We start from the raw sequence: 57671 nt of genomic DNA, 5'->3' as shown, positions 1-57671 counted from the left end.
TCGTTCACTTTTTTTGGCAGGAATAGTATAGGGCGTGACGAGCAATAGGCCTCCGCCGGCGAGAATCAGAACGTCCTCTATGCCTTGTGCCCCCAACGAAGATGCGAGATTGTACGGGCAAGTTTGACGCCATGGCGCTATCCGCAGTTGTCCGAGGGCTGGCGGCCCCAAGCAGCGCAACGCAGTACGAACAACCTGCCAGCAGTTGGCTGGCCAGCGCCCCCTCCGCTTCGGCCCGCTCGGCTCGTCGCAGCGCGGCGGCCAACCTTCTCCGGACGTGCCCTTCGCAGAAACAGGTACGCCTGATGTGTATGAAGGCACCGCACCCTCATATGTTGCACGGCAGTTAAAGCAGGCCAGTCGCCGATTGCCCGTCTTGGCCGCACGAGCTACCATTCCTCGCAGACTTGTTGCCTCCCAGTAATTCCGAGCCCCCCTACAGGGCTGGAATCGGGCATATCAACTTGAACGCCGTGACGAATCAGCTCGATCTCTTCGAACATAGCCGCGATGTCATGCTTCGCAATGACGTGCTTGCCGCGCTTGAGCAACGCAATGCCGCCGCCGGGCGTGAAGCACTGCGTCGGCTGGCCGCGGAATATCCAGCCGACGCGCTCGTGCCGCCCCTCGAGATACTGGTACGCGTTCTTGAGTATCCTGTCCAAGAGCCCATCACTAGTCACGCGGCACTACGTGACACCTGCGAGGCATGGTGTTCGCCGAGCGTGCTGGCGGCCCGCCGCGCATTCGGCGACGCGGCTGGCATGGCCTGGTGCATATCGCTGTGGCGAGCCGTTGCGCAAGCCGCTTCGCAATTGCCGTTTGAGCGCGAGATGCCGGAATGGCATGCCGCGCCGCTATGGATGCGCGCAGCGGAGTGGACTGCGGCACGCGAAAGCATAAAGCGGATCGGGTCGTGGCGACGTATTCCAATCACGCTCGCTTGGATGGCCGAGACGGTCTACCGGCTCCAGGGGCTTGAACCGGCGTGGTCGCTCTTGGCCGAGCTTGCCTGGTTGTCGCCGAGGAAGCTTGGCGCGCTGATGCAAGCGCTCGGTGATTCGTCTTTGCTGGCGCTACGCCGGGTATTCGATGCGAATTTCGACGGTGACGGCACAATCGATGATCTTGCGTGGTTTCCGGCGTGGGCACTGACAGAGAAACCTGGGCTTGCCGCCCTCCTACGCGGGTCCGAGCCCTCGACGCGCACGTTACCCGAACAGGGGATGCGAATCATGCTGGAGTTATTGCTCCTTGAGCGCGAAGGCCGGCAGCATGATTTGGTTGAACGACGAAAGACTTTACGCGGCCTGCACGCGGGCCTCTTCGACGCTTACATCCGTACGCGATAACTGTGTCAAGGCTCGTGGCTTAAATTCCCAGGATCCTGGCTTCTATCCGACCAGTCCTACTCGATGTAGAACGGTGGCGTATCTAACGTCATCTTGTCCGTCCGCAGCACCGTCAACTCCAAGCCTGAGCCCCCTTTGGCTTGCTTTAGGGAAGTCAGGTCACCAGGAACGCGGAACAAGATGGTGAGGCGCTTCCTTAACTCACGGAGCAATGCGTCTCCCAGAGCCTCATCCTTCCGGCCGCCTTGGACCCACTCGCGGTACCGATTCTGGATCATCACCACGTCTTCGAAGATGTCTTGGGTCATGGGATTCTCCCTCCTTACCCAACGTGCCCCGTGTTTTACATGCTGGTCACTTGCTTGGGCCCCTACGCTAAGCTCGATGTCACGCGACCAACTCATGCGATGCGGGTATCAGAATGCAATTGATTACATCGCAATGAATCGTAGCGATCGAACTATCGACGCAATATCGGCCAAAGGTATGTTTCAGGAGTGAATAGATCGGAGGATACATCTGCATTCGGACCGTTGCGACGCGATAAGCACAACGTTATCGTGTCTTATCGCCGCACCCTGGCAACGCCGGCGTCACGAGCATCCTGACCACGCGCGCAGCAGCTCCCCTTGTTTGCGAGTCCGGCGGAACGCAACGGCAGTAGCCGGCCATGAACGGTCCTTCGCTGAGACCTGTGCTCGTTCATGGAGACGTCCGATTTACCTCCCGCTGCGGACGTTGGCTACCTGATACTCACAGGCAGTCATTGGCCAGACCATTGGCTTCTCCGACGGCTATTAGGCGCCACCCGCGAAGCCCTCGCGACGATGTCGGTCCACAAGGCAGAAGTGCGCGTGCTGGATGGCGCGGTCGACCACCGGGACGTGTCCCCTCACGCGTGGCGAGCGTGAGTCCACCCCCGGGTGATGATGCGCTGCTCGCGCGCGATTCCCGGGACCCGGCTGGTGCTGAAATCCTGAACGTGACGGCTGCCGGCTTTCGGCCTGTCCGCACGTCCTGGGATCGAATGTCCACCACGATCTTGCCGAAGTGCCGCTGCGCCGCCTGGTAGCTGAAGGCATCGGCGAGCTCGTGCAGCGGAAAGTGCCGGTCAATGACGGGGCGGATGCCGGTCGCATCCAACGCGCGCACCATGTCGAGTTGGTGGCGCCGGCTGCCCACGAGCAAACCGGTGATCCGCAATTGCTTGCGCAGGATCTGTCTGACGTTGAAGGGCGAGTCCGCGCCGGGCAAGGCACCGACGATTGCCACATGGCCACCCGTGCGCACGGAATTGATGGACTGCTCCAGCGTTGCCGCGCCGCCGACTTCGATGACGTGATCCACGCCAGCGCCCCCGGTCAGTGCCCGTACTGCATCGCCCCACTGCGGGTCGTCGCGATAATTGATCACATGGTCCGCGCCCAGCCTGCGCAGGCGTGCGAGCTTGTCGTTCGAGCCTGAAGTCGCAATCACGGTGGCGCCCGCAGCCTTGGCAAACTGGAGGGCGAATATCGACACACCTCCAGTGCCAAGCACCAGAACACGCTCCCCGGGCTTCAGGGCGCCATTGACAAACAGTGCGCGCCACGCAGTCAGTCCAGAGGCCGTCAGCGTGGCGGCCTCTGCATGGCTGTAGTTCGCCGGTGCACTCGTGAAGGCGGTCACAGGCAGTGTGACGGTCTCCGTCGCAAAACCATCGATGCCGTCTCCGGGAACTGTTGCGAAGTCTGACAGGCTCGGCTCGCCATCCAGCCACGTCGGAAAGAACGTGCTGACGACATGGTCTCCGGCCGAGAATTCCTTCACCCCGGCTCCAATTTCGGCGACAACACCCGCGCCATCTGACAACGGAATTCGCAGCACAGATCCCGCCACGAGACTGACGACGCCAAAGTCATGATAGTTCAGCGAACTCGCATGGATGCGAACTGTGATCTCACCGAAGCCGGGCGGCCGGGTTTCCGCCATCCCCGCGACGAGGCGGTGGAGCCCTCCGGTTGTTCGAGATAGATGGCTTTCGATTCCCTCCAGAGGCTTCAAATATGACATGCATGAGATTGGCCGTGTGATCGGCCGTTCGTAACTTGGCACGTGGGCACTAACCCCCTCGCGCCAGGTTGCCAACGTTTTCGCACCAGTACGCTAGTGCCGCTCGCCTGCCTGTGCCTGGGCAGCATCCTCCAGCGCAAAGGTCTGCTTCGACTCGCTCGTGATGTGTGGAATCTCCGAAAACCGGCTGCCGTGGAAAGTGTCGTCAAGACCGGAGGTCGGCACCCGGAGTGGAGACGCAATGAATGGTGAATCTCACAGCTCGCGGAGCAACTCCGCGGCCTTCGGCCAGTGGCCATATCCGTCGGACGGCGAGAGGTGGCCAATGTCGCCCCCATCGACGAAGCGGCTGCCCCAAGCCTGCGCAAGGGCGTGGACCTGCTCGAATTCCCCGATCGGATCGTTGCGGCTGCCGATCATGATGCTCGGGAACGGCAGGCGCGCCCTCGGCAGCGGTGTCCAGCCGCTGGCAGCCAGGGTCTGCGGATCGGAGTAGCCGGCGGGCAGGGGCGTGTCGAGGTCGGCGGGGGCCGCGAGCAACGCGCCCTGGACCTCGCGCGTCGTCTGCTGCGCCCAGTGAACCGTGATGCAGCATCCCATGCTATGGGCCACCAGGACGATCGGCCCTTGGATACCGCTGACGACGCGCTCTAGGTTCGCCACCCTGGCGCTGCGTAGCGCCTTGTCATGGTCGATCTGCGGCACGATCAGCACCGCCCTTCCCTGCGCTTGCAGTTGTTCGGCGAGCAGCGTTTGCCAGTGCTCCGGCATGTGGTCGCGAAGACCGGGAACAATGACGACAGTCGGCAGGTTGGTAGAAGTCATGGAATTCGATTTCCTCGTTTGAAATCCGGAGCGTGATCGTTCTGCGCCCGCCGGTTGAACTTACCACGCTCCCTTCCGCGCGAAGCGTGGCATGTCGCGCGGCGAGATACCGTGAGCGCAGGGCTGCTGCCTGCCCGCGGCATCGCCACCACGCGGGTGGTCAGAAGATATGGCGGATGCCCACAGCCGCACCGAACATGGACTTCTGCCCACTGGACAGCGAGTAGCTGTTGCCCAGCGCCAGGCTGGTGGCGAAACCGCTCGCCGCCGAGTCCATGGTCAGGCCGGCGTTCCGGGTATACGCCGTGGTCAGGTACACGTCGGTCCGCTTCGACAGCGAGTAGTCCGTGATCAGAGCGATCTGCCACGGATTGGCCGCGTGCGTGTTGCCGCCGACGTTCTTCAGGTTCTGGTAGTCATACTCCAGGGTGAAGTCCAGCGCCGCCGACACGCGGTACTGGCCACCGATCCAGTAGAAGTCGTCGCGCAGGAACTCCTTGCCCGTCTGGTCCTTGTTCTGCCCCCAGCGGTAGCCGCCCATCACCTTGGCCGCGCCAATCGAATAGCTGGCCATGACGGCCGCCTTCTTCAACGTGCCGTTGCTCGTGCCGATCGTCGGGTTCCACTGATCGTAGGCAACGCCCAGGCCGAGCGGGCCGTTCATGTAGGTCACGCCCGCACCGTAGGCCGAATCTCGGCGGAACTGGCCCGGCACTTCGCCGTTGCCGCCCAACGTGGGAATACCGGGATTGATCTGCGATAGCGTCGTACCGACGCCGAACGACCAGTGCGCCATGGCAGTCACGGGACCGAACGTGCCCGTGTACTGCGCCACGTTGTCCTCGCGGAAGTTCGCGCCGGCGATGACGCCCGCCGGTTCATACTGCGTGGCGAAGCGGGCCGGCACGAAGTTGGCCAACGACACGAACAGCGACGTGTACTGGCGGCCTAAGGTGACCTGCCCGTAGTCCGATTTGAGGCCGACAAAGGCCTGGCGGCCGAACATGCGTCCGCCCTGCTGCTGGGTACCGGTATCGGCGTTGAAGCCGCTTTCCAGCACGAAGATGGACTTCAGCCCGCCACCGAGGTCTTCCGTGCCGCGCAGGCCCCAACGCGAGCCAGAGTAGCCGCCGAGTTCTCACGGAACACCGAATGGCCCGTACCGGGATTGTAGCCGTTGGCCGCCGACGGGACGACGCCGACCTTGTTGACGTATTCGAGGTTGACGTCGATCACGCCGTACAACGTTACGCTGGACTGCGCCTGGACCGCACCACATGCCATTGCGGCGGCTAGGGCAAGAAACGCTCTTTTCATCTACTCCCATCCTCCATGGTTCATCGTTCTCATTTGATTGTTTTCAGGCATAGTCACTACGACTTCCGGCGCCAAGTGCGCCGCTACTACAAAGGGCGGACTCTGCAATCCGCCCCCCCTTTTTGATCAACGACCTGGAGCCAGGACCTCCCGGTATGCGGGTCAGCCCAATCTGATCAGAATGGACGGTCGCCGATGATCGTAGCGCGGTCCATCCTCCGGTGGCACGGCGGATAGTCCATGACGGCGTAATGTTGGGTCGACCGGTTGTCCCAAATAGCCACGCTGTTCTTCGTCCAGCGCCAGCGGACCTGGTGTTCGGGGATGTACGCCTGCGTGACCAGGTAGCGCAGCAGGTCGGCGCCGCCGGGGCTGTGGTCCTGCCCAAAGCGCACGCGGCCCGGCGTGTGGAAGTTGGTGAAGTGAGTGGTAAACCCGTTGACGAACAGCACCTTCTCGCCAGTCTCTGGGTGGGTCCGCACCACCGGATGCTCGGCGTCAGGGAACTGACTCTTCAGCGCCAGGCGCCGCTCGATTGGCATGGCGGCGCCAAAGCTCGCCTCGATGCTGTGACGCGCCCGAAGGTCGGCAATCTGCTCCTTGACGTGGGCGGGCAGGTTTTCGTACGCCAGCACCATGTTGGCCCACATGGTGTCGCCCCCGACGGTCGGGCACTCCCAGCACCGCAGGACAGCGCCAAGCGGCGGTACATCGCGCCAGGTTGCATCTGTGTGCCAGGCGTTCTCGTAACGATCCGGCGGGTTGGCGGGCGTCTTGTAGATCTGCACCAACCCCGGATTCTCTGGGTCGCTACCCGTCACGGGGTGATCCTCCAGATCCCCGAAGCGGCGCGCAAAGGCCACGTGCTGGGCAGCCGTGACGTCCTGGTCGCGCAGGAACAGGACGCGGTGCCTGAGCAGCGCTTCGCGGATTCCGGCGAACAAGCCATCATCATGGATAGCATCGGCCAGGCTGACCCCAATGAGTTCTGCGCCGATTGCGCAGGTAAGTTGTTCAACTCGCATGGTCGATGGGTTTCACTGCGCCTGGATGTTGAAGGTCTTCACGATGCCGGCGTTCCGATCGAAGTCGGCTCGCAAGTCGTGGCTGAGCTGGGAAAGGCCTTGTGGCCCCAGCGGCTCGAACCCGAGGGCGGAAATCCGCTCCTTTACGCCGGCTCTCGAGGTAGCCTTGTAGACGGCCGCCTGGATTTTCTCGGTCAGGTCTGCCGGCAGCCTGGACGACACGAACACACCGGTCCAGTTGCTGAAGTCAACTTCCGGATATCCCTGTTCCGCGAACGTCGGCACCTGCGGGAGCATCGGTGAGCGCTGCTTCGCGGCCACGGCAAAGGCTTTCAGCTTGCCTGCCTTGAGATAAGGCAGCGAGGTCACCATGCCGTCATACATCACGGCGATCTGCCCGCCCATCACCTGCGTCAATGCCGCCGGCGACCCCGGGAACGGGACGTTCTGGAGGTCCATCCCGGCCTTCTGGTTTATGATCATGCCGGCATACTGCGAAGCCGTGCCCGGCCCATAGGTTGCGAAACTCAGAGTGCCCGGATGCGCCTTCACATAGCTGATCAGCCCCGGCAGGTCCTTCGCCGGCAGGCTGGGCGCGCCGACGAGCAGCAGAGTCGATCTGGCCACGGCGGCAACCGGCTTCACGTCCCTCATCGGATCGTAGGGCACCTTCATCACGTGCGGGATCTCCGCAAACACGTTGGTCGCCGACACCAGGATGGTCTGCCCATCGGGCGGCGCCGCCAGCATCGCGCCGACCGCGATGGCGCCGCCAGCTCCCGGCTTGTTGTCGACGACCACCGGCTGCCCCAAGTCTGCCGTGAGTTGTTCGGACAGCATGCGGGCCATCACATCCATCGTGCCGCCGGCAGGCGCGGGCACCAGCACCCGCACCGGTTTGTTGGTCCACGCCATGGCGGCAGGCATGGCAAGCGCCAGGAGCGTCGCGGCGACGACGCGGCGCACGCGCAGGACGGCAGGTCGATTTGACATCTATAGTCTCCGTTTTGGAACTTCCGGCAATGTGCACTTGCCTTGTTAGAAGCAGCCGCCGCCCGGCAACCTGACTAGGCCTGGTGAGCGAAGCGACTGCCGGCTGGACTGCGAAACTGCCGCAATCGATTGAAAAGCAGGCTCGCCTTACGGCACCAGTACCGTCGCGCCGCTCGTCTGCCTGTTCTCCAAGGCGCGATGGGCCTGCGCGGCGTCTTCCAGCGCGAACGACTGCTTCGGCTCGCTGGTGATCCTTCCGGCCATCACCATGTCGAACACCTCGTTGGCCATGGCGAGCATGTGCGAGCGCGGCGTGGCGTAGTGCACCATGGCCGGACGCGTGACCCAAAGCGAGCCCTTCGCCGCGAGCGTGCGGCTGTCGATCTCGACGGGGCCCGAAGTCGTGCCATTGCTGACCAGCGTGCCGCGCACCTGCAGGCAGGACAGCGAGGCGTCCAGCGTCGACTTGCCGACCGAATCGAACACCACGGGGACCTTCTTGCCGTCGGTGATTTCCATCACGCGGTCGACGATGTTCTCGCGCGAGGTGACGATGACGTGCGAGCAGCCGTTGGCCCTTGCAAGTTCCGCCTTCTCGTCGGTGCTGACCGTCCCGATCATGTTCACGCCAAGCGAGCGTGCCCACTGGCAGGCGATCAGGCCTACGCCGCCGGCCGCGGCGTGATAGAGGATGGTCTCGCCGCCCTTCAGCGGGTAGACCTGGCGGAACAGGTATTGCGCCGTCATCCCCTTCATGATGAGCGTGGAGGCGACGCGGTCGGAGACGCCGTCCGGCAGCGGGATCAGCCACTCGGCAGGCATGACGCGCACGTCCGAATAGGCACCCTGCGGGCCGAGCAGGTAGCCCACGCGGTCGCCCACGCGGATGTCAGTTACGCCGGGGCCAACGGCCTCGACCACACCCACGGCGTCAGAGCCCAGGCCGTTGGGCAGGTCCAGCGGATAGTGGCCGGTGCGGAAATAGATGTCGATAAAGTTGACGGCGATGTAGCTGTGCCTCACACGTGCCCGGCCGGGGCCTGGATCGCCGACTTCCACGGTCTCGAGCTTGAGGACATCAGCGCTGCCCGTCTCGTAGAACCGAATTGCTTTTGCCATGACTTGTCTCCTGAAACAGTTTATTCATTGCGTCTGAGCGCGCCTGGGGCAAGCCCAGCGTGTCGGCAACTACATCGCTGTCTTGCCGCCATTGATTCCGAGAATCTGGCCCGTTATGTACCTGGCCCGGGCGGACGCGAGGAACACAATGGCGTCGGCGACCTCCTCCGGGGTCCCAATGCGACCCGCCGGGATAGTCGCGGCAACTGCCGCAACGTTCCTGGCGCCTCCCGCAATGCGGTCCAGCATCCCGGTCTCGATCGGGCCAGGCGCGACCGCATTCACTCGGACATTCGATCTGGCTGCCTCGAGTGCTGCAGCCTTGGTCAAGCCCTCGATCGCGTGCTTGCTCGCCACATACATTGGATTCTGTGCGTTGCCGCGGCTTCCCATGGTGGAGGAAAGGTTGATCACAACGCCCTCCTTCTGCTCCAGCATGACGCGCAACTCGTACTTCATGCTAAGGAACGTCCCAAGGACATTCGCGTCGAAGGTCGCTGCATAGGATTCAACGGTCTGGTCAACGATCGACCCTGGCGTGCCTTCAGTCCCTGCACTGTTCACTGCGACATCGAGCCGTCCAAAGCGGGTGACGGTATGCTCGACGAGTTGGCGGACTTGATCCTCATGACTTACGTCAGCGGGCACGAACTCGGCCTCGGCACCCAGTTCCCGAAGTTGAGACACAAGTGCGGCGCCTGCAGTGGCATTGCGGCCGGAGCAAACCAGATGTGCCCCATCACGGCCAAAAGCCAGCGCAGTTGCGCGGCCAATTCCAGACGTGGCGCCCGTAACAAGGACGACGGTATGAGTCATGAAACTCCTTATTTGAATTGAGACAAATCGAATCGATCCAGTTGCAGCCATTCAGGCTGGCGTGCACACATCAACCGGACCGATTCTTAGTCGGTGCCGTAGCCGACTCAGGCTACGCGGCGCAGCGGCACGTTCTTGACACCAGGCTTGCGGTTCGGGGTCATGCCGTTGGCGGCCAGGGTTTCATCGACATCGTCGTACCAGGTGCCAATACGGTAAATTTCCCGCGCTTCCTTGCCGTCGGCGATCTCACGGCCCAACTCCTTGGTGATTCGCACGAGCTGTTGAACCTGCTGCACGGAGGTAAAGCGCTTGCCGTGCTGATCGATGAGGGTGTCCTCAATGCCGCAGCGCACATGCATACCCATTGCCAACGCCATCGTGTTCCACGGAAGTACGTTCTTGAACAGCGACTCGGCGGTAATGGTGCAGCCATCCGGCGCACGCTGGATGAAGTCGAACAGGTTGTACGGATGCGGTCCATGGTGGCCGCCACCGATGCCGATGCAGGTCAGGTTCAGCGGGCCCTTGTAGATCCCCTTGCGCACCATGCGGTCCAGCGTTTCGAGCGCATGCATGCCAACCAACTGAAAGTGCGGCTGGATGCCGGCGTCCTGCAGGCGGCGCAAGTGCTCTTCTGCCCAGGTCGGGCCGGCCGGAACGATCATTTCCCGATACGCGTTGTAGACGGCCGGGTTGGCCATGTGCGTGCTCTCGTAGTATTCCGGGTAGATCAACTCCATGATGTTCATCTGGATGGTGTTGAGTGCTACCGTCACCTGATCCGGCTTCGGGTCGAGGTCGGCCAGTGCATGACGGGTGTCGTCTGACAGCCATTTGGCAGCCTGGCCTTCGTCTTCCGGTGCAAAGGAAATCGAGCCGCCGACCTGAATGATCATGTCCGGCACCGCCTTGCGCACGCCGGCGATCAGTTCGTTGAACATGGACAGGCGCTTGGAGCCCTTGCCATCCAGCTCACGCACGTGCAGGTGCAGCACGCTGGCGCCGGCTTCATAGCAATCCACCGCCTTCTGGATCTGCTCTTCCATGGTCACAGGGATGTCTTCCGGGAAATCTTCCGGCATCCACTCTGGGCCGTACGGGGCCACGGTGATTACTACCTTGTCCATGGTCTCCGGGTGCAGCGAATCATCCAGAAATTGCATTTCGTTCTCCTTGATAATGACGTTGGTTATCGGCGCCGCAACTGGTTGTGGAGGCCGGGTCGGGTATCAATTCACTTAAATGGCTTGTCGCCGATAAACTTCTCAGAAGGCAACAGCGTGCTTGCCCTTCAGTCGGAGCATCTCGCGCGTCTCATCCGGCGTGGCCACCTCCAGATTCAGGGATTTCAGGACCCCGACGACGCGCCTGACTTGATCGGCGTTGCTGGTCGAGAGCCGGCCCGGACCATCCCAAAGCGAATCCTCCAGACCCACGCGGACATTTCCGCCCATCGCAGCCGCCATGGAAGCGATCGGCATCTGACTGCGACCCGCACCCAGCACGGACCAGTAGTAGTCCTTGCCAAACAGCCGTTCGGCGGTGCGGCGCATATGCATGACATCATCGGGATGCGTGCCGATGCCGCCGAGCAGGCCGAAGACGGACTGTATGAAGAACGGCGGCTTGAGGATGCCACGGTCAATGAAATGCGCCGCCGTGTAGAGATGGCTGGTGTCGTAGCATTCGATCTCGAAGCGAGTCCCGTTGCCGGCACACGATTCCAGGATGTAGCGAATTTCCTTGAACGTGTTGCGGAAGACGCGGTCTTCGGAGCCCTCGAGGTAAGGACGTTCCCAGTCGTACTTGAACTCCTTGTGCCTGCCGAGCATCGGGTACAACCCGAAGTTCATTGACCCCATGTTCAGAGAGGCGACTTCGGGCTTGAGTTGCAGCGCCGGTTGCAGTCGTTCCTCGACGAGCATGTTGGGGGCGCCACCGGTGGTGAGGTTGATGATGACGTCGGTACGCGCGGCGATCTCGGGTAGGAATTCCCGGAAGAGCGCAGGATCCTGGGACGGCTGGCCATTCTCCGGCTCGCGCGCATGCAGATGGACAATCGAGGCGCCGGCCCGGGCCGCACCGATTGCCTCGCCTGCGATGTCTTCTGCCGTAATGGGCAGGTAGGGGGACATCGTAGGCGTGTGAATGCCGCCCGTTACTGCGCAGGTGACTATGACCTTGTTCTGAGAGGCTGCCATGGTGTTCCGTCTGTCGTCGATTTACGGGACTAGTCTAGTAATCCCGGGTTGACCGTTGTCTCTCATTTCACGACATTCATGTCTCATTTCGTGACAGAATGTCGGGGTATCCGGGTTTCCCCGGAAGGCCTCGTATCCGGCCTGCACACCGGGTGAAGGAGAAAACAATGGGCACACTGATTCGCACTGGCGTGCTGACCAACTACTTCAAGGTTGCGCAGCAATTGGGCCTTGAACCGAAGCCGGTGCTGCGCAAGTTGGGGTTGAGCAGCGAGATGCTTGCGGACCCGGAACATTGGATATCCGGAAGTGGTGCCGTTGCCTTGCTGGAAGAGTCAGCGCGACTCACGCAATGCCCGACATTTGGGCTGCGGATGGCCGACCTGTGGCAACTGTCTGACCTCGGTGTCGTCAGCGTGTTGCTCACGCATCAAAAGACCCTGCGCGACGCTCTTGGAACCTTGATTCAGTATCGGCACCTGATGAATGAATTTCTGGTCATCCGTATTGAGGAGACCGGCAAGAAGGTCATCGTGCGGGAGGACGTCGTCGCGGATGACGCCGGGCCGTCCATGCAGTCAATCGAGTTGGCACTGGGCTCACTCTCGCGCATGTGCAGCACACTGCTGGGCACGTCCTGGCAGCCCCTCAGCGTTCATTTCACCCATGACGCTCCCCCTGATCTGCGGCTGCACCGCCGCATCTTCGGGGGGAAGCTGGAGTTCGCAAGCTCTTTCAATGGCTTGATTTGCCGCGCAGCCGACCTGGACTTGCCCAACCCTATTGCCGACCCGGTCATGGCACGCCATGCACAACGCCTGCTTGCAGGTCTGCCGGGAGCCAACGAGCCGTCAATTGTGCTCGAGGTGCGCAAGGCGATCTATCTGATGCTTCCCGCGGGACGCGCGACGATTGAGCAGGTTGCGCAGGGCCTGGGGATGAACGTGCGTACCCTGCAGCGCCAACTCGAAGGCGGCGGAAAGGTCTTCTCAGACATGGTCAATGGAGTACGGCGCGATCTCGTTATCCACTATTTGGACAACAGAAGCTACTCGCTCGGACGCATTGCCGAATCGCTTGGCTACTCCACTTATGGCTCGTTCGTCCGTTGGTTCGCGGCGCAGTTCGGCATGACGCCGACGCGGTGGCGCAGCACCAGGCCGGCAAACAGAAGGTAAGCCGCTTGTCTTTATGGTTCCGTTCGCATTCCGACGCCAGTCTCTGACTGGTAGGCAGATTCGGTTGCTCGAACAATGGTTCGTGGAGATACGTGCGGTACCTCACGCTCGCGGCACTGCATACTTGGAGTACCCGCCGCTATCGACGAGCTTGAAAGCTTAGGCCCTCCGGCAGGGAACTGGATAGGTAGGGTCATCTGGCGCGTGACGGTGCTTGTTGCTATGCGTATTGCTCACGAAGGGCCCACGTCTCCTCTCGGCGTGGGTGGCGGACGTAAATTGCACGGCATCGAATGTTGACCCACGTAAGAACACTGTTCCGCTCGAAACCGAGCGGGAGTTCGGCGCGATCGACGCGATCATTCGAATGACCGTTTGACTTCGGATGCAGCCCGTAGAGCTTGCCCCGATCGAAGGGCAGTACAGGGGTCGGTAATCGCCTCTGGCGCCGGCATGCCCCTGCCCAGGTCGGACCGAGGGCTGAGACCGACCAGAAGCTGCAATCGATCTGCCTCTAGATATGCCTTGCCGGCTAACCGGCAAACACTGTATATTTATACAGTTGTCGTCGCATCCCGAAAAAGCTGGCTCCTGAAGTCGAGCCCGTGCGGCGCCTGTGCTTTCTCTCCCCACCTCGAAAGGTAATCATGTTCGTGGACCGCACCGAAATCATCAACGCCGCCAAGGCATTGCGCGCCAGCCAGGAAGAGTCCAGGTACAGCAAGCTCGTCGCGCTCGCGAACAAGCAACTCAAGGCAATGCAAACGGCAATCCAGAGGGGCAAGGAAGAATTCGAGACCAGACTGGTACTCGACATCGACGAAGACAATCCGCAAGCAGCGCTGGAACCGCGCGCGCAACGGCTAGCCGACGACCTCAGAGCGCAGGGCTACACCGCGACGGTGACCACGTTTACCGAGGTCAGCACCGACCGCAAGAACTGGACGCCGAATATCACTGTCGTCATCGGTCTGGGCGACATGGTTTCTGGAGACGACAACGCGATAGCGGAAAGCACGGCGACCGACGAGACGGAAGTCGCGCTGACTGGCGAAGCTGCCAGTGAAATGGCCTGACAGCAGGCTGGCAATCCGAGATAAGGACCGGCATCACGGGGCTTCGCGCACAGTCGCGTGCTTGATGGTTTTTCCAACAAGGGAAATCTGCACGCGATTTACCAGTGCCACCCGATGAAGGAAACCGTGGCGTATAAGGACGTAATAGCCTGCGTCTTGATCGAACGAGGATTGTCACCACGCACGGCGGGTGCGCCCAACATGTGGCCGCGAACTGAGGCACCGCTGGCCAAGCTGATCCGTGCCCCGCAGTTGCTGCGCTGGCGGCCTGACGCGCGCATGTCAGCAATAGAAAAAAACGCATCTCTGATGCTAGACGAGCATGACCGCCCGCGGTCACAAGCCAATAATTTCATGATGATGAAATTATTGGTCAGGCATGGCTCGTTCACCGCTGTCGCTTGCCAGACCCTCAGCCTCCGCGGCGCTGCGCAGATATATTTGCCGGGAGACGATCGCGATGAAGGCGCCGACGCCGATGGCGCGGGCCACAAACGGAAGTATCGTTCCATCAAAATCGCACCGGGTGGAAGCAGGTAATTTGGTGGCGAAGGCTACACGAAGATGCCCAAGCCCGGGGGTAACGCCGTTGCAGGATGACACGCCCCCCGTTTCCTCATAGCGGGGCCGGAGCGCACCTTGTGTAACAACGCACTGGGCCTGAAGCGCATGCCAAAGACAATCGCGCCCCTACCGAGCGGCCGCTACTGGGCCACGCCGCATGCGCCTTTTCCGCTGGACGGTCCGAATGGCCATGATGAGGTGCGGATTCAACCGGTGGTTGCAACGTATTGATGGAATCGTTCAGCCGGGGTATCGAAGTCTAGGGTCTTACGCGGGCGTTCATTGGAGACACCAACACCTGGGCAAGGGGCTAAGCCCCGATGGAGAGGTTCTCGCTTACTCATTCGTCCCGGGAGGTGTCGAGCACATCGGCCCTGGTTCATCTTCGAGCCGGTATCCCTTCGAGTCTTGCCCGCCGCACGGCTGGTGGGTCAGAAGGCGGGGTTCGCCATTGAGGCTATACCTCGTCGCGGGCAATTTCCAGATCCGCATTTATGATCCGGCCGCCGGTCCATCAGCGCGAGCAAGGTCGCGTTCCGGGGCGCGCTGGGCTCTGGACAGCAGGGAATCTGCGCGCGGTGCTTTGGCGTATTGGGCAAGCTGGCCGACACCTTCCACCGTCCCGGCGGCAGCGGCACGTTCACCGCGTTTCCGAACGCGCCGGCCGGCCCGCCGTCGAACCCAAACGTTGAGGTTTCTCTCGTCGCCACCGTTGGACCGGCGCGCGTCTGCCGTAATCCGACTCACGTTTGTTTGTGTAAAGGCCGGGCACGGGCGCACGCCCCTGTGCTCCACGCTTCGAACAACACATGCGCGAGATCGATCGTCACGTTGCTGAACTCGCTGAAGGTCGCCGTGGTGCCCGACGGCGCCTGTCGCCTAGAGAAACCGATTGTCTTTACATAGAATTGATGCGGTGCGAGATTCCGCCACTCCCATTTGGGAGGGCTGAGCCAAGCGGGAGACGTTGATGACGCGAGCCGAGACCATTCATCAAGCGATCCGAATGCTTTACCAAGCTGCGCTCGCCCCTGACGATTGGCCCGGCGCCATCACGACGATCGCGGCGACAGTTGGGGCTAATCGTGGCATGCTGGTTGCACAGACAACCGATGGGCCTGGCCTGGTAGCTTCCACTGGATTGGCCGCCGAGCATGCGTGGCGGCTCCAACGAGAATTCGAGACAAGGCTACCTGGCTGGATCGCGGCCATTCCGGTTGGTGGGGTCGCGCGGCAAACGTCCATGATTTCCGACGCCGATTTCCGAGGCACCGATATTTATAGAGAAGTAGTCGGACCCGCTGGCGGGTTCTATGGGATCATCGCCCCCCTGGCCCGGACGCCCGAACATCGGATTCACCTCTCCGCGGGGCGAGATTTAGGCGCCGCCGACTTCACCGAGGAAGATGTTGGCGCCTTCCGCATGCTTTTGCCCCATATCTTGACGGCGCTTGAGATCAGACGACGCACGGATGCCGTTGACTTGAAGGCGCGAGCGGCGTACGAGGCTTTGGGACAGTTGAACATTGGCGTCGTCCTTCTCGACGCCTGGGCCCGGCCGATCTTCGTAAACACCCGGGCCGAGGCGATTGCCGTCGCCGATGACGGTTTTCTGGTGAGTGGTCGAGCTGTATCAGCATCGAGCCCGGAGGAGACAAGGACGCTACAGGGGTTGGTTGCACGAGCGATAGCCTTCAACCATCGCTCGCGCGATGCCAGCGAGAGTGCTATCCACCAGCCAATGCTACGCTGCTATTTATCGCGCATGCCGCCACGGCCCCCGCTCACGGTCACAATCGTCCCTGTCCACGACCCTAGCCTGGTAAGCGGAGCCAGTGCCGGCACACGCGCAATTCTCTTTATCGTCTCACCCGACATGCCACCCTGCGCTGAACCGCGCAGCATCGTGTTCAATCTCACACAGCGGGAGTCGCAGGTCGCTGCCCTGCTCGCGACAGGATTGAGCTTGAATGACGCGGCGTCTCAACTCGGTATCGGGATTGGCACGGCTCGCGGCTACCTCAAGCAAGTGCTGGCAAAGACGGGGACGCATCGGCAAGGAGAGCTCGTGTCGCTGTTGCTACGGGGTAGCATGCCAAGCGCGTGAACGGAAAACAGACTCTACCTTGGGAGAGGACGGCGAGCGGGCGCGCTCGCCGTCATTGCGTATCCGGCAGGGTGCTACCGGTCGCCTTTCTTCCCGCGCAGGATATAGGCTTCCGCGGTATCTGTGGTGCCCGCTATGTCGCCACGCTTATTGATGCCAGAAATAAAGAAGAATGTACCGGCATCAGGTGGCTGCCCAACGGTGACGTCCGCCAAGTTGATGCGTACGCCGGGCTTAGTGAGAAGGTAGGCATTGCCCTGCTCCGCTAGCGGCGCTCTGACATTGCTTATCACGATCTCGTCTCTTTCATTAAAGGCAAGGTTAAAGCTAACCGTTGGGTACTGTTGATTCCCCTCCGCGAAGTACAGTTCGAACTCGCTGTTGGGGTGCCACACACCAACATTCTCCCCAGGATCATACGAGTACCCAAGCACATCACCACGATCATTGATCGACACGGCCCATGAACTTTTATTGCCTGGCAAAGGTTCTAGCACAGTATCCTTCATCGTCAAAAGGTCCACTTTATGCCCAATGTTTTCGTACGTGTAGATCATGGTCCTGGCATTGTTCAATCCCAAGAAGTTGACTGCATTAACGTCGACGGGCAGATTGATCTGCGTCTTCTTCCCGTGGTCGTACAGGAATAGCGTGCCAACACTGGTCACGCTATCGACGGATACGACCAGCGCCTCGCCCTTGTCGTTGATGGCAGCAACATAGGACATGCCCTCTCCCGCCTGAGGCGGTATCAATTCCACGGCGTTTCCACGGAATATTGCTGCTTGAAAGACAAAATTGACCGGATCCATCCAGACGATGCCACCTTGAGTACCGTGCCGATTGACTACCCAGGGCTCGGCGTTACTGTGCGTGATGCTTATTTGACCATTTTCGAGAACGGCGACATACGATACGAAGTTCGCGTCAAAAGCAGCGCCATAACCAAGACCTTTGTCATCAATACCGACGAGGGAAAACGTGTAGCCCCCGTTAGCGTATCTCTCATACTGGTATGTCGGCGAGCGTCCGTTACCGGTATATTGCGCCTTGGCTGGGCGTACCTGCGCCGGCGAGAGCGGCGCGAATTTGTCGGGTCGGCTCGATGCCTTGGCTGCAAAATCCATGGCAAGCATCCCGTTAGGGGAACCGGCCACACAAGATCCAAAGACCTTGCGTGCCCCATCAGGCAGCGTAGGCGGAGGTTGATCCCTTGCTGTCTGCTCAAGGAAATGAAACATGCCGTCAATCTTGACGACGCAGCCCAGTCGGTTGTCAGGTCCGCTGACTTGTGCCTGAGTTGATGCAGGTTGAAATGCAAAGATTGATAGGGTGGCCATGGTGGCCGCAACCGCGACCGTATTCATTCTTGGTGTTTTCATGGCAAAACTCCAGAATCCGCAGGCGATAAGTCCTGCGGGTTGCTCTGCCCACCGGGCCGGATTGAGCGCACCGATGGGGCGTAGTTGCCAAACTGCTGATGCAAGACATCTAGCGCATGAAGATCGCCACGTGAGCGACCGCTTGGAGTGAAACGACGGTCGCGTTCGCTGCATCTTCACCGCCACCACATCCTGTCAGCAATAGCGCGCAGATAGCCGCGCTCGCGAAGTGCCACATCCCCGTGGGTTTGTGCATTTGAGTCATGGTGTACCTCCGCTGATGGTGAGAAGCGGTGTCTTCAAGTGCCTTAGTTGGCACTGAATCGGGAGGTTGGCCAAAGGAGGTTCGGCTAATGGATCCTGGCGTTGCCTGCCGATCCACTTCCATTACATATCATGGATTTTGTCTGCGGCACTCCCATTCGGGAGGGATTTAAGGAGCCGTGCTCCGGCAGCCGGATCTACCCATTCCGCTTCCATCTTTGGCTGCTAGTGCAATGTTCCATTCTGTTTGGAACTTAAGCGGCGGTTGGCGCGAATGACCTTCTGTAGGATGTCGCGAGCGCTCTTGGTCCAGATGAACGGCTTGGGGTTGGTGTTGTGGTGAGCGATGTACTCGTTGATGGCGTCGACCAGTTCCGGCACGCTGGTGAATACGCCGCGGCGAAGTCGCTCGGTCGTGATGTCGCGAAAGAACCGCTCGACCATGTTCAGCCATGACGCCGAGGTGGGCGTGAAGTGCATGTTGATGCGCGGATGCTTGGCCAGCCAGTCTTGCACCGCAGGATGCTTGTGGGTGGCGTAGTTGTCGGCGATCAGATGCAGCGTTTTGTCCTTGGGCGTCTCGCGGTCGATCTTGCGCAGGAACTTCAGCCACTCGGTATGGCGGTGGCGCTGCTGGCACTGGGCGATGACCTGGCCATCGAGCACGTTGAGCGCGGCAAACAGCGTGGTCGTGCCGTTGCGCTTGTAGTCGTGCGTCATGGTGGCCGCACGTCCCTTCTTCAACGGCAAGCCGGGCTGCGTGCGATCCAGCGCCTGCACCTGGCTCTTCTCATCGCAGCACAGCACCAGCGCGTGCTCGGGTGGCGACATGTAGAGGCCAACGATGTCTTCAAGCTTTTCGACGAACCGCGGATCGCGCGAGACCTTGAAGCCGCGCACGACATGGGGCTTCAGGCCGTGGGCGTGCCAATGGCGCATGACGGTGCTGGCGCTCACGCCCAACTCGGCGGCCATCTTGCGCGTGCTCCAGTGCGTGGCCGCCACGGGCTTCGTTTGAGTGGTCAGCTCCACCAGCCGCGCCGTGTCCACCTTCACCGGCGGCGCACCGCGCGGCAAGTCGCGTTCGATACCGGCCAGCCCCGATTGCGCATACCGCTCACGCCAACGCGAGACCTGCACGCGTCCGACTCCCAACTGCTCGGCGATGTCCTTGTTCTGCAATCCGTTGGCGGCCAGCAGCACAATGCGCGCGCGCTGCGCCAGCCTCACGCTCGTGAGCTTCGACCGAACCAGCCTCGTCAACTTGGTTCGCTCCTCGTCGGTCAACATGATCTCGGGGGCAACTCGCACTCGCTCTCTCCACGCTGTATCGCAGTAGGGCATTGGAGACGCCGAATTCATATAAGTTCCATCAAGAACTGAACGCTACACTAGTTCTTCCGAAGCGGCCAGGACATGGGCGGCGGCTAACCCGCAGTCGAATCCCATCGGACACGTCTCCCGTTCCCGACATGTTGGCGTGGCGGGCGTGGAGCTGGTCGTTGCCGGCATGGAGTCATTGCCCTTCCGCAGGTTCGCCTCGAGGAAGGCCCTAGGTCTCCCCCAGGGCCTTGCATCGAGCCGGAGAGCTAGTGCAGTGTTCCATTCTGTTTGGAACTTAAGCGGCGGTTGGCGCGAATGACTTTCTGCAAGATGTCGCGAGCGCTCTTGGTCCAGATGAACGGCTTGGGGTTGGTGTTGTGGTGAGCGATGTATTCGCTGATGGCGGCGACTAGCTCCGGCACGCTGGTGAATACGCCGCGGCGAAGTCGCTCGGTCGTGATGTCGCGAAAGAACCGCTCGACCATGTTCAGCCATGACGCCGAGGTGGGCGTGAAGTGCATGTTGAAGCGCGGATGCTTGGCCAGCCAGTCTTGCACCGCAGGATGCTTGTGCGTGGCGTAGTTGTCGGCGATCAGATGCAGCGTTTTGTCCTTGGGCGTCTCGCGGTCGATCTTGCGCAGGAACTTCAACCACTCAGTATGGCGGTGGCGCTGCTGGCACTGGGCAATGACCTGGCCATCGAGCACGTTGAGCGCGGCAAACAGCGTGGTCGTGCCATTGCGCTTGTAATCGTGGGTCATGGTGGCCGCGCGCCCCTTCTTCAGCGGCAGCCCGGGCTGTGTGCGATCCAACGCCTGCACCTGGCTCTTCTTGTCGCAGCACAGCACCAGCGCGTGCTCGGGTGGCGACATGTACAGGCCCACGATGTCCTCAAGCTTCTCGACGAACTTCGGATCGCGCGAGACCTTGAAGCCGCGCACGATGTGCGGCTTCAACCCATGGGCGTGCCAATGGCGCATGATGGTGCTGGCGCTCACGCCCAACTCGGCGGCCATCTTGCGCGTGCTCCAGTGCGTGGCCGCCACGGGCTTGGCTTGAGTGGTCAGCTCCACCAACCGCGCCGTGTCCACCTTCACCGGCGGCGCACCGCGCGGCAAGTCGCGTTCGATACCGGCCAGCCCCGATTGCGCATACCGCTCACGCCAACGCGAGACCTGCACGCGTCCGACTCCCAACTGCTCGGCGATGTCCTTGTTCTGCATTCCGTTGGCGGCCAGCAACACGATACGCGCGCGCTGCGCCAGCCTAACGCTCGTGAGCTTCGACCGAACCAGCCTCGTCAACTTGGTTCGCTCCTCGTCGGTCAACATGATCTCGGGGGCAACTCGCACTCGCTCTCTCCACGCTGTGTCGCAGTAGCGCATTGGAGACGCCGGACTCATATAAGTTCCATCAAGAACAGAACGCTACACTAGTTCTTCTGAACCACGATACTGGCGCCGCCGATCACGGTCCCTTCGTTCACCGTGCCGTCAGGGCTACTATCCATCTGATTGTCGTAGTCCACCACATCGGCCCCGGCATCAGCATCGTAGTGCCAGTTCTTGATGCGGAAGCGATCCGGCGTTCCCTTTGCCACAAGATTTCCGTCGATCGCCGTCAGGAGGAACTTGTAGTTGCCTGTACCGTTGATAGTGCCCGTCCTCTTGTATTGGGCGCGGGCGCCAGCAACTACGAACCAGTCATAGTTCTCGCTATGGAGATTCAGCTTAAATGGACCTAGGTAAAGGCGGGTAATGATCGATGGGGTGCCGGGCCTTGTTGGATTAGGCTTCTATCCCGAACACTGTTTCGACACATAGATCTTTAGTGTGCGAAACTCCTGAGCCTGCCTTCAGCCTCGGCGACGATATTCCGAACTACCTCGGCGGCGGGCGGAATGTCATGAACCAGGCCAACCACCTCACCCGCGATGACTGCGGCGACGTTGAAATCTCCTCGCTCACGGGCCTGGCGATAGCGCTCCGCCTCTTGCGGGTGTTGAAGCAGTGCAGTTTCGCGTCCTTCCCATACTTGCGAGAAGCTATTCCTCAACACGCGCCCGTTGTAAGGTGCAGGCCAAACGTTGCAGCGCACAATATCGAACAGAATACTGCGGATGGTTTCATCTCCGACGGCGGACACGATTCGCGCTTTGGCATCGGCATGGCCCGCGGATTCGACCGTCGCGTAGAAGCGCGTTCCCATCAACACGCCGCTCGCCCCGAGCATCAATGCCGCCGCCAATCCGCGTCCGTCCGCAATGCCTCCAGCCGCAACTACTGGCACCTCGCCGCATAGATCGACAACCTCGGGAACCAAAGTGAACGTCGTTCGCGAACAAGCGTGACCTGCGCCCTCCGTGCCCTGGGTGACGATAATATCTGCGCCACATGCAAGGGCTTCTCGTGCCTGGTCGACTGCCTGCACACCACAGATCAGGAGAGCGCCGCTACGCTTGATCGTCTCGGCATGCGGCGCAGGGTTGCCGAACGAAAGCATGACCGCCGCGGGCTTGCGCTCCAGCGCGAAATCGAGACAGCGCGGATTGCGTGCCAGGGTCCACGTGATAAAGCCGACGCCAACTCGCGCATCTCCGGCGGCAGCGAACTGCCGTTCCAGCCAGCTTTCGTCACCATATCCGCCCCCGATCAGACCGAATCCGCCTGCCGTCGACACGGCGGCAGCAAGCGCCCCACCGGCTACCAGATCCATCGGCGCCAGCAAAACAGGGTGGTCAACCTCAAGGAGTGCAGTCAACCGAGTGTCGATCGCCATGATCGCCTCCTTGCAACATTTGAAAGCATCAGCAGGTGGATGACAGCAGCCAGGCGCCACCGTGGAGTCGGAACCAGCGAAGGCGCGGCGGACCAAAAGAATTCATTGTCGGACACGACAAAGGCAAGTCAAGGCGCCGCACACGTTCCTCGACTGTCTGTAAATTTTCATGGGTGCCGAGTGAAGGAACTGTGCTCGATTGGGCGCAAATGCTCGTTCAACGCGTCGATAGCCGTTTCCCTGTCGCGAGCGTGTAGCGCCTCGGCGCTGGACCGCTGCCGCACCGCGTTAGCTGAGAGCGACCCCGCTTTCCCCGACAGATCGTAACTATTGGACATAGCACCCTCCGCACGGCCTACTTATCCACGCCAGCCACGCCTCTTTGAGAAAAAATGACCGCTGGCGTCGGACTTTCGTTGACGATCAGCTTGAAGATATCCGGACGCGCGTAGTGGCCCACAGGATCGAAGTCAAACTGGCCACGCGCAATCTCCTCAGTATCGAGCTCGGCAGTCAGGGTGACTTCGCCGTTGTAGTCCGGGCCTGCAAGAACCCGGCCAAGCGGATCAATGATCATGCTTCCGCCACGCATCAGCACGGCATTCCCGTCATCGGAGAGGCGGTTATGCATGTCGCCGGGAAAACTTGCGCGCGTCAGATACTGACATGCCGACAAGACAAAACACCGGCCCTCGAGTGCAATATGCCTGGCTGTTGCCACCCAGCTATCCCGATCGTCCGCAGTCGGGGTACAGTAGATCGCGATCCCTTTGCCATACATTGCCGTGCGGAGCAACGGCATGTAGTTCTCCCAGCAGATGACCGCCCCCAGCGGACCCCAGGGCGTTTCCACGACGTCGAGGGTAGATCCGTCGCCAAATCCCCAGCACAAGCGTTCTGCCGCGGTTGGCATCAGTTTTCGGTGCTTGCCAAGTAGTGCGCCGTCGGGGCCGAAGTACAGCGCGGTACAGTACAGCGTACCGCCCTCCCGCTCGATCACGCCTATCACGACATACATCGAGGCATCGCGCGCGGCCTGTCCCAAGGCATCGGTCTCAGGGCCCGGCAACCGAATCGCACGACCCTGATATCGGGCGTATTCCTGCCGGCCCTCTGGCGTGCGAGCGCCGATGAAAATGTGGAAGTCCGCTCCCTTGGGGTAGCCGCCAATGAACGCCTCCGGAAAGAGCGCGACCTCGGCCCCGCGCTGGCGTGCCTCTGCAATCAGAGCCGCAGCCTTGTTCACCGAGGCCGCCGTATCCCCGGGAACCGGCGCGGCCTGCACCACTGCGGCGACAAATTTTGTCATGCTGCTCTCCCTCTGTTCTCTTGTTGCAGGCGGCGAAGCATCGGAGTCGCGCCAGGCATCCGGCTTGGGCGGTCTCGGCACACTGACCATTAGCGTACCGCCACGTCGTATTCGCTCTGTTCGCATCCCGACAGATGCTCGCAGTTGAATGCGTGCTGGCAGTAACATGAACGTACTTCAAGCTTATGAGCCTAGATTTCTCGCGTTGGAATTACAAGGAGATCGGGTTTATATCTGACTTTCTTTAAGTTGAAAATGTTTAAAAATTTAAGATCACCCCATGTCGGGGTTATCGTGCTTTGGGCGCAGAATGTCACGCTGAGATCCGGAAATTCCAATGCCATCAACGACTTACGGGACAGGAAGAAAAAACAACACGTGGCACGCGTGAGTCGTTGAGTTATCGGAATATTATTCCTTCGACCGTATCAATCTGCGCAGAAAGGACGATCACCCCCTATCAGGCGCTGTCCGACAAAAGAGAAAAGCCCTCGGCCGGGGAGGGCGAGGACTTGAAAAGACTGATCGGGCGGGTGCAGAACCGCCCTGATGCTGGCATCAAAAAAATAACTGATATCCGAGGCCGAGATCTGAGCACGGCTCCACTGCCTAAAGCCCTCACCATCGTTTGGCCGAGGGCTTTGTCTTGCGCTTCACGCCATTCACCGCACTTGGCAGGGTCCGGGCGTGCATGTCACGGTAGACCCTGGCGGCACAATGACCGTACGACCGCTCGCCGGGGGAGGCGAAGGCGACTCGATGACATGGCGCTCAAATGAGAAGCAACTGCCCAGCCCCAGCAGAGGCAACAAAGCCAGTGAACGTACAAAGAGTCTTAAGCTTGCCATGTTGATCTCCCCTCCCAGTCGGGTAAGGCGGTCGGTGCGGGTGCCCGGAACGTAGCTTTTTCCGTTGTGAAAGTATAGGAAATGACAGACGCGACCCGCCCTGCCAACTTCCGGGCCTCCTCGGCCGAGGGCTTTGCTCTTTGTCGGACGGCTGTGCTCAATGACCAGCTCCGGTCTTACGTTGAACGACGGTATCCCTCCATCGCCGGAGAAGAAGCCCGTCGCCTTGCCGCTTAGTCAGCCCCCGGTTTGGCACGGTCTCCGCAGTTGGCGCCGGAACGTATTCCACCACCGCGCCCGCGACCGCATTTGTGACTGCAGCCACCGCGCCGCCGAGTCCCGACTCTCCTGCGCCTTTTATGCCGAGCGGGTAAAAGGGGTTGGGCGTGATCCTACGGCCACCCATCTAGTCGAGGTGATTGCCTGCCACCCTTGCCTATATGGGCAGTTGCCTTCTCATCACCCGCGCGCCTCCCGCGCAGTCAGTATGACCTGCGGGACGCAGGCGCAACGCGCGCCCGCCCCTTCGTGACTACACGGCACTCAGCCAATTCGGATACCAAGGCGCACTTATCGCCACATGGCATCAAATGCAAAGTCTGCGGCAGCCCAAGCAAAGTTGGGGCTTGCCGCAACACCTACTTTGGTAATGAGTCGGATCTCCTCATCGGCCAGGTGAAGCGGCTTGTAGCCCTTGAGCTTGTAATTTACCTAAACGAAGTCTTAATCATGTTTGGATTGTTCAAGAAGCAGCCTGCGAACATCTACGATTTGCCCTTTGGCGAAAAGAGCGAAGGGGAAATCCGAAAACTTGCAGAAAATTTGTCCAACCAAATCCGGGTCATTGTGCATGAAGATGTTTCTGGCTCAAATTGCAAGAATGATGGACGGGCATCTCTCCTGATCGAAGAAGCGGCATTCGATATTAGCAGCAACATGTTCGATCGCATCAAGATTTGGGAAGGTGTAGAGAACGTTGACATGGTCGCATACCGCAACCTTATCGCGGCATTCCAAAACCCGAGGCGGCGCAACGGCCTCATCGCATCGATGATCTAAGCAACTCCGGCTCTTTGCAAGCGGCAAAGTGTCCGACCTTGCCAACCTGGTTGTAATAGACCCGGTTGGGATATGCCCGCGCCAGCCAAGCCTTCGGTGGCCAGTAAACCTCGCCTGGAAAGACGGCCAATGCCGCCGGAACGGTAACGCGGCTGGTCTTTGCTGGCGCCACGCTGGTCTCCCTGTAGATCCGGGCGCTGGACTCGTCGGTGTTCGTCAGCCATTAGAGCGAGACGTTGTCGAGGATCGGATCACGACCCAGTGTCCGGCGTGTAGAGACCCAGTCGGCCAACTTGCTGAGATGCGCGGCAAGGCCCGTTATCGTCCCCTATCGCGTCCAGGCAACGTCGGTCTCACGTTCTGCAAGGCCCCGCGCGCTCGGGGCGACTGGTTGTAACTGCGGGGGTCAAAGCCGCTGCGGTCGCGCCTGGGGGAGTACGGAATGCAAGAGAATTACAAATCACTGCAACTAAAAATCCATCACACTGTGAGCCAACACCCCACGGACGGGTGATGACATTCAAAACAACTTCGATGCATATTGTCGGGCTTTGGAGGAAGCTGCTTTCAGAGGTGGTCGCTAACACCCGTGCAGCGCAGCAAAAAAGGGTCAACAATGATAAGAGATATCCGACTACGGGCTGCTGGGTCAGCGGAGTCAGAGGCCATCTCGCGAGTCCTGCAGACTTGCGGCTTGCCTTATGACGAAATAGAACACCCATCCAGCCTATTTCATATCGCCACCATGGGCGGAAAGGTGGTCGGCTGTGCCTACGGCGAACAGCATGGTCGCACCTTCGCCATTCACGCGGCGGCTGTCCTTCCGGAGTGCCGCGGGCACCGTGTTGCAACCTATCTGGTCAGCACACTCCTGATGCGCGCACGGGCCCATGGCTGCATAAAGGCAACAGTCCTCAACCCCGAGCAACCTGGCTTCTTTGCCCGATGCGGCTTCACCTTAACTCCTGCAGACAGCGTGACGCATGAGCTGCACTTATCCAGAGAGACGCTCCGACGCTTCGGCATAAGGACTCACTATATGTGCCGTCACCTCGATTAGTCCCTCGACAAACCATACCTGGCCCCTGACCAAGATAAAGGTTTATGTGCTGCAGAGCATAAAGCGTATCTTGGTCGCAGGCCTATTCGTTGACCTTGGCCAATAGCAGGTGCATCGGACAAGTTGCCGAATAGCCCTGGCATAGGCCGTCACCGGAATCAGTTCGTTGCCTTGAACATGTCCTCGACTACCTTCTTGGCGTCGCCGAACACCATCATGGTCTTGTCCATGTAGAACAGCTCGTTGTCCAGGCCGGCGTAGCCGGCGGCCATCGAGCGCTTGTTGACGATGATGGTCTTGGCCTTGTACGCCTCCAGGATCGGCATGCCCGCGATCGGCGACTTGGGATCGGTCTTGGCCGCCGGGTTGACGGCCCCTGACCAAGATACGCCCAAACCGCTATCATAAGCCTTCTGGTTATATAGATGGCAATGATAATAACTTGAGGAAATAAGCAAGAAACTGTCACCTGCCCCAGCTACGCTGGCCGGCCTTTCAGCGATTGTCGAGATCCTGTATGGCCACCGTCGAGCGTACCGCCTACCCGCGTTTCCCAAAGGTCTTTTCCCTCAAGGTATTGCGGGCCTGCTACACACCAAGCGCGGAAGAGTTGGACTGGGCGACGCGGTCCACACGCGGGCAAGAATCGCGACTTGGTCTGCTGGTGCTCCTGAAGGTCTTTCAGCAGCTACACCACTTCCCGAACCTTGACACGATTCCTGCCAGCGTGCCGGAACTGGTGCGCATCAGTGCCGGCCTGAACCCAGGTACGAAGTTTGGCTACGACCGAAAGGTGTCGCCGACCTTGTTCCGGCACTACACGGCCGTGCGAGAGTTCCTTGGCATCCAGGCCTACCTCGGCACCGATGCCAACGAGGTCACTATCCGTGCTGCGCGCGACGCCGCCGAAACGATGGACCAGCCGGTTGACATCATCAACGCGACGATCGATGCCCTGGTCCTGCGTCAGATCGAACTGCCATCCTTCTCCACGTTAGATGCCATCGTCGAGCAGGTCCACGCTCGCACGCAAACTGCCCTGTTTCGCCGCATCAGACGACGCCTGTCCGAGGACGAGCAGCACCGGCTTGACCGGTTGCTGACCCGAGACCTAGCAAGCCGTCAAACCGCTTATCACAACATCAAGCGCCACGCGCTGCGTCCCTCGCGCAAGCACCTGACTCTGCTGATCGAGCATCTAACCTGGCTGGACACCATTGGAGACTTTTCCAAGACCGTGGCAGGCGTGCCGGCTTCCAAGCTGCGGTCCTTGGCGAGCCAGGCTATGAGCCTAGACGCGGCCAATCTCAAGGAGATCTTGCCGGAAAAGCGTTATGCGCTGATGGTGGCGCTCCTCAATCAAATGCGGGTACGGGTGCGGGACGATCTCGCCGAAATGTTTATCCGGCGCATGAGCGCCATCCACAAGCGGGCACGGGAGGAGTTGGAGCAAATCCAGTCCCGCCGCCGCGCGCAAATGGAAAAGCTCGTCGCGCTGCTCGACGGCGTGGTCGAGATCGTTGCCGAGGGCGAGGATGATGCTCAGATCGGCGTAGAGGTAAGGCGCCTTCTTGCCCCCTCAGGCGATTTGGAGCCTCTACGCGAGAGCTGCGCCGAGGTCCGCGCCTTCAGCGGGAACAACTACTTGCCCCTTTTGTGGCGGCATTTTCGCCCGCACCGCTCGGTAATGTTGCGCCTGGCCGAAGTGCTGAAGTGGCAGTCAACCAGCCAGTCGTGCACCCTGCTGGCCGCACTGGCAGTAGTGTTGAAGAATGCGGCCCTGCACCGCGAATGGTTTGCCGCCGACGTCGATCTGAGCTTCGCCTCGGAGCGCTGGCGTAAGCTCGTACAGCGCTCTGACATTCTGGGGCCTGGCATCAATCGGCGCTATCTGGAGCTCTGCGTGCTTTCGCATATGGTTGGCGAACTGCGCTCTGGCGACCTCTGTGTCGTCGGCTCGGACGCGTTTGCCGACTACCGGCTGCATCTGTTGCGCTGGCGTGAATGCGAGCGCCGCCTCCCTGACTACTGCGCCAAGTTGGAGATGCCGACCAACGCGCAGGATTTCGTTGCACACCTACGTCAGTGGTTGGCCGCGACGGCACAGAACCTGGACGATAGTTTTCCGGATAAGCGTCAGCACGTCACCATTGGCCGCAACGGCGAGCCGGTATTCCGTCGGACCGTCGCCAAGGAAATCCCCGCCAGCGCGCTTGCGCTTCAGCAGACGCTGATCCGCCACATGCCGAACCGCAACCTGCTGGACGTCCTGGCCAACATCGAGCATTGGACCCACTTCACGCGCCACTTCGGCCCGCTTTCAGGCAGCGATCCCAAGATCCGCCACGCCGCCGAGCGCTACTTGCTGACGATCTTCGCGATGGGCTGCAATCTCGGACCCACGCAAGCAGCTCGCCACATGGGCGAACGGGTGACGCCGCACATGATGTCGTTCGTCAATCGGCGGCATATGAGTCTCGAACGGCTTGAAACCGCGCAGCGCGAACTGATCGAGTTGTATCTTCAGCTCGACCTGCCCAAGCATTGGGGGGACGGTAAGACCGTGGCGGCCGACGGCACGCAATACGACTTCTACGACAATAACCTGCTCACGGGCTACCACTTCCGCTACCGTAAGAAGGGCGCGGTGGCCTACCGGCATGTTGCAGACAACTACATTGCCGTATTCCGACACTTCATCCCGCCCGGCGTGTGGGAGGCTGTCTACGTCATCGAGGGCTTGCTCAAGGCAGGCTTGAGCGTGGAGGCAGACACGGTGCATGCCGACACCCAGGGCCAGTCGGCTGCGGTTTTTGCCTTTACCTACCTGCTTGGCATCAACCTGATGCCGCGGATTCGCAACTGGCAGGATCTGAAACTTTACCGAGCCGACCCCAGTTCCAAGTATCGTCACATTGACCGTCTCTTCTCGGGCGCGGTGGACTGGGACCTGATCGCCCTTCATTGGCAGGACCTGATGCAGGTCGCTTTGTCGATCCAGGCCGGAACCATATCCTCTCCCCTACTGCTGCGCCGCTTGGGATCGGATAGTCGCAAGAATCGCCTCCTGCTGGCCGCCCAGGAACTGGGCAAGGTTGTTCGCACCGTGTTTCTGCTGGAGTGGATCGGCAGCCGCGAACTGCGCCAGGAAATCACTGCGACTACCAACAAGATCGAGTCCTACAATGGCTTTGCCAAGTGGTTTTCGTTCGGCGGCGATGTGCTGCCAGTGAACGATCCCGACGAGCAGCAAAAGCGATTGCGCTACAACGATTTGATCGCCTCCGCAGTGATCCTTCAGAACACCGCCGACATGATGCAGGCACTTCGCGCCATGGAGAAGGATGGTATCAAGGTCGACGTAGACGACATCGGCTTCCTCAGCCCCTATCTCACCAGCAACATCAAGCGCTTTGGCGACTACAAGCTAAACCTTGAGCGGACTCCGGAGGCTTGGATCCGCGACAGTCTCTTCGCTGCCCCCGCATTCTCCGCTCGGAAACCACGCCATGCCTAACACCCAGACCCCTTTTGGCCCGGTTGACACCGATGCCTTGCATCGCCTGCAGGACAGTTTCGACACCAGCGAGATCCTGCGCATTGTGGACCTCGTCGATACGATACGAACCCGAGTCAGCGAGCCAGCAGGCATTCGCGACGATTTACTCCAGTTACATGGCATGGCCCATACGGTTCTCAATGGTGCCAGTCTCGTCTCGGGAGCAACGAATCCAGCCTTGGTCGAGCAGGCCGAGGCCATTGTGGAGGAACTGGAAGACTTGACACGGATGCTCCAACGCGCCGTGCACGCGCTGCGCCCACTAGAACTTCTCCGACCTTCCGGCGACGCGTGACAGGCTTGCTGCATCGATAGGTGCACCGGCCTGCAATAGCCGACTGTCCATCTTGTGCTGCCTGCAAGCCATTCCGGCTGAGCACCAGAAAAGCCTTTGGTACGCCTCGAGCGCTCGCCTTATATCGAAGATGCACAGTTAGGCGAATTCATCATAACTGGGAGGCTTATGATAGCGGATTGGGCGTATCTTGGTCGCAGGCCTTTATGGCTCGCGGCCAAGAGCTCCAGCGTCAGCTACAGCGGCGAGCTAACGCCAGAGGAGTTGGAGCAGGCACTGGCATCCGGTGAAATCCCTGCCCAACATCATGCTCAACTGGCTCACGTACTCGACGAAGCGCCGCTTCAGCTTGTCTGCAAGGTGGTGGCTGAAGTTGCCGCCAAGCGGCACCGCGAAACTACCGAGATCTGGAAAAACCTGCGGCGCCTGGCACAGACCCTCAATGCTACGCGCTCGGGCCTATGGGGTGATCGGTCATGACTGCTTCGGCGTGCGTTGCAGCTTGACTGGGACCGGGTCCTGAGGACGGAGCTGCGCCGTCAGCATGTCCCGCAGGCGCGGCAAGCCGATGATCCAGCCATTGCGCACGATATCCACGGACGGAACCAGGTGATCCGGGTGCTCCGCGAAGTAGCGCTCGCTCGCAGCCATGAGGCGGCGAGATTCGACCGGCAGATTCGGACTCAGAACCATCGCGGCGAGCCGGAAAACGTTTGCCTCCCGCTGATTGCCGGCCACGGCCAGTCGACCACGCGGCAGCCGTGCACCTTTCCAGTAGCTCACATTCCTCATCTCTCGAGGTCACCGGCGGATCTCCTTGGACAAATCCCTCGGTGGCGCATTCGCGCGCGTAGCGCCTAGGCCTTCCTCTGGGTGCGACGGCGCGTTGGCAATGGGGGAAGGTTGGTGTCACGCATCATGTAGCGTGCGCAGGCCTCGATGTCTTGGTCGGAAACTCCGGCTTCCGCAAAGGTGTTCCTCCATCCAGAAACGATCTCCAGAATTTGCTCGGCTTCAGCATGCGCCTCCGCGGGCGTGAGCATGAAGCGGGTGGCCTGGGTCAGGGCGTTTTGCAGCGTCGGGTCCGTGCCGTGATCGCCGACAATCAGTTGCTGGTAGGGAATGCCTTGCAATTGCGGCTGGACGTCATAGACCGGTGACAGCCGCCAATCTTCCCCACCTTGATGCAGGAAGGCGTGATTCTTGGCGTGGTCGTCCGTGTTTTCGATGAGGATGTTCAGGACCATGCGTCGGAACATCTGGAGACAGTCGTCGAGAGGCCAGGGTGAGTAGCGGCGCGCCACCTCCGCGATGTCTGCATAGGACATTTGTTCCTCAGGGATGCCATCGGCAAGCAGCAGCGTGCGCGCGCTCGCGAAGTGGATGCGGTCGCCGCCAGGTTCCCGGTCAAACCGCTTGACCAGTAGCGTGTTTTTCCTGCCCAGCTGGACGAGCCTGGACTCGGGCGCCTCGATGCCGCACGCTTGCGCCAGCACGAGTGAGGCATGCTCAATCGCGCAGAAATCCACCTCGTCGCCCTCTGCTGGGAACTTGGCGATCCAGGAGCTTCCTTCATCATCGACAATCGCCTTGGGACGGGCGCCGCCAGCGGTGCCGCCCGGTCGCAGCAACTGGCGAAGACGATCGTCGATTGGCAGCTGCAGTTCGACGGCGCGCGCGGCCTCGAGCAATCCTGGCAGATCCCCGCGATGGAACACGGGAGGATGATTGACCTCATACCGATCCGCCACCCCGGCGAAGCCGAGCGCGCCGATCCGGTCCTCGCCGGCCAAGGCCAGGTAGTCAATAGCCGCGCGCCTGCGTGGATTGAAGGCCCGATCGATAACGCGCCGGCCCCAGCGGTCCGGTCCAGCGTCTTCGAAAACAGGGTGTAGCTCTAGGCCGGACGGCGCTGAATACTTGCCATCACGGAGCGGCAAGTCTGGGGAGAGAGCGATGGCGTCCTTACGCTGCAGATAATCAGGCACGTAAGAGAACAGGCACTGCCGACCACCGATTAGATCCAGGCGGCCGCAGAGCACAGGTTCATGGCTGTGCGGTCGGTAAAACCAAACGTACAGGTGATCGTTCATGGTTTCTTCCACTGGGACTGCGACTTGGCGGCAGGCCGTTGAACGCGGGAGATCTCCAGATCCAGCGCGACCTCATCCGCGGCAGGATTCGCAATCTCTGGAAGCCATTTGAGGCGTCCAACCAGCCAGAGCGCCATTGCATAGACGGCGACTGACACCGACGGATCGCCTTGCTCCATCTTCCGGAGCGTCGGCACTGAAACCTGCATCCGCTCGGCGAAGGCCACCATTGTCTCTTTGCGCCGCTTGCGGGCAACTTGCAGATTGAGACCGAGCTGGATCAGCGACCGGCTGACCGGGCCTGGTAGGGTTGAAACTGCGCTGGCTTTCCTAGGCATGATGCAAATAATAATAGTCTAAATCGCTAAAAACAGAACGTATTATTTGCTTTTTCGCCGGATGTCAGCTTTCCATTAGCGGCGTATACGTCACTTTCGCATAATTAACATTATGTTAAGTTTAAGGCACATTCAGGCATTGTACGTCAACTACCCGTTGGCGACCCGGACAACGACTCGCTGAACGTGGAGTGGCGCATGCGGGTACCACGGCCCTGCGCTTACCCTTGGTTGTATCTCAATTGAGATGCATAATGTAGGTCAAAGCATAGGAGATTTCCATGGCGCATACCTCAATGCTGCACATCCGCGTGGACGACGACCTCAAAGCCCGGGCCACGCAAAACCTCGCCAGCGTCGGGCTAACCGTGTCCGACGCAGTTCGCATCCTGTTGACACGAATCGCCAAGGAGGGCGGGCTGCCGCCCGGTCTGACGACGGATCCCGAGACCTATGATGCTTGGTTCCGCGCCAAGGTCCAGCAAGCGCTGACCGACCCTGCCCCGCCGCTCCCGCATGACCAGGTCATGGACGACGTTCAGGCGCTGATCGACCGGAAACGCCGTGCGCGCGGTTGAATGGACGCGGTGGGCCAGGGCCGATCTTCTCGCCATCGTGGACTACATCTCGGATGAGAATCCGGATGCGGCCCAGAGCCTGAAGGACGACCTCGAAGCGAAAGCGGCACGGCTGCCGGAACACCCCGAGCTCTACCGAGCCGGCCGCGTCGCGGGCACGCGCGAGATGGTCGTGGCGGCCAACTACCTGGTCGTGTACGCCGTGGATGCCACCACCATCCGGATCCTGCGGGTACTCCATGCCGCGCAGCAATGGCCGTCGCCCGGTTGAGCCAGGCGAGGACTGACCAAAAAATGGGTGCGCCGCCCTGCCGCGACGCGCCTTCGGCTTCGCCCTTGGCGAAGCCACCAGCCTTTTGCGTGACAGACCGCCTGAGACCTCCAAGCACTAGCGCTGCCTGGCGTCGTCGTCCTGGACGCGCAAACACGGCGCGCCGGCTTCGACGCTGGTCGTCGCGGCAGCTCGTCGACTGCCTTTTTGAGATTGTTGCCGCGCGTTGGATGTGACTGCCGAACTCAGGGGCTAAGCACGAGTCCGTCGCCGAGCTTGGCCGCCAGCGCCGTCAAGTTCTGGCAGAATTTTCGCTTCTCCTCTGGCACCCCCCGCTGGGCGGCGATCCATCCCTTGAACGCGCAGAAGGACTCGGGGGAGATCGCTGTCAGGCGCTCCATGACGCCCGTTTTGGTAAAGACAATCGTGCTTACCCGACCGCCACGCAGGAGCTTGGTCATCCCATAGGACATGGCCGCCCCACTGTCATCCGCAATCGTGGTCGACAGCGTCGCTTCCGGCGTGCTCGCTTGCACGGCGCCAACGATGTCGACCACGAAGCCGACTTCGTTTCGCCCGCGCACGCAGAACCCCATCCTGGGGGCGAGCATGAAGGTCGGATCCACTGCCTGGAGTGCGGGCAGGATGACTGACTCTGCGATGGGCTTCGCCGTGACGAACTGCACGCGCTTGTTGTACAGCCCGAGTCTGACGGCATCGTCGATGCGGCAGCCCGCGGCGGACGCATAGGCAAGAATCGCGTAGTTCCCAATCACCGAGATCGTCTCCGCGAAACCCGCGCGGCGAAACGCCTCCAACAACTGAACCAGAATCTGTGGGGCATTGCCAGGCGCGTAGGCGGAAATCTCGCTTTCGGTTCGCGTCAGTTCCAGCCGCTTGGCCGCGGCGCGGCCTGGGCGGGTCGCCCCCGACGCCTCCGCGCGCACGGCGGCCTCCCATTCCGCAAAGCGCTGACATGCAACGCCATACTGCTCCAACTCAAGGCGCTCCAGATGGCGGACTTCAAAGCCGCCGCATTGGAATTTGCGACGCCCAGACGAGGCGGTCGCTCGCGCTGGGGCCTTCGTGGCACTCGCAAAGTCGTGCGCCGCTTCGCGGGGCGGTTCAGGCGCGGGAGCGGGACTCGCCGGACGCTCTTCCGTTGCCGCCTGCTTCGCCGGCGCGGCCGGCCGCGGCTTGATCACGGGTTCGCGCCCGGCAAACCGGCGCAGGTGATCGAGCTGCTCTTCCGCGAACGGCCCCTTCGGCAGGGTCAAGACCACCTTCGCAATGGCGTCGCCCGTCCGGCCAGTCTTGGTGTCACGCAGGCCTTTGCCGGCAAAGCGCAAAGACTTGCCGCTGCCCGTATTTGGCGGGACGTCTACCTCGAAGGTTCGTCCCACGATCTCGATGGTGGTCTTCCCGCCGATCCACGACGTGATGCAATCGATCTTCACCTCGCAGTGGATGTCGAGACCATTCAGGTACGTAGTCCCGGACTTCACCACCCGGATTTCGCAGAGCAGGTCCCCGGCCGCGCCACCGAACTCCCCTGGCATGCCGCCACCGACTGCACGAAGGATACGACCGGCTGGGGTGTTCGGCGGCACTTGGATGTCGAAGTGCCTGGCTTGTTTGAGGGTACCTTTCCCTTTGCACGGGCTGCAGCGCCAATCCACCCCCGACCCCTTGCACTTGCTACAGGTACGCTGCCCCCAACCATCCGCGGAAGGATGCCACCCGTCGCCGTCGCACTTTTCACACGCTACGGGAGCGTCCGTTTCCCCTGAGCCCCCGCAAGACGGGCATGTGTCTTCAACTTTGACCTCAATGGTTGCCTGGCCACCACGGACCGCCGTGTCAGCGTCAATCGACGTCTTGCAGCGAATGTCCTCGCCTCGTACAGGTGGTGGTCTGGATTGACGGCGTCTCCGCTGGCGCTGGTGAAACGGCTGGCGAAAGAGGTCTTCGGAATTAGCGTCGTCTTTGTCCGGCCCGGCCCACCAGGGATTCCCGCTACGGGCCGCGCCATTGCCCAGGTCGTACTCCGCGCGCTTCTGGGCGTCGCCAAGGATGCGGTTAGCCCTCTCGATTTCCTTGAATTTCTCCTCGGCCTGCTTCTTTTCCAGGGCAGACTTGCCGTGCTGTCGGTCGGGATGAAATTTCATCGCGAGCCGCCTGTAGGCCGCTCGGATCTCCGCCTCGGTCGCGCGAGGCGAAACGCCGAGAGTGTTGTAGTAGTCGATCATCACCGGCTAATCAGATTCACCTCGCTCATGGTCTGCGGGCCGGGACTGTGCTTCGGCCATCGAGACGGCGGACTGGCACAAAAAGATACCACTACCGATCCCTCACGGCGGACGCACCAGTAACGATGTACCGATTGCGCCACATAACGGATCGCGGGTTCAACTCCGTGGGCGTGCGTGATTAGTTCGCCTCTTGCGTCCCGCTTGCAACGCCCTACTCCCGCGTTTATCGTCCGCAGCGCTTGTGAGTTCTCCGGCGAGCAGTGCATCCGACTCAAGGCGCAACGCCGAGCGCTCAAACAGCCTCGAATTGTGGCGGCCCTGCAAGGTCGAGGATGCTCCACCGAGCGTGCAATGGTCTGCTGCGTGATCATTTTTCGCTGGCAAAAGAACTGCCGGGAAAAATGGCTCCTAATCCTGTGTTGCGCGATGTTTATATCGCCGTATCCTGCTCCGGTAGGTCCTGCTACCACCCGCGCCCGTCCCCTGATGAGCGCGGGTTCTTTTTTCGCGAACAGATGAACTGCGCGGCGCAGGCTGGATTGCCGTCAACGGCAACCTGGCGGATACTGAATGTGGGCGGCGCCGCAAGGTGTTACCCGATTTCTTCTTGGACGTTCTGCGGCTCTCCTCCATCGGAGCGAGGGCTGTTTTTTTGGTCGCGCTCACTATTTGGCAAGCGGCGCGTCCAACTTGCCGACGGCAGCCGCAGCTGCGCGGTCGAGCGCCGGATCTGCCGGTGTCATGTCGACCTGCGGGCGGCCTGGCCTGCGCGCACAATCCGAAAGCGCGCCAGTCGTTTGCCCGGCCCGCTGGCGCCCAACGGAGTTGCCAGTGAACCTCAACCGCCGGTCTAGCCTCCTTCGTCTTGATTTGGACAAGTCAGGACGCTGGGCAAGAACTCTCCCTCGATCGTGGCTACCGCGCACGCACCGAGACCGAAGATGCGGCACGGTCCTGTGTTCGGATAAGCCGTGGATTCGTGGTGATGGCCGTGGAAAGCGCGTTGCACGCCCATCGCTTCGATGAGCGTGTCAATCGCCTCGAACCCGTGTGGGTGACAAGCCGGAGCCTCGTGACTGACCAGGACATCCGCATGCTGACTCAGTAGCGCGTTGTAGGTCTGCGGGAAGATCGTGCTGCGATGGCGCCGCGGCAGACCACCCCGCCAGTAATTCCCCTTCCCACATTTGGCCAGATAGTCAGTGGCGCTCTCTACGCGCGATGGTTCGGGCGGCATCCAGACCTGGCCGCGAAAAATCCCTCCCAACCCGGCAATCCGAAGGCCTGCAATCGTGACCACCCGCCCATCCAGGTTCCGGTCGGCCAGGCCCGAGCCGAACAGGTTGTCGTGGTCGGCATCGCTGTCGGTGTCGTGATTGCCAGGAATCCACCAAACTTGCGTCAGGGGAAGGATGCTGGCGAGCTCTTCATCCAGTGGGCGCCTGGCCTGGATGTCGCCAGCGAGCACTACCGCCTCGGGGCGGTGACGGTGGACGCTTTCAATCAGCGGGCCGAACTCGCCATGGGGGTCGCCGCAAATGAATACGTGGCCTTCAGACATCGGTCTCGGATAGGTGACTTGGTTCGATGGAATCGACGGCGGTGAACCTGAACGGCCGGCGGGTGTAGGCCCGCCATGCGTCTCGGCCACGGTCTGGGTAAACGCGCCCCGTATGACCTCGTGCACCTGTGCATGGCCTATCGGGCGCGCTCCGTTTGCAAAGTGGCAGTCCGCTGTCACCCGATTATCTCTGAATGATCACCAATCTACCTGATCACCAGTCTGTCGAATGCGTAACCGCGACTGCGCCCGCGCAAGGTTACTTCATCCACCAGTACGGGTTCTTAAGTCAAAGCGGTACGCGGGACGACAAGACCTAACGAAGTAGACCGTTCCCCGCTTACAATGTTGCTATGCAATATGAATCTGGGCCGTAGAAGCGCGCGAATCGCCACAGGTCCTACTAGCAGGGGAGGCGGCAATGGCGACAGCTCTGGCTGCGACCAAAGGCGAAGCACTAAAGCTCCTGGAAACAGAGGGCGTCACGGTCGTGGATTTGGACTACGAATCAGGATGGAAGGATGCGATTGGGCTGGGCAGGCTGGGCGAAAAGCTTGGCATACGTGTCCAGTATCGCGGCCATGAGAGTATTGCCGTCAGCTCGCCCGCTGCACTCGTTGCCGGACTGAGTCGTCCAAAGCTCACGTTCCGTCAGCGCAATCTTTACTGCCAATTTGACCTCAGCATGCTACCAGTGGCTGACTTGGAGCGCCTGGAGGGAAAAGCGGAGAAGCTCGGAGACTACATCCTCGCTGGACATCTAACGAGGGATGTCGATGCTGTATGGACGGAATAAAGCATTGCCATGCAGCCATCCTGAAGTCCAAAACAGAATCAGCGCCGCGAGTCGCGCCTTGATTTGCCTGGCCGCCCTCGGGTAGCGCTTATCTCGTAGAGATATGGTTGGCCGGTTGCGGATTGCCCGTCGTCGTGGCAGCAGCTACCATCCCTGAAGACTTGTTGTGCCCGGCGATGTCGGGCCGGTCCTGCAGGGGCGCAATCTGACTACCAACGGGAACGCCGTGACGAATCAGCTCGATCTATTTGAAGATGGCCGCGATGTCATGCTTCGCAACGACGTGCTCACAGCGCTGGAGCAACGCAATGCCGCCGCCGGGCGTGAAGCACTGCAGCGCCTGGTCGCGGAATATCCAGACGACGCGCTTGTGCCGACCCTGGAGACACTTGTCTGTGTGTTGGAGGCTCCTGTCCACGAACACTTCGCGACTCACACGGCGCTGCGCGACACCTGCGAAGTGTGGTGTTTGCCGAGCATGCCGGCAGCGCGCCGAGCATTCGGCGACGTAGCGGGCATGGCTTGGTGCCTACCGCTGTGGCGTGCCGTCGCCCGGGCCGCCTCTCAATTGCCGTTTCACCGGGAGATGCCCGAATGGCATTCGGCACCCCTATGGATGCGCGCTGGGGAATGGACTGCGGCATGCAACAGCATCAAGCGAATCGGGTCATGGCGACGAATTCCAGCTCCCCTCGCCTGGATGGCCGAGACGGTCTACCGGCTCCAGGGGCTTGACCCGGCATGGCCACTCTTGGCCGAGCTTGCCTGGCTATCCCCGAAGAAGCTCGGCGCGCTCATACAAACGCTCGGGGATTCGTCATTGCTGGCGCTGCGCCGGCGGTTCGATGCGAATTTCGACGGTGACGGCACACCCGAGGATCTTTGCTGGTTTCCCGCCTGGTCCTTGGCCGAAAAACCCGGACTTGCTGCCCTCTTACGCGCGTCCGAGCCCTCGACGGGCACATCACCCGAACAGGGATTGCGGATCATGCTGGAGTTGTTGACCCTTGAGCGCCAGGGTCGCCAGCATGACTTGCTGGAACGGCGAAAGGACTTACGCGGCCTGCACGCGGGCCTCTTCGAGGCCTACATCCGTACGCGGTAACGTCTCGGGCTTTTCGCGTTTGCACGCACTCGCAGGGCACAAAAAAATGCTCTCCACCTCGCGGAAGAGAGCGCGCGCTGCGTTGACATCCGTGTCCTGGGGACGGCGGTGATCGGCAATTTCAAGCGCCTGCGCAGCCAACACGTGTTGTCACATGACCACGCTGAAGTTGCTCCCGCCACCAGTAATCATGTTGGCGCGCCAACCGACCGGTCGGTCATTCTTGCTCAACGAGACAGTGCTTGGGTCGCTTGCCAAACCTCGCAACGCAAAAAGGAATAGAGAATCTCTGAACTGATGTATGGCCTGCTCCACGCGTCGCGCAGCGGCACGAAGGCCCACATTATCAGGAGACGCCCCTCTTCACGGTTCGCAGAAATGGGTACGCACAGTCGCAGACCGATGTCATGGGCATGGGTCTAGCGCTCGGCATGCGGAGTTGACCTCATGGCGCGGCACGTTGCTGCTTGCCACGGCGCGCTCTGTGCGGCCTGGCCGGGGCGATCAAAACGGGGCGCCGGTGAGCGCCCATCCTGCCTCAATCGACCGGTTGCCGAAGGCCAACTCGGTTGAGGCGAAAGATCACGCCGAAGCTTCGGGTGTCACGACGGTCTGTGCCACCTTTTTCGCCGGGGCTCGCTTCTTCGTTGCGGACGTCACCGCAGCCTTCTTCGGCACAACAGTCGCGGCGGCTTTGCTACCAGCAGCCTTTTTCGAGGCGACCTTCGTGGCGGCAGCTTTGCCGGAAGTCTTCTTGACGCCTACAGCCTTCGCTTTTTTCGCCGCGAGCTTGTCCTTTGCGGCTTGCTTCTCAAAACGCGCTGCGGACTTTGCGGCTTCAGTGGCTTTCACGACCTCACGCTTTGCGGCTTCAATGGCCTTCTTCGTGTCGGCGCGCAGTTTCAGCAAGCGCTTTTTCGCTGCCTGGGCTTCACGTGCGAGCACGCTCGCCTTCTTCGTCGGTGCCGTCAACTTCTTTGCGACAGGCTTCCTTTTGGTAACCGCGCTCGTCGGCGTCGATGCTTTGGCTTCTGCGACCATGTTGATTATCCGTTATTCGTTGGAGCGCGGAGTATAACCTTTGTCGCGATCTGCAGTGATCCGTGGGCTCACCATGGGGTTGCCAAACGGCTGAAATATCAACCAACGATCCGATGTGTTTCAGCTTCGCTCCGCTGCATTGCAGCACACGTAGAGCTTGAATCCGGGGACAAGAGCGTTTAGTGTCAATGCTTGGTGTGCGCATACTCAGCGCGTCCTCGCACCGAGTTCACTCAATGTTGGTCCTGTCATCCTCCGTGGAACTCCGTCCACGGACCAGCAGTCGTAGTTCCTTTTCCGCCCCCCGACAAAGGAGCCTGACATGCTCAGTCCGCATGAAATTGCCGCGCTGCTACTGCTTGGCGATGCGCAAGACATCGACGATCTCGAACCGGAACAGTTAGACGGCTTGCTGGTCCACAAACTGGTGACGATGGAGCATGGCCACGGCAGCCCAAATGCCCACCCTCGCTTGACGAGTCAAGGGGCTTCTATGCTTGAAGCCCTGCGCCGCATTCCGTAACACGGCTCCTGCCGCAGGCGGCGCGATCTTCGTTCTTGGCACCGGGCATGAATGGTGTCCACCTCCGAGACTCGAGATGAGTTGTATGAAGTATCGAGAGGCCCCTATCACGTTGTGACCTATTTGTCGCGAAGGATTGCTAACGCCGAATGTCGCGGATCACCATTGCCTCGTTGGAGAAGCGGTATTGCTAGGCGCAGTGGTGAGCAACGTCATCGTGGACGGCCGACATCGAATTCTTGCGACTGCCACTTGCAGGGCCAACTGTGGTGTTTGGATGATGGGCGCGGGCACCGCGGCTAGGTATTTTGTCGAGTCAGGGCGCGGATGCCAGGGTATATCTCGGAGCGCCACCGGGGGCCAGAGAAAAGATCATAGTGGCCGCACCGGCGCGCCGTCACGTGCCGCTTGTCCCGTGCCGCAATGCCGCGGCACAGACCGTGCGCTGCGTGGGTCTGCCCGCAGCCAGAAATGGCGTCGTGGTCGCCTTCTATGGTCAGTAGCGTAGTGGCGCGGATGTCTTGCGGACGCACGGGCTGCCCTTGCACGAACCAATTGCCGCGCGCCAGACGGAATTCCTGGAACACGATCTGGATGGTATCCAGGTAGAACTCGGCCGCCATGTCGAGCACCGCGTGGTAGGCATCGCAAACGCGCCGGAGGGCTTCGGCACGCTCGTAGTCACCCACCACGCGTTCCAAATAGTAGTCCCAGTGCGACGTCGCCAAAAGACCTGGCTGTGCCGCCATCAAGCCGGCAAGCTGCAGGAAGTTCGGGTACACCTTGCGACCGGCACCGGCATAGCGACCGGGCACTGTATAGATCAAATTCCGTTGAAACCACATAAGGGAGTGGTCTGCGGCGAATCTTCCCACTGCGGTGGGGCTGCGACGCGCATCGATCGGCCCGCCCATTAGGATCAGACTCCTGGGAGTCGGCTCGTCCGCGCTGGCCAACAGGGAAACAGCCGCCAGGGCCGGTACGGTGGCCTGGCAGATGGCAATCACGTGCAGTGGTTCCGCCGCGCCAATCTGACGGATAAACGCCTGCAGTTCGGTGACGTAGTCATCCAGGTGAAACGGCCCGTCCACCAGTGGAACACAGCGCGCATCAATCCAGTCCGTCACATAGACAATATGCTCGGGCAATAAGGTTTCGACGACCTCGCGAAGCATGACGGCGTGATGCCCAGCCAGCGGCGCACAGACCAGCACAGCAGGTCTTGTATGCGAAGCGGCGGCGCCAAGTGTGACCGGATCAGGTGCGAAGCGCAAAAGGCGGCAAAATGCCCTTTCCAGGACGACTTGCTCGACCACAGGGATGACGCAGCCGTTGTGCTCAACAGCTGCGATACCGAACCCCGGCTTGTCGTAGGTTTGTCCCAGACGGGACAGCATTTCGTAACCAGTGGCAAAGGCGGGAGCGCCCGGTATCTGCGACAGCGGGTTCTCATGATCGGAAAACGCGCTTGCCGCGTTCGCTGCCCACACAGCGAATGGCGCGAACATTGCGCGCTGATACTCCATGAACCGGTAGAGCATGGAGGCCTCCAAGAAAGTACACCGGGCTGGCCGGCGGCCACGATCCAAGCTCCAGACCTCATCGGTCCAGATCGCTTTGATGAGGGCGATGTCGAGGCAGACGTACCGCTGGATCTCGTCTGCGGCCCCCATACCTATGCGGGTGCAGGGGCTGTACCAGAGTTTCACTATAGGCGGGGCAACTATTGCTGCAGTGCCAAAGATCGGTGGAAAAACTGATTCCTTGGTCGCGGCGATCATCGTCGATGTAGGAACGCTCGTCCCTCCGATTTACGCTGTATGGCTCGAGTCGCCGATTTGGCGACCTGTGCGTGCTCATTCATGAGCACATCACGTCGGCTCAGCTTCACGAGATCATCCAGGCGTCCATGGGCTGGACGGACGATCATCTGCACCAGTTTATGATTTCGTTGAGGCGGAGAGCGGCGCACCAGACGCCGAGGCCGTCAAGTATCAATAGCTTGATGGGGGTGTGGCGGGCGTTCGCAAACAGGTAAGCGTGATGAGATTGGGCTGTGCCGAAGACCTGCACCACGCGCGCCAGCAGCCGCTCGGTATCGGCAAGCACGTCGATGGGCTCGACAGCCAGCCGCAGCACGCCAATGCGAATCATCGCATCCAGTCCCCGAGCAGTTGGGCAGCATTGCTGCGCCGCCGGGAGCGGCCAGTACACGATCAGCGTGCCGCTCATGGCGCTGGACCTCGATGCGGCAATGGCTGAACATGCGGAGGGATGGCCCAATCCACCCAAGATAAGCAGCATCAACAAGCCTTATAAGCGGCATGTCGATGAGGCTTGTGGCGTGGTGGACGGGGCTTGGCGCGATCTGGTCGCACGCGCTGGAGACGTGTTGCGATCAAGGTCAAGGTCTCGTTCAGGGCAGCCTTGGCCCAGCGCAGGCCGAGCAGCAGTGCAGGCAGGACACGTTTAAGGGCGGTGATGGCGTAGGCACGGTTGATCCGATGATCCGAGTCAATGTCATGTTCCTGCGCGGCCGCAAGACAGCACAGGGCGTGCAGGTTATCGCACAGGACTTTGGCTCCGAAGTCCTGCCTGGCGGCCAACTGTGAGAGGCCGGACAGGTGTTCGAGTGCCATGCGGTGTTTGAGGCGTTTGAAGGCCTCCTCGAGACGCCAGCGCTGGTGATAGAGATCGCGGAAGGTGGCAGCCGGATGGCGGTGCCTGTCGAGCAGATTGGTGATGAGCACGCGAACCTTGGCGGCTGGCGAGATCTGCCGGATGAGCCGGACGGTCTGCGGGACGGACGCACATTCATAGTCGCGCGCGTCATTGCGGGCTGGAGCCGGGAGCGTGACGACGGTCTCGGCGCGGCCGGAGCGGACGAAGTCCCGCAGGGCAGCAAAGCCGCTACCGTCGGCGCGCATGCAGAAAGGGATGTTTCGTTGGTTGAGTACGGCTACCAGCCAGCGGGCCGGGTAGCCGCGGTCGAGCAACAGCAAGTCGTCGGATTGCAGGCGGTCCAGATGCTCGAACAGGATCTGGCGTTCGTTCTCGAGCACGCTGTGCAGTGAGGCGGCGAGCATCATCTCGGCCCCGGGGAGGTACAGGCCGAAAGCGAGTTGATCACGGGTGGCGGCTCGAGGCAGATGGCTGTGGCGGATGGCAAAACGCAGGTGCGAGGCGTCGGCTGCGACCAGCCGAAAGCCATGCCAGCGCGGCAAATGGTTGGACACCTGCTGAAGCAGCCAGTCATTGAGGTGAGCAAAGACATCGCCGCTGAGTTTGCTGCGAGCCTGGGCGAAGGCTTGTTCACTGACTCGCCGGCACAAGGTGTTTTGGCGGGCGAGCGCGGCGAAGAATTGATCGAGTTCGGCTTGAACGCCCATGCGCAAGTTGCCAAGCATGAACGCGATCAGTGTGGGCAGGGTGAGCTTGCGCTGACGGGTGAATGCGGCTGGATATTCGGGATGACGGGCAAGATCGTGAAAGACCTTGGTGTGCAGATATTGGGTAAGCGTAGCGAACAGATCGGACAGGGGCATGAGAGCCAAGCGAAGATCGAGAAACGATCCTCTATTGGCCGCCGCCCTGCTTGCGCTAAACAGCCAGCGCAAGCAGGGCGGCGGCCGCTCGAACCTCGTCATCTGTCAAGCGTGCGCGTGGCAAATTGCGATTCTATTTGACGGCTTATCTTGGGTGGATTGAGGGATGGCCCCATGGCCGAACCGCTGCGTCGGTCCCCGCCGGCAAATGTGACTAGCGCGACTGTTTTCGGATGATTTCAACCTGCTCATCGATAATGGCCAAGAGCTCGGATACTGAGCCGGAGAAATGCTGTCGTACCTTCTCTCGTGTTTTGCGCTCGCTGGCTGAACGCACGAGCTCGTAGCTACCACCTTCTTGCGAAAAACGGATGACTCGCAGTTCCTTGCTGGGCGGAACCCGCAGCCAATAAGAATACCCATTCCTTATCCCTTTCTCTGTGCGTTCGTGAGGAATCAGGTATGGCCGGGCAAGCATGATCTCGGCGTGAATCGCTTCAAAGGACATGGTGCTGCTCTCAAAAAAACGAAACCCCTGCATTGCGGGCAGGGGCGAATTCTATTCTGGGGGGCAGAAGCTGAGGTTTAGGCGTCTTCTGCAATCAGGAATCTCTTGGGGTTCTTACCGAGCCAGGCCGGTTGGCGACCACGGCCGGACCAAGTCTTCCCGGTCTTGGGGTCACGGTACTTAGGGGGCAGTTCCGACTTCGGCTTGCTTGCACCGCTGCCCGCTGGACGGCCGCGACGGCGCTTGGCAATGTCTTCGACCGTCAAGCCATACTCCGCCATCAGGGTCTGAATCTTCTCGATGACGCCCGCTACTTCATTAGCGCGTACCTCTTCCAGTTGGGCTTCGAGGGCCTGCTTCTGGGACATGAGTTCCTTATAGGATGCCATGCGCGTTTCCTTTCCAGGCGAGGGATGAGAGAAGATAGTTTAAAGCTAATCAAGCTTAGACGCAAAATTCTTTTCACCCTATCCTTATGGGCGCACAATCCAATGGAAAAACATCGATGTAATGCCACCTGAATCAAGCCGTACTCCGAGCACATTATCGATTAGCGCGGTGAGCGCAAAGCGGAATGGCGCCAGCGCTATGAGAGTCAGTGTGATGCTCTCGGCAAGGCCGCGTGAACAATTGGGGCGGGTATTGGATTGCAAACGCCCCAGGCAAGTTGGGGAGCGCTAGGTTCCCCAGCAAGAAGAGTTCACATATTGGCTCGTATTCGGTGCTCGACACGGACGCTGAGACCGTCGTGCGGCCGCCCGACGACGTCCCCGCATGGCCTCTCCCCTCGCTCGCCGGACAGGTCCGTTAGCGCAGCCTCGGGGTCGCCGGCGGGACTTGTTTCGCCATCTCCGCACTTCAGTCATCTTGGCATAAGGCGAGGACATGCTCGTATAAGCTCTGTGACTCGCTCTAGCGCTCTGGGATCGCAGAACTGAGCCGGAACCTGGCCACAAGCCAGGCGTTGGAGAGACGAATATTGGTCTCCTATCTTGCGGCTAGACAAGCCAGCTACGCAGGAATGACCTGAGGGTGCAACAAATTGGGCCGCAAGACGTAATTTTGGCCCCCAAAGACCTTGTGACTTCAGCAGAGGAGCTTAGCAGCCTTGGCATCGACCGACCGATGGCTTGCATCGTAGACGCAAGTCGTCCTTTGCGGCCCAATTCATTGCACTTTAGCCCACCGCGGCTCACTGCGCTTTCAAGGGCTGCAGTTCCGGGTTCCGGCTACGCTTCCTTGCCTTCCGCACGTGGCTGTCTCGGATACAAGATCACCAAGCCTGCCCCCCTTCGCGTGGGGACCACGCGATAAGCACAACGTTATCGTGCCTTATCGCCGCGGCCTGGCACGCCCTCCCCTGCTCCGTTCGCTTCAACGAGTCGCTTACTGCCTCAAGCTGGCGGATTCGCAACGGCGGTAGCCGGCCATGAAGCGTCACTCGCCCGTCGCAGCAACCAGACATTGGATCGGCCGGTTCGCCTTGGGAACGGTCGTTGTCCGGCCAGCCCTAATTGGGACAGTTTGCCTCGCAAAAATCGACACTTGGATAAGTGGAGGCGACTGGGGCCTCGAGCCCTGAGATTGGTTTCACATTCACAGAGAGCCCGACTTCCCCGGAGAGGGTTAGGATCACCCAATCTAGGGTTGCGCTCCCCTCGGCGGTCTAAGGGGGCGACTGGCGCGTCAAGTACAAATTTTGGCAGCACGGGTGAAATTCCGACGGGAGATTCATGCCACTGCCGCATCCCGTCTTACTGCTATACATTTAATCTCGACTAGCAGGCCGGGATGAGCAAGCTCTGATACGCCGATAGCAGTCCATGCGCACGTACCGCGCGGAAACACGCGATTCTTTACCTCTCTGAAAGTCGGCATATGCTGACTCATATGAACATGGTATGTCGTCATGTCAAGGACGTCCTCAAACGTGCAGCCGGCTGTTTGCAGCAATACTCGCAGGTTTTCCCAGCAAGCGAAGAATTGCGCTTCAGGGTCAGCAATTACGTGAAGGCCTGCCGTCCGGCCAACCTGTCCGGCACAGAAGACAGTCGCACCAACCCTGACCGCCGGTGCATAGCCAGCACGGTCCATGATTGATTGCATTGCGGGAGGAACGATGACTTCGCGGTCTTGCATGTGGTATTTCCTTTGAATAGTACGAGGCGGCCCGAGGGGTAGACTAGTAGTGAACCTCCAGTAGGCTGCCATGGCGAGCGCGGCCACAGGTGACTCGGGATCTCATGCTTGCATCAGCTTGTGACGTTGATTACGCTTGCCAGAATGTCTTCGCCTAGCTACCTATGCCATTGAACCCCCGCCAACTCGAAGCCTTCCGTAGTGTCATGGTGTCCGGCAGCATGACTGTCGCGGCCGAACTGCTGAAGATCAGTCAGCCCGCAGTGAGCGCGCTCATAAGGGATCTCGAGAAAAGACTGGAAATTCGTCTATTCAGGCGTGAGGGAAATCGCCTCATTCCCGGAGCCGAAGCCCAGCGGCTGTTCCGTGAGGTGGACAAGTTCTACCAGGGTATGGAGCAGATCGAGCGAGTGGCGCTGGACCTCAAGTCAGCGCGCATCGGCACCTTGCGTGTTGCGTCAATGCATACTTTGGGTTTGAGCTTGCTCACCGAAGGAGTCAGGCAATTTTCGCTCTCTCGCCCCGATTTGGCGATCTCGCTGGACGTTCGAAACTCTCTAGGCGTGCTGGAGCTCGCCGCTGCGCACCAAATCGATATCGGCTTTGTTCAGATGTCGGGCACTGAGTATCCAGGGGTGGATGTTTTCCCGCTACCAAGCGTCGCGGCAGTCTGCGTCCTCCCTCGCGGCCATGCCTTGGCCCGCAAGAAGTCATTGAAAATTACTGACCTGCAAGATCAGCCGCTTATCTCCTTGAGCCGCAATAGCCCTGTGCGTATGCGATTGGAGATGGAACTCGAAGCTGCCGGAGTGACATGCAAACGCTCGGTGGTCACGTCGCTCGGTCACGTGGCATGCAGTCTGGTGGCAGGCGGACTTGGCCTAACTGTAGTCGATCCCTTCACCGCTCGCAGAGTGCGTGATTCCGGCGTAGTTTGGCGCCCTTTGTTGCCCGCCGTGAAGTTTCACTTTTCGATGGTTCTGCCTACCCATCAACCTCGATCAAAGGTTGTTGAGGATTTCATCAAAGTGGTCAAGGAACTCTTCAAAGCCAACGTGCCTTTGCCATAGGCGGCTCAAGCCCTATCTACCAGGCATTCTGGCTCACACTCGCCGGCCATTGGGCACCAATCTGGTCGAAGGCATCAACAATCGGATCAAGGTGATCAAGCGCATGGCCTACGGCTCCCGTGATGACCATTACTTCTTCCTCACCGGAAGCGGCCTGCCTGGAATCGGCGATGAACCAAAAAGGCCCTCCGCATGGGAGGAGCCAGTACTGCTCGGTGCTCCGCAGCCAGCACCGGCCTCAGCAGTGTGTCAATTCAGTCCAGCGAAATCCTGGAATGGTCAATCACCTCACCCCAACGTTTCCCTTCCTTTTCCTGGAGCTGAGTCATGTCTGCACTGGAGCCAGAGTACGGTCGTGCGCCTTGCTCCGCCAGTTGGGAAATGAAGCGCTTGTCATTGGCCACAACAAGCAAAGTATCCTGCAGCTTCTTCACTATCTCCGGCTTGGTACCGGCAGGCGCCATCAGGCCATACCACGATTCGACAACCGCATCCTTGACACCTGCTTCAGCGAAGGTAGGTACGTTGGGGATAGCGGGGTCGCGCTTTTCGCTAGCGACAGCCAGCAAGCGGACCTTACCTGCCTTCGCATAGGGAAGCACGTTCGGCAGATTCGCGAAGATCACTTGCACCTGCCCCGAGAGCAAGTCGACACTTGCAGGCGCAGCGCCCTTGTACGGCACGTGTACGAAGTTGGCTCCTGTCCTGGACATGAACAGTTCACCGATGAGGTGATTGATCGAGCCCATGCCGGCCGAAGCCATATTCAGCCTGCCGGGATTCGCCTTCGAATAGCTAATCAGCTCCGAGACGCTCTTCGCGGGAGTATTGTTGGATACGGCCAGCACATTCGACACTGTCGAGAACATCGCGACCGGAATGAGCTTCTTGGGATCGTACGATAGCCTCTTGGTAAGGAGAGGCTGAACTGCCTGTCCCATCGAGCCCAGCAACAGGGTATATCCATCCGGGGCGGCCTTGGCAACGAATCCGGCACCAATTGCACCACCCGCGCCGGCCTTGTTGTCGACGACAACTGGCTGACCGAGCTTTTCCCCCATTTGCTCGGCAACCAGGCGACCCATCATGTTGACCGTGCCGCCAGCAGCAAAGGGCACCACCAGCATGATTGGCTTCGAGGGATAAGTCTCCGCGCCAACACCCGGCGAGAGCGCGGCGATGGATATGAACACTGCAATAGACTTCCACATAATCAACTTCTCCTTGAGCATCTCGCCTTAAGCGACCAGCTTGCCAACAGCCTCGTCGAGTGCCAGTTGCGAACGCTTCAATCGGCTGCGTGCCTCGCTTGCCCATTGCTGATCTGCAGCGCGCTCCTGCGCTGCACGCTCGAGCAGGCGTGCGACCTGGTGGGGCCCGACGCTTCCGTCAGTAATCCGGGTCTCGACAAAGCGAAGCGGATCGAGCGCTTCCCGTACGGCGGCGTCGCCCAGGTGCAGTGCGATGCCAGCCGTTTCGAGCGCAGCCTCGTCGAGACGAGCACTAGTCAGTTGATCAGGGCGCAGTTCTTGCCCCACGCAGTTTCGCACGGCACGGGCGACGATGTGGTGCACCTGGCGGAAGGACAGGCCTCGTTCGCGCACAATAACGTCCGCAAGGTTGCTCGCGGTGCACCAACTACCCTTGAGCGAATCGGCCATACGGTCTTGGTGCACGATTAGGGTTTCGATGACGCCGGTGAACAGATCGAGCATGCCCTCAGTCGTTGCCATGGCTTCATCGATATGAGAGACGGTGCGCATAGCCTGGTCGCCCGTTCCTTCCGCCCGGAACGTAGCCAAGGCGGTGCTCAGCCACATTACTGCGGGACCGGCCGCCTTCCTAATGGTCTCCAGAGCTACCGGGTTCTTCTTTTGCGGGAAGATGCTGCTCGTACCACAGTAGCTGTCATCGCATTCCACGAACCCGAATTCGGTGCTGGACCAGATGTGCAGATCGGTAGCCAGGTCGTTCAGATCGGCCATGATGAAAGACAGAGCACAAATGGCATCTGCAGAGTCAAAAGCTTCACGACCAAGCTTGGAGTTCTCAACTTGACCATCGAACCCGAGCAGTTCCGTGGTTCGCGCGCGGTTTAGCGGCCAGGACGTGCCGGCAAGGCCAACCGTTCCCAGTGGATTGCGGTTGACGCGCCCGTAGGCTTGAGCCAGACGCTCAAAGCTGTCATGCAGACGAGAGCTGAAGCTGAGGAGATAATGACCAAAGACCCAAGGCTGGGCTTGCTGCATATGCGTATAGCCGGGCATGATCGTATGAGCATGGTGGCGCGCCTGCTCAGCGATCGCCCCTTGGAATTCGTTCAGCCGGTCCATCACATCCAGAATGCGGTTGCGCTTATAAAGTCGGCGTACCGTAGCGCCTTGATCAATCCGACTGCGGCCGGTGTGCATCTGGCCGCCCACATCCTCTCCAATGGTGCCGAAGAGATACGACTCGATCTGCAACAGGAAGCTACCTTTGCGCGCATCAATTGGAAACTCCGAAGGCTGCATGTTCCGAATGGTCAGCAACTGCTCCAGGATGGCGCGACCGGTGTCCACCGAAAGGATGCCCTCTTCTACGAGCATGGTGGTATGGGCGAGATCAACGGCAACGAACTCATGAAACTGCCTGCGTTCGCGCTCGAGGCCCGGCAGGGCGTAGTGCTTCGTCAGCCGAGAAGCGGGGGGCGATTTGAGTCGAGCCTCGGCAAGTGTCGTTTCTTGGGATGTCGCGGAAGTCATGTCGGTAAGTGGGGGCGATCAGCATCCGGTTTGTGTGGTGGTGCTTTTCTACCCGGCAACAATCAAATCAGACAGGGGTTCTCCAGGCGCGCTCAAGCATATTGCGCTGGGCGAAATATCGAAATGAACCTTCACCGAAGAGCGCAGCGCGCTCAGTCCGGCGAGTCCGATTCCTTGATCGAATGATGGATTCTTGGCCAGGCGGGCACAACTACAGACGAGGTTGGACGCGCATAAGAGATTCTTCTACTTACGCACAGCTCTGGTGCGATCGCCGCTCGGCCGTGCGGTCCATCATCCGGATCTTCCGCAACGGGCGACGACGAACTGGACTACCCACTTGAGCGAACGGCGCTACTACCTTGGAAGCAGTCGTTGGGGCCGCGCGGTGCCGAACGGCAGAAGGGGGGCACAGAGACAGCCGTGGCCTGGCGGTGGGCAGCCGGCCGAGACCGGCCATGAAGCGTCGTTGGCCCGCACGATCACTCGGCCGTTCGAACGTCGGTTTCAGCCAAGCTAACGGACTTTCGCTGGCCAAGAATTTAAGTCACATCATCGCCGACCACTGGCCGGCTGACGAGTCGAGTTTGACCATGATCAAGTCCGAGCGATCCGGCGCCGTTCCCTGGCACCAAATGCAAGGCTCCTGGCACGGAAAGCAAAGTCCGGATTGACCCGCAACTCCTACATTGATGGCAACGCGATGTGCGTTGGAAGTCCATATCAAGAGGAGACATAGAATGGATACATCCAGTCTTTATTACGGACCATGGTGTCGCGGTCTGGCTTGCGAATATCGCACGTTCCGATTCAGTCTTGGTGCGTTCGGAGGCTGAATGATGCGCGTAGAACAACTGACCGCCAGCATCGGCGCCGAACTCGTAGGCATGAAGCTCGCTGATGCTATTCATGACGACGGCCTGTTCAACGAGATCCGCGCCGCCTTGCTACGGCACAAGGTCCTCTTCCTGCGGGACCAGGACATTTCCCGCGCCGAGCATGTCGCATTTGCCGAGCGCTTTGGCAAGCTGGAAGATCACCCGGTAGCCGGCAGCCATCCGGAGCACCCGGGGCTCGTGCAGATCTACAAGCGGCCGGACCAGCCGATCGACCGTTACGAGAACGCCTGGCACACCGATGCGACCTGGCGTGAGGCACCTCCGATGGGTTGTGTCCTGCGCTGTGTGGAAACGCCCGCGGTCGGGGGCGACACGATGTGGGCGAACATGGTTCTCGCTTACGAGAACCTGCCCGCGCACGTCAAGGCGGACATTGCCGGCCTGCGGGCACGGCACAGCATCGAGGCGAGCTTTGGCGCAGCTATGCCGATCGAGAAGCGCCTGGCGCTGAAGGCACAGTACCCGGATGCCGAGCATCCGGTCGTACGGGTTCACCCGGAAACCGGCGAGAACATCCTCTTCGTCAACGCGTTCACCACGCACTTCACCAACTTCCATACGCCCGCATACGTGCGTTACGGCCAGGATTACAACCCGGGTGCGGCCGACCTGCTGCGTTACCTGGTGACCCAGGCCTTCATTCCCGAATACCAGGTGCGCTGGCGCTGGAAGGCCAACAGTATGGCGATCTGGGACAACCGCAGCACCCAGCATTACGCAGTGATGGACTACGCGCCCTGCCATCGCAAGATGGAGCGCGCCGGCATCATCGGCGACAAGCCCTTCGGCATTGGCGAAGGCGAAGGCGAAGTCAAGGCGCATATGGCCCAGCCGGTCATGGCCTGAAAGATTTATCCCAAGGAGAGAGACATGGATTTCATCGACGGTTCGCTGTTTCCTGAAAATCAGCAGAAGCTTGTCATTACCGCAGCCCCTTATGGTCCGGAATGGCAGCCCTCCGATTTTCCGGACGACATCCCGGTGACGATGGAGGAACAGATCCAGAAGGCTGTGGACTGCTACAACGCCGGCGCTACCGTGCTGCACGTTCACGTGCGCGAAGCGGATGGAAAGGGCTCGAAGCGCCTGTCCAAGTTCAATGAACTGCTTGCCGGCATCCGCGCCCGGGTGCCGGACATGATCCTGCAGGTTGGCGGGTCGATCTCGTTCGCGCCGGAGAACGAAGGGGATGTGGCCAAGTGGCTGTCGGACGATACCCGCCACATGCTGGCGGAACTGAAGCCGACGCCGGACCAGGTGACGATCGCGATCAACACCAACCAGATGAACGTGGTCGAACAGATGTGCGCAGCCGACGTTGCCGGCACCTCCCTCGCTGAGCCGGCGAACTACCGCGCCTATCGCGAGATGACCATCCCCGCCGGACCGGAATGGGTGGAAGAACATATCCGCCGGCTCAGCAGCAATGGCATCCAGACGCACTTCCAGCTCGCCAGCATCGCGCAATTGGAGACGGTGGAGCGGATGATACGCCGGGGCACCTGCAATGTGCCCCTGATCCTGACCTGGGTGGCGATCGGCGGCGGCTTCGAGGCGCCTAACCTCTACAACCTGGCAAACTTCGTGCGGGCCTGCCCGAACGGCTCGGTGCTGACCCTGGAAACCTCGATGCTCAACGTGCTGCCCCTCAACATGATGGCGATCGCCATGGGCCTGCACGTGCGTTGTGGTATCGAGGACAACATCTGGACGCAGCGACGGGACCGCAAGATGGGCACGGTCGAACAGATCGAGCAGCTCGTGCGCATCTCGCGTGAATTTGGCCGGGACGTCGCCAGCGCGAAGGAAGCGCGTGAGATCTACAAGATCGGCACGTTCTACGACAGCGCTGATGAGACATTGGCGGAGAATGGCTTTGCGCCGAACCGCAAGCCCGGTCAGGTCGGCCTCACTCAGCACGCGCGCCGTTGATGTGCCTCGCCCGGCTCGCTTGGCTTAGGGACTGCCTCGGTATCGGATCGCCCAGACCCGGTCCGGGGGCGATCCGGGGATGGATATCAGCCTTTGCCGAAGTTCAATGCCGACGCTTGATCTATTGCCACGCATAAGCCAGACCTGCGCCATAGGTGATCTGATTGCGGGTGCCGCGCTGGCTGACGATCGGGCTGTCAGCGGCGCTCCCGGCAATGCGCTGCATGTAGACCATTGCGCCGGCATACCAGTGCCTGTCGATCTGGTAGACGGCTGCCAGCCACCCGGTGCCTTGCTGCAGTCCGCCGCCCGGAGTGTAGACGGGGAGTCCGCTGGCCGCGCTGTCCTCGGGCGTCACGCCGTAGTAGGTCCGGTTGAAGCTGCCGCTTGTCCACGTCAGTCCGAGCCCGAGGCCCAGCAGCACGCGGTGGTGTACTGGCACCCAGAGGCTGCCATTCGTCATCACACGCGGGCCGCCGTAGACGATGCCGGCATTGGTCATGACGTTGATGCTGCCGCGCAGACGGAAGGGGATGCCCCCGGCGTGGATGTACTCGTAGCCGAAGTAGCCGCCGGCCTCGACGGTGGTGTCGATCTCGTGAATTTTCGCCACCACCGGGTCGTCGACGTTGTTGCGCCCGAGACGCAGCGCGACGGCAGGCCCGTACTGCCAGCCCGTCAGGCTGCCGAAGTTGAACTGCGCATACGGGCCATACCATTCGAGCAGCTTGCCGCCGTCGGTCGTATAGCGCAGGCCCGGGACTGCGCCGATCATCCGTTCGTTGCCGCCGGCGTACTGCGTGGTCGACCCGATGCCGATGCCGAAAAAGTTGGGGATAGCACCCGGCAGGTCCACCGGCAGCGCCTGCGAGCCGTGGGCGGCAAGCGCGAGGATCGTGCCGGCGATAGCCTGCCTGTACGGAGGGGCCGGGCCGCGTAGAAGGAGAAAGTGCCGGGCCGGGGAGTGTGGAGCCGGATGCAGGTCTTTGGTATGTCGCCTTGTCGCCAAGTCCATCGATTCCCTCCGGAGTCAGGTATTCATTCGCTAGCGTCGGCCACCACCGCCGCGCCCGCCGCAAAAGCCTCCACCGATTCGGCCGCCAAAGCCGCCCCGGGCGCCACCGCTCGCCGCGCGCGACCCTGAGCCGAGGCTCGTTTTGCCGCAACTGATGTCGCACTGCAATTCGCTGCCACCGCTGCCTACGCCCTGGAATCCGCTGTCGCGTCCCCCGCCCGCGCCGCGCGTCCGGAGGCATTGCGTCCCAGGATTGCCACTGTGTCGATTAGCCAGGCAGACGGGCGACGGGCCATGATCAATCTCTGGCCGATGCGATAGACGTGGCGTGCCGGGGCGGTGAAGTAATCGAGGAAGGCGACCTCCATACCATCTTCGATCAGCGTCTCGCAAGCCAGTGCAGTCTTCACCTCGACAAGCGTTTCGCCCGCATGCACGAAGGCCTGCAGGAGAACAGTTGGCCGGCGCCTCGACTTGGCGTCCTTCGATGCTCAAGCGTACCAGTACCATCGTCGCACTCTGCCGTGTCGCGGCCGCCGACGCCACACTGGCGTTTCTGCCGAAAAGGTCATATAAGCCATAGCATACGGAAGGTTATCCGCCTGCCCACAGGGGTTTCGCCCCACCTATAAGTTGGCCGCGCACGGACCGGCGCCTGGTTGAGGTATTCGATTATCCAGGCACGACGGAGGTATGCCATGCGGGAACCCAAGATCGTCCTCGGCTCAAAGGCCGGGCGATCCTCGAAATCGCGGAGACGGAGCTCGTGCCGGGAGATGTGGTAAATCAGCGCGGTACCAACCATGCCTGGACCGCGATTGACGGCACTGCACGGTTTCTGGCGATTCTGGTCGACCGCCAGCGCATCTAGACGCGTGTCAGCGAGGCGTGGTGCGAGGGTACGGTGAGCAGGCGGAATCACCTCATGTCGCGCGCGCCTCTCAGGAACGCGGTTTTGCTGCGGCGCCGGGTGACGCTCCCGCTCTGGCGGTTAAGCATGGCAAACGTCAATCGACACGTCATTACGACCGCATCCGCTTTAGTTCATCGATGCGGAGATGATAGCTTCGTAGTAGACAAGCTTTATCGCCACAGGCGTTGCGAGAATCGCGAAGCCATGCTCGTTGATCCGCTCGTAACCGTGTCTTGTTTGTCGATGTTTTTATCATTTGATTGTAGATTTCTGCCAATGTTTTATCGACACGGGCAAGTTCCGCATCCCCACAAATAAGCTGCGCTTGAACAGATATGAGCTTGCTGCAATCAAAACTTTGAATCAACGCAGTCTTCGTCTCGTATTGAGTTTCCAGTAGCCCTGGCTTACAGAGACCTTGCAGCGACTTACAAGCGACGTGGCGCCCGACCCATGCCATGTCTCGCGCACCATATTGCTTAACGAAACGATTGATGCCCGCGTGGCTGACCCCTCTTTGCATTGCGTTTGCCGCGATTATTTCGTTGCAAAGCGAGTCCTCGGCGTAGGTTCGCCCATCGCGCCGGTAGCAACTGTGAAAACCGAGCATCCCAGTACCAACAACACTTCGGCGTTCCCCTGAAGCGAACAAGATGGAAGCGCAAGCGGACGCGCACCTGGCATTATCTGGAACTGTTGTATAGACGCGAACTTTATCCATTGCATCGACGACTCGGAAAGCAGCCTCAACATTTCCTCCTGGACTATTTAAAACAAGGGTAACGAGTCCTTCGTCATCACGGTTAGCCATTTTGGCGAACGCCAGAAACTTCTCTGCATCACCTTCCTGAATCCTCCCATCCCCGATAAGCATTTTCAGCTTAAGTTGGGGTTGGTAGTAGATCTTGAAGTCCATCCCTAGCGCAACACCGGGAAACATAAGCACAGTGAAACAGAGCCAAGAAAACAACCGTTGGATGAAGCCTTGCGCCGCCGCGTCCTTGGCTGTTGGGTGCTGAGTGCTGCGCATACGCTTCTCCTCGGAATGTCAGAAGCCGAACGCCTTGTCCATTTCAATGGGAAGGAAGGCTATCTATGTGCCCGCGAGTTGTTCGGAAATGAGACCTTGCCGAGTGCACGTAGCCCTACATGGGGTGATCGTACTTTCCGTGCATTTTCTGGCAGTTTGTCCCGGAAAGTGCCGATCCATCAAGGACTTACACATACACAGATCGCGCGAGACTCATTGCGGCGAGAAGCCTTGCCACAGGCGGCTGCGAGCCCTGCTACCGCCACTTTTTACACGGAAAGTACGATCACCCCAAGTCGGAGCCGTCGCGGCGCGCGAACTCAAGATGTCCACAACGCCCGTGACGGAGTTCGGGCGATCTGCTGCGCTAAACAGGTAGGCTAGCCGCCTTGAATCGTTTCCAGAGGCGGCGCAGCGGCTCCCCGTCAGCGCTGAGACATCTTGCGATATAGCCGCGCGCATAGCCAGGCCAATGGCCAGTTGCTGGCGCTCCGCTCCCAGGCGGAGCAACAAGCCCTCAGCAACAGCCATATCATTGCGCCATCCCAGGTCATCCTGCAGGCGCGACAGTTGCCGACGATAGCGGCTCACTTTGTTCGCGGGCAACAAAGATTCGAAAAACTCGGTCGCGTAACGCAGCTTCGTTGCAGCGATACGCGCACGATGGCGCCGCTGCTCGTCAATCTTTGCCATGCCTCGCCCCCGCTTGAGCAGCCTGCGTTGCCGCTCGCGTAACGTCGTCAGGGGAAACTCGCGGACAGGTTCGGTGAGTGCCGCGCGCTGCGCCTCGTCAAGGCCATGACGCCAGTCCGC

At 60.5% G+C, this 57671-nt stretch carries 49 protein-coding genes and 6 pseudogenes (1 of these 55 running past the window's edge); 20 read left to right on the top strand and 35 right to left on the bottom strand.

Annotated elements, in window-relative coordinates; genetic code table 11:
* Positions 1 to 464 precede the first annotated feature (464 nt).
* Positions 465 to 1352, top strand: coding sequence for a hypothetical protein (locus tag AC10V3_RS38175; protein ID WP_374063804.1), 888 nt, complete (start codon positions 465 to 467; stop codon positions 1350 to 1352).
* A 56-nt stretch (positions 1353 to 1408) separates the two neighbouring features.
* Here AC10V3_RS38175 and AC10V3_RS38170 read toward each other — a convergent pair whose 3' ends face one another.
* The 10 genes and pseudogenes from AC10V3_RS38170 to kce form a co-directional block, all read right to left on the bottom strand.
* A complete protein-coding gene (locus AC10V3_RS38170) occupies positions 1409 to 1660 on the bottom strand; it encodes a hypothetical protein (RefSeq protein WP_022540207.1) in 252 nt (83 codons plus the stop codon).
* Positions 1661 to 2378: 718 nt separating this feature from the next.
* Positions 2379 to 3323: pseudogene (locus AC10V3_RS38165) on the bottom strand (zinc-dependent alcohol dehydrogenase family protein); the annotation flags it as partial.
* A gap of 336 nt (positions 3324 to 3659) precedes the next feature.
* Positions 3660 to 4229 carry an RBBP9/YdeN family alpha/beta hydrolase gene (locus AC10V3_RS38160; RefSeq protein WP_022540198.1) on the bottom strand — a complete coding sequence of 190 codons (570 nt, stop codon included), beginning with the start codon at positions 4227 to 4229 and terminating at the stop codon, positions 3660 to 3662.
* Between the two features lie 160 nt (positions 4230 to 4389).
* Positions 4390 to 5546 (bottom strand): annotated as a pseudogene (locus AC10V3_RS38155) (porin).
* Between the two features lie 176 nt (positions 5547 to 5722).
* Positions 5723 to 6571, bottom strand: coding sequence for a TauD/TfdA dioxygenase family protein (locus AC10V3_RS38150; protein WP_022540196.1), 849 nt, complete (start codon positions 6569 to 6571; stop codon positions 5723 to 5725).
* Between the two features lie 12 nt (positions 6572 to 6583).
* A complete protein-coding gene (locus AC10V3_RS38145; protein ID WP_022540195.1) occupies positions 6584 to 7564 on the bottom strand; it encodes a tripartite tricarboxylate transporter substrate binding protein in 981 nt (326 codons plus the stop codon).
* A gap of 147 nt (positions 7565 to 7711) precedes the next feature.
* Complete coding sequence (locus tag AC10V3_RS38140) at positions 7712 to 8683, bottom strand: quinone oxidoreductase family protein (RefSeq protein ID WP_022540194.1); 972 nt, start codon at positions 8681 to 8683, stop codon at positions 7712 to 7714.
* A 69-nt stretch (positions 8684 to 8752) separates the two neighbouring features.
* A complete protein-coding gene (locus tag AC10V3_RS38135; RefSeq protein WP_349608758.1) occupies positions 8753 to 9499 on the bottom strand; it encodes an SDR family NAD(P)-dependent oxidoreductase in 747 nt (248 codons plus the stop codon).
* A 107-nt stretch (positions 9500 to 9606) separates the two neighbouring features.
* On the bottom strand, positions 9607 to 10665 hold the full coding sequence (locus tag AC10V3_RS38130; RefSeq protein ID WP_022540192.1) for a beta-keto acid cleavage family enzyme: 1059 nt from the start codon (positions 10663 to 10665) through the stop codon (positions 9607 to 9609).
* A gap of 102 nt (positions 10666 to 10767) precedes the next feature.
* Complete coding sequence (kce, locus tag AC10V3_RS38125) at positions 10768 to 11703, bottom strand: 3,5-dioxohexanoate:acetyl-CoA acetone transferase (RefSeq protein ID WP_022540191.1); 936 nt, start codon at positions 11701 to 11703, stop codon at positions 10768 to 10770.
* Between the two features lie 167 nt (positions 11704 to 11870).
* Between kce and AC10V3_RS38120 the strand changes: the two genes are divergently transcribed.
* The 4 genes from AC10V3_RS38120 (at position 11871) to AC10V3_RS38105 (ending at position 16628) form a co-directional block, all read left to right on the top strand.
* On the top strand, positions 11871 to 12881 hold the full coding sequence (locus AC10V3_RS38120) for an AraC family transcriptional regulator (protein WP_349608760.1): 1011 nt from the start codon (positions 11871 to 11873) through the stop codon (positions 12879 to 12881).
* 647 nt (positions 12882 to 13528) lie between these two features.
* Positions 13529 to 13957: a hypothetical protein gene (locus AC10V3_RS38115; protein ID WP_022540189.1), complete on the top strand. Its 429-nt coding sequence runs from the start codon at positions 13529 to 13531 to the stop codon at positions 13955 to 13957.
* A 57-nt stretch (positions 13958 to 14014) separates the two neighbouring features.
* Positions 14015 to 14497 carry a hypothetical protein gene (locus AC10V3_RS38110; protein ID WP_349608762.1) on the top strand — a complete coding sequence of 161 codons (483 nt, stop codon included), beginning with the start codon at positions 14015 to 14017 and terminating at the stop codon, positions 14495 to 14497.
* Positions 14498 to 15491: 994 nt separating this feature from the next.
* The gene (locus AC10V3_RS38105; protein ID WP_022540187.1) at positions 15492 to 16628 is read left to right on the top strand and encodes a helix-turn-helix transcriptional regulator; all 1137 of its coding nucleotides are present in this window, start codon (positions 15492 to 15494) and stop codon (positions 16626 to 16628) included.
* A gap of 74 nt (positions 16629 to 16702) precedes the next feature.
* Here the strand turns inward: AC10V3_RS38105 and AC10V3_RS38100 are convergent, their stop codons facing one another.
* The 6 genes from AC10V3_RS38100 to AC10V3_RS38075 form a co-directional block, all read right to left on the bottom strand.
* On the bottom strand, positions 16703 to 18010 hold the full coding sequence (locus AC10V3_RS38100) for a hypothetical protein (protein WP_349608764.1): 1308 nt from the start codon (positions 18008 to 18010) through the stop codon (positions 16703 to 16705).
* 489 nt (positions 18011 to 18499) lie between these two features.
* Positions 18500 to 19585: an IS630 family transposase gene (locus AC10V3_RS38095; protein WP_041682298.1), complete on the bottom strand. Its 1086-nt coding sequence runs from the start codon at positions 19583 to 19585 to the stop codon at positions 18500 to 18502.
* Between the two features lie 278 nt (positions 19586 to 19863).
* On the bottom strand, positions 19864 to 20949 hold the full coding sequence (locus AC10V3_RS38090; RefSeq protein WP_041682297.1) for an IS630 family transposase: 1086 nt from the start codon (positions 20947 to 20949) through the stop codon (positions 19864 to 19866).
* Between the two features lie 80 nt (positions 20950 to 21029).
* Positions 21030 to 21197 carry a hypothetical protein gene (locus AC10V3_RS38085; RefSeq protein ID WP_022540183.1) on the bottom strand — a complete coding sequence of 56 codons (168 nt, stop codon included), beginning with the start codon at positions 21195 to 21197 and terminating at the stop codon, positions 21030 to 21032.
* Between the two features lie 227 nt (positions 21198 to 21424).
* Positions 21425 to 22375 (bottom strand): NAD(P)H-dependent flavin oxidoreductase, encoded by a 951-nt coding sequence (locus AC10V3_RS38080; protein ID WP_022540182.1) that lies wholly within the window; start codon positions 22373 to 22375, stop codon positions 21425 to 21427.
* A 355-nt stretch (positions 22376 to 22730) separates the two neighbouring features.
* Positions 22731 to 23684, bottom strand: a complete 954-nt coding sequence (locus AC10V3_RS38075) for a carbon-nitrogen hydrolase family protein (RefSeq protein ID WP_022540181.1) — start codon at positions 23682 to 23684, stop codon at positions 22731 to 22733.
* Between the two features lie 1376 nt (positions 23685 to 25060).
* On the opposite strand from AC10V3_RS38075, the gene AC10V3_RS38070 reads away from it, so the two are divergent.
* Entirely contained in the window at positions 25061 to 25591 is a 531-nt protein-coding gene (locus tag AC10V3_RS38070) for a hypothetical protein (RefSeq protein ID WP_349608977.1), read from the top strand.
* A gap of 694 nt (positions 25592 to 26285) precedes the next feature.
* The gene (locus AC10V3_RS38065; protein WP_349608979.1) at positions 26286 to 26651 is read left to right on the top strand and encodes a GNAT family N-acetyltransferase; all 366 of its coding nucleotides are present in this window, start codon (positions 26286 to 26288) and stop codon (positions 26649 to 26651) included.
* A 158-nt stretch (positions 26652 to 26809) separates the two neighbouring features.
* Here the strand turns inward: AC10V3_RS38065 and AC10V3_RS38060 are convergent.
* Positions 26810 to 27022 (bottom strand): annotated as a pseudogene (locus AC10V3_RS38060) (NAD(P)(+) transhydrogenase (Re/Si-specific) subunit beta); the annotation flags it as partial.
* A 146-nt stretch (positions 27023 to 27168) separates the two neighbouring features.
* Between AC10V3_RS38060 and AC10V3_RS38055 the strand changes: the two are divergent.
* The 3 genes from AC10V3_RS38055 to AC10V3_RS38045 all read left to right on the top strand — a co-directional run bounded on the left by AC10V3_RS38055 (position 27169) and on the right by AC10V3_RS38045 (position 30985).
* Complete coding sequence (locus tag AC10V3_RS38055) at positions 27169 to 30168, top strand: Tn3 family transposase (RefSeq protein WP_490924333.1); 3000 nt, start codon at positions 27169 to 27171, stop codon at positions 30166 to 30168.
* Positions 30161 to 30505, top strand: coding sequence for a Tn3 family transposase post-transcriptional regulator TnpC (gene tnpC / locus AC10V3_RS38050; protein ID WP_022540176.1), 345 nt, complete (start codon positions 30161 to 30163; stop codon positions 30503 to 30505). Before AC10V3_RS38055 ends, tnpC begins: the two co-directional genes overlap by 8 nt.
* Positions 30506 to 30601: 96 nt before the next feature.
* Positions 30602 to 30985, top strand: a complete 384-nt coding sequence (locus AC10V3_RS38045; RefSeq protein ID WP_349608983.1) for a hypothetical protein — start codon at positions 30602 to 30604, stop codon at positions 30983 to 30985.
* Here AC10V3_RS38045 and AC10V3_RS38040 read toward each other — a convergent pair.
* The 3 genes from AC10V3_RS38040 to AC10V3_RS38030 all read right to left on the bottom strand — a co-directional run bounded on the left by AC10V3_RS38040 (position 30980) and on the right by AC10V3_RS38030 (position 32936).
* A complete protein-coding gene (locus AC10V3_RS38040) occupies positions 30980 to 31288 on the bottom strand; it encodes a hypothetical protein (protein WP_022540174.1) in 309 nt (102 codons plus the stop codon). The two genes, AC10V3_RS38045 and AC10V3_RS38040, sit on opposite strands and share 6 nt — an antisense overlap.
* 74 nt (positions 31289 to 31362) lie before the next feature.
* The gene (locus tag AC10V3_RS38035) at positions 31363 to 32598 is read right to left on the bottom strand and encodes a type II toxin-antitoxin system HipA family toxin (protein ID WP_022540173.1); all 1236 of its coding nucleotides are present in this window, start codon (positions 32596 to 32598) and stop codon (positions 31363 to 31365) included.
* Complete coding sequence (locus AC10V3_RS38030; protein WP_022540172.1) at positions 32595 to 32936, bottom strand: helix-turn-helix domain-containing protein; 342 nt, start codon at positions 32934 to 32936, stop codon at positions 32595 to 32597. Before AC10V3_RS38030 ends, AC10V3_RS38035 begins: the two co-directional genes overlap by 4 nt.
* A 281-nt stretch (positions 32937 to 33217) precedes the next feature.
* On the opposite strand from AC10V3_RS38030, the gene relB reads away from it, so the two are divergent.
* Both relB and AC10V3_RS38020 read left to right on the top strand, forming a co-directional pair.
* Positions 33218 to 33514 carry a type II toxin-antitoxin system RelB family antitoxin gene (relB, locus tag AC10V3_RS38025; RefSeq protein ID WP_022540171.1) on the top strand — a complete coding sequence of 99 codons (297 nt, stop codon included), beginning with the start codon at positions 33218 to 33220 and terminating at the stop codon, positions 33512 to 33514.
* The gene (locus tag AC10V3_RS38020) at positions 33501 to 33785 is read left to right on the top strand and encodes a type II toxin-antitoxin system RelE/ParE family toxin (protein WP_022540170.1); all 285 of its coding nucleotides are present in this window, start codon (positions 33501 to 33503) and stop codon (positions 33783 to 33785) included. Before relB ends, AC10V3_RS38020 begins: the two co-directional genes overlap by 14 nt.
* 245 nt (positions 33786 to 34030) lie before the next feature.
* On the opposite strand, the gene AC10V3_RS38015 is transcribed toward AC10V3_RS38020, so the two are convergent.
* Positions 34031 to 36034, bottom strand: coding sequence for a GSU2403 family nucleotidyltransferase fold protein (locus AC10V3_RS38015; RefSeq protein WP_022540169.1), 2004 nt, complete (start codon positions 36032 to 36034; stop codon positions 34031 to 34033).
* A gap of 853 nt (positions 36035 to 36887) precedes the next feature.
* Positions 36888 to 37598 (bottom strand): metallophosphoesterase family protein, encoded by a 711-nt coding sequence (locus AC10V3_RS38010; protein ID WP_022540168.1) that lies wholly within the window; start codon positions 37596 to 37598, stop codon positions 36888 to 36890.
* A 421-nt stretch (positions 37599 to 38019) separates the two neighbouring features.
* Here AC10V3_RS38010 and AC10V3_RS38005 point away from each other — a divergent pair, with 421 nt between their 5' ends.
* Together AC10V3_RS38005 and AC10V3_RS38000 are read left to right on the top strand one after the other, a co-directional pair.
* The gene (locus tag AC10V3_RS38005) at positions 38020 to 38394 is read left to right on the top strand and encodes a hypothetical protein (RefSeq protein ID WP_022540167.1); all 375 of its coding nucleotides are present in this window, start codon (positions 38020 to 38022) and stop codon (positions 38392 to 38394) included.
* A gap of 226 nt (positions 38395 to 38620) precedes the next feature.
* Positions 38621 to 39499: a hypothetical protein gene (locus AC10V3_RS38000; RefSeq protein WP_041682383.1), complete on the top strand. Its 879-nt coding sequence runs from the start codon at positions 38621 to 38623 to the stop codon at positions 39497 to 39499.
* Positions 39500 to 40081: 582 nt separating this feature from the next.
* Here AC10V3_RS38000 and AC10V3_RS37995 read toward each other — a convergent pair.
* Complete coding sequence (locus tag AC10V3_RS37995; RefSeq protein WP_022540165.1) at positions 40082 to 40540, bottom strand: hypothetical protein; 459 nt, start codon at positions 40538 to 40540, stop codon at positions 40082 to 40084.
* Positions 40541 to 40862: 322 nt separating this feature from the next.
* Between AC10V3_RS37995 and AC10V3_RS37990 the strand changes: the two genes are divergently transcribed.
* Positions 40863 to 41063, top strand: a complete 201-nt coding sequence (locus tag AC10V3_RS37990; RefSeq protein ID WP_022540164.1) for a hypothetical protein — start codon at positions 40863 to 40865, stop codon at positions 41061 to 41063.
* A gap of 299 nt (positions 41064 to 41362) precedes the next feature.
* On the opposite strand, the gene phaZ is transcribed toward AC10V3_RS37990, so the two are convergent.
* From phaZ to AC10V3_RS37960, 6 genes are all read right to left on the bottom strand, one after another.
* On the bottom strand, positions 41363 to 42604 hold the full coding sequence (phaZ, locus tag AC10V3_RS37985) for a polyhydroxyalkanoate depolymerase (protein WP_022540163.1): 1242 nt from the start codon (positions 42602 to 42604) through the stop codon (positions 41363 to 41365).
* Between the two features lie 385 nt (positions 42605 to 42989).
* A complete protein-coding gene (tnpB, locus tag AC10V3_RS37980) occupies positions 42990 to 43295 on the bottom strand; it encodes an IS66 family insertion sequence element accessory protein TnpB (protein ID WP_349608988.1) in 306 nt (101 codons plus the stop codon).
* A gap of 71 nt (positions 43296 to 43366) precedes the next feature.
* Positions 43367 to 44608 carry an IS4 family transposase gene (locus AC10V3_RS37975; RefSeq protein ID WP_051370080.1) on the bottom strand — a complete coding sequence of 414 codons (1242 nt, stop codon included), beginning with the start codon at positions 44606 to 44608 and terminating at the stop codon, positions 43367 to 43369.
* Between the two features lie 214 nt (positions 44609 to 44822).
* The gene (locus tag AC10V3_RS37970; protein ID WP_022540160.1) at positions 44823 to 45116 is read right to left on the bottom strand and encodes a hypothetical protein; all 294 of its coding nucleotides are present in this window, start codon (positions 45114 to 45116) and stop codon (positions 44823 to 44825) included.
* Between the two features lie 77 nt (positions 45117 to 45193).
* Positions 45194 to 45505 (bottom strand): H-NS histone family protein, encoded by a 312-nt coding sequence (locus AC10V3_RS37965; protein WP_022540159.1) that lies wholly within the window; start codon positions 45503 to 45505, stop codon positions 45194 to 45196.
* Between the two features lie 1342 nt (positions 45506 to 46847).
* Complete coding sequence (locus AC10V3_RS37960) at positions 46848 to 47255, bottom strand: RidA family protein (protein ID WP_349607509.1); 408 nt, start codon at positions 47253 to 47255, stop codon at positions 46848 to 46850.
* A gap of 164 nt (positions 47256 to 47419) precedes the next feature.
* Between AC10V3_RS37960 and AC10V3_RS37955 the strand changes: the two genes are divergently transcribed.
* Both AC10V3_RS37955 and AC10V3_RS37950 read left to right on the top strand, forming a co-directional pair.
* A complete protein-coding gene (locus AC10V3_RS37955) occupies positions 47420 to 48325 on the top strand; it encodes a LysR substrate-binding domain-containing protein (protein ID WP_022540157.1) in 906 nt (301 codons plus the stop codon).
* Positions 48324 to 48491: pseudogene (locus tag AC10V3_RS37950) on the top strand (transposase); the annotation flags it as partial. The gene AC10V3_RS37955 and the pseudogene AC10V3_RS37950, both read left to right, overlap by 2 nt.
* An 88-nt stretch (positions 48492 to 48579) precedes the next feature.
* On the opposite strand, the gene AC10V3_RS37945 reads toward AC10V3_RS37950, so the two are convergent.
* Positions 48580 to 49536 (bottom strand): Bug family tripartite tricarboxylate transporter substrate binding protein, encoded by a 957-nt coding sequence (locus tag AC10V3_RS37945; protein WP_349607512.1) that lies wholly within the window; start codon positions 49534 to 49536, stop codon positions 48580 to 48582.
* A gap of 27 nt (positions 49537 to 49563) precedes the next feature.
* Complete coding sequence (argH, locus tag AC10V3_RS37940; RefSeq protein ID WP_022540154.1) at positions 49564 to 51069, bottom strand: argininosuccinate lyase; 1506 nt, start codon at positions 51067 to 51069, stop codon at positions 49564 to 49566.
* Positions 51070 to 51527: 458 nt separating this feature from the next.
* On the opposite strand from argH, the gene AC10V3_RS37935 reads away from it, so the two are divergent.
* The 3 genes from AC10V3_RS37935 (at position 51528) to AC10V3_RS37925 (ending at position 53900) form a co-directional block, all read left to right on the top strand.
* On the top strand, positions 51528 to 51743 hold the full coding sequence (locus tag AC10V3_RS37935) for a hypothetical protein (RefSeq protein ID WP_349607516.1): 216 nt from the start codon (positions 51528 to 51530) through the stop codon (positions 51741 to 51743).
* A 165-nt stretch (positions 51744 to 51908) separates the two neighbouring features.
* Complete coding sequence (locus AC10V3_RS37930; protein WP_041682377.1) at positions 51909 to 52814, top strand: TauD/TfdA dioxygenase family protein; 906 nt, start codon at positions 51909 to 51911, stop codon at positions 52812 to 52814.
* Positions 52815 to 52838: 24 nt separating this feature from the next.
* Positions 52839 to 53900 carry a beta-keto acid cleavage family enzyme gene (locus AC10V3_RS37925; protein ID WP_349607518.1) on the top strand — a complete coding sequence of 354 codons (1062 nt, stop codon included), beginning with the start codon at positions 52839 to 52841 and terminating at the stop codon, positions 53898 to 53900.
* 121 nt (positions 53901 to 54021) lie between these two features.
* Here AC10V3_RS37925 and AC10V3_RS37920 read toward each other — a convergent pair whose 3' ends face one another.
* The 4 genes and pseudogenes from AC10V3_RS37920 to AC10V3_RS37905 form a co-directional block, all read right to left on the bottom strand.
* Complete coding sequence (locus AC10V3_RS37920) at positions 54022 to 54915, bottom strand: MipA/OmpV family protein (RefSeq protein WP_022540151.1); 894 nt, start codon at positions 54913 to 54915, stop codon at positions 54022 to 54024.
* Between the two features lie 311 nt (positions 54916 to 55226).
* Positions 55227 to 55419: pseudogene (locus AC10V3_RS37915) on the bottom strand (ferredoxin); the annotation flags it as partial.
* A gap of 518 nt (positions 55420 to 55937) precedes the next feature.
* Positions 55938 to 56858, bottom strand: a complete 921-nt coding sequence (locus AC10V3_RS37910) for a lysozyme inhibitor LprI family protein (protein ID WP_349607520.1) — start codon at positions 56856 to 56858, stop codon at positions 55938 to 55940.
* Positions 56859 to 57071: 213 nt separating this feature from the next.
* Positions 57072 to 57671 (bottom strand): annotated as a pseudogene (locus AC10V3_RS37905) (CHAD domain-containing protein); its annotated part runs 63 nt beyond the window's last position; the annotation flags it as partial.

The organism is Cupriavidus sp. PB-02, from assembly GCF_058252315.1.
This window is presented reverse-complemented; position numbering and strand designations above follow the sequence as displayed.

Bases quoted from the DNA above. Each gene is read 5' to 3' on its own strand.
- AC10V3_RS38170 (WP_022540207.1), bottom strand. From the start codon at position 1,660: ATGACCCAAGACATCTTCGAAGACGTGGTGATGATCCAGAATCGGTAC.
- AC10V3_RS38160 (WP_022540198.1), bottom strand. From the start codon at position 4,229: ATGACTTCTACCAACCTGCCGACTGTCGTCATTGTTCCCGGTCTTCGC.
- AC10V3_RS38150 (WP_022540196.1), bottom strand. From the start codon at position 6,571: ATGCGAGTTGAACAACTTACCTGCGCAATCGGCGCAGAACTCATTGGG.
- AC10V3_RS38145 (WP_022540195.1), bottom strand. From the start codon at position 7,564: ATGTCAAATCGACCTGCCGTCCTGCGCGTGCGCCGCGTCGTCGCCGCG.
- AC10V3_RS38140 (WP_022540194.1), bottom strand. From the start codon at position 8,683: ATGGCAAAAGCAATTCGGTTCTACGAGACGGGCAGCGCTGATGTCCTC.
- AC10V3_RS38135 (WP_349608758.1), bottom strand. From the start codon at position 9,499: ATGACTCATACCGTCGTCCTTGTTACGGGCGCCACGTCTGGAATTGGC.
- AC10V3_RS38130 (WP_022540192.1), bottom strand. From the start codon at position 10,665: ATGCAATTTCTGGATGATTCGCTGCACCCGGAGACCATGGACAAGGTA.
- kce (WP_022540191.1), bottom strand. From the start codon at position 11,703: ATGGCAGCCTCTCAGAACAAGGTCATAGTCACCTGCGCAGTAACGGGC.
- AC10V3_RS38120 (WP_349608760.1), top strand. From the start codon at position 11,871: ATGGGCACACTGATTCGCACTGGCGTGCTGACCAACTACTTCAAGGTT.
- AC10V3_RS38115 (WP_022540189.1), top strand. From the start codon at position 13,529: ATGTTCGTGGACCGCACCGAAATCATCAACGCCGCCAAGGCATTGCGC.
- AC10V3_RS38105 (WP_022540187.1), top strand. From the start codon at position 15,492: ATGACGCGAGCCGAGACCATTCATCAAGCGATCCGAATGCTTTACCAA.
- AC10V3_RS38100 (WP_349608764.1), bottom strand. From the start codon at position 18,010: ATGAAAACACCAAGAATGAATACGGTCGCGGTTGCGGCCACCATGGCC.
- AC10V3_RS38080 (WP_022540182.1), bottom strand. From the start codon at position 22,375: ATGGCGATCGACACTCGGTTGACTGCACTCCTTGAGGTTGACCACCCT.
- AC10V3_RS38075 (WP_022540181.1), bottom strand. From the start codon at position 23,684: ATGACAAAATTTGTCGCCGCAGTGGTGCAGGCCGCGCCGGTTCCCGGG.
- AC10V3_RS38055 (WP_490924333.1), top strand. From the start codon at position 27,169: ATGGCCACCGTCGAGCGTACCGCCTACCCGCGTTTCCCAAAGGTCTTT.
- tnpC (WP_022540176.1), top strand. From the start codon at position 30,161: ATGCCTAACACCCAGACCCCTTTTGGCCCGGTTGACACCGATGCCTTG.
- AC10V3_RS38035 (WP_022540173.1), bottom strand. From the start codon at position 32,598: ATGAACGATCACCTGTACGTTTGGTTTTACCGACCGCACAGCCATGAA.
- AC10V3_RS38030 (WP_022540172.1), bottom strand. From the start codon at position 32,936: ATGCCTAGGAAAGCCAGCGCAGTTTCAACCCTACCAGGCCCGGTCAGC.
- relB (WP_022540171.1), top strand. From the start codon at position 33,218: ATGGCGCATACCTCAATGCTGCACATCCGCGTGGACGACGACCTCAAA.
- AC10V3_RS38015 (WP_022540169.1), bottom strand. From the start codon at position 36,034: ATGATCGACTACTACAACACTCTCGGCGTTTCGCCTCGCGCGACCGAG.
- AC10V3_RS38010 (WP_022540168.1), bottom strand. From the start codon at position 37,598: ATGTCTGAAGGCCACGTATTCATTTGCGGCGACCCCCATGGCGAGTTC.
- AC10V3_RS38005 (WP_022540167.1), top strand. From the start codon at position 38,020: ATGGCGACAGCTCTGGCTGCGACCAAAGGCGAAGCACTAAAGCTCCTG.
- AC10V3_RS37995 (WP_022540165.1), bottom strand. From the start codon at position 40,540: ATGGTCGCAGAAGCCAAAGCATCGACGCCGACGAGCGCGGTTACCAAA.
- AC10V3_RS37990 (WP_022540164.1), top strand. From the start codon at position 40,863: ATGCTCAGTCCGCATGAAATTGCCGCGCTGCTACTGCTTGGCGATGCG.
- phaZ (WP_022540163.1), bottom strand. From the start codon at position 42,604: ATGCTCTACCGGTTCATGGAGTATCAGCGCGCAATGTTCGCGCCATTC.
- tnpB (WP_349608988.1), bottom strand. From the start codon at position 43,295: ATGAGCGGCACGCTGATCGTGTACTGGCCGCTCCCGGCGGCGCAGCAA.
- AC10V3_RS37975 (WP_051370080.1), bottom strand. From the start codon at position 44,608: ATGCCCCTGTCCGATCTGTTCGCTACGCTTACCCAATATCTGCACACC.
- AC10V3_RS37970 (WP_022540160.1), bottom strand. From the start codon at position 45,116: ATGTCCTTTGAAGCGATTCACGCCGAGATCATGCTTGCCCGGCCATAC.
- AC10V3_RS37965 (WP_022540159.1), bottom strand. From the start codon at position 45,505: ATGGCATCCTATAAGGAACTCATGTCCCAGAAGCAGGCCCTCGAAGCC.
- AC10V3_RS37960 (WP_349607509.1), bottom strand. From the start codon at position 47,255: ATGCAAGACCGCGAAGTCATCGTTCCTCCCGCAATGCAATCAATCATG.
- AC10V3_RS37955 (WP_022540157.1), top strand. From the start codon at position 47,420: ATGCCATTGAACCCCCGCCAACTCGAAGCCTTCCGTAGTGTCATGGTG.
- AC10V3_RS37945 (WP_349607512.1), bottom strand. From the start codon at position 49,536: ATGTGGAAGTCTATTGCAGTGTTCATATCCATCGCCGCGCTCTCGCCG.
- argH (WP_022540154.1), bottom strand. From the start codon at position 51,069: ATGACTTCCGCGACATCCCAAGAAACGACACTTGCCGAGGCTCGACTC.
- AC10V3_RS37935 (WP_349607516.1), top strand. From the start codon at position 51,528: ATGAAGCGTCGTTGGCCCGCACGATCACTCGGCCGTTCGAACGTCGGT.
- AC10V3_RS37930 (WP_041682377.1), top strand. From the start codon at position 51,909: ATGCGCGTAGAACAACTGACCGCCAGCATCGGCGCCGAACTCGTAGGC.
- AC10V3_RS37925 (WP_349607518.1), top strand. From the start codon at position 52,839: ATGGATTTCATCGACGGTTCGCTGTTTCCTGAAAATCAGCAGAAGCTT.
- AC10V3_RS37920 (WP_022540151.1), bottom strand. From the start codon at position 54,915: ATGGACTTGGCGACAAGGCGACATACCAAAGACCTGCATCCGGCTCCA.
- AC10V3_RS37910 (WP_349607520.1), bottom strand. From the start codon at position 56,858: ATGCGCAGCACTCAGCACCCAACAGCCAAGGACGCGGCGGCGCAAGGC.